Source organism: Pseudomonas sp. P1_C12 (genome assembly GCF_056406435.1).
The window spans coordinates 1-55,986 of sequence record NZ_JBFUAE010000017.1 but is presented as its reverse complement, the minus strand read 5'-3'; the positions used below and the strand labels follow the sequence as shown (position 1 = coordinate 55,986).

General features: G+C 60.2%; 55 protein-coding genes and 4 tRNA genes (1 of these 59 only partly in view). 44 read left to right on the top strand and 15 right to left on the bottom strand.

The genetic code is table 11. The features are described from left to right. The 3 genes from relA to AC1D19_RS24515 form a co-directional block, all read left to right on the top strand. Positions 1-237, top strand: partial view of a GTP diphosphokinase gene (gene relA, locus AC1D19_RS24525; RefSeq protein ID WP_477760160.1) — the final stretch only. Its footprint begins 2,007 nt before the window's first position; only the last 237 of its 2,244 coding nucleotides appear in the window; the start codon falls outside the window, past its left edge; its stop codon occupies positions 235-237. A 118-nt stretch (positions 238-355) separates the two neighbouring features. Continuing rightward, positions 356-1,189 carry a nucleoside triphosphate pyrophosphohydrolase gene (gene mazG, locus AC1D19_RS24520; protein ID WP_477754820.1) on the top strand — a complete coding sequence of 278 codons (834 nt, stop codon included), beginning with the start codon at positions 356-358 and terminating at the stop codon, positions 1,187-1,189. Between the two features lie 28 nt (positions 1,190-1,217). After that, entirely contained in the window at positions 1,218-1,760 is a 543-nt protein-coding gene (locus tag AC1D19_RS24515) for a DUF2058 domain-containing protein (protein ID WP_007988773.1), read from the top strand. Positions 1,761-1,829: 69 nt separating this feature from the next. On the opposite strand, the gene AC1D19_RS24510 is transcribed toward AC1D19_RS24515, so the two are convergent. The 5 genes from AC1D19_RS24510 to AC1D19_RS24490 all read right to left on the bottom strand — a co-directional run bounded on the left by AC1D19_RS24510 (position 1,830) and on the right by AC1D19_RS24490 (position 7,172). Then, positions 1,830-2,018, bottom strand: a complete 189-nt coding sequence (locus tag AC1D19_RS24510) for a hypothetical protein (protein ID WP_223456119.1) — start codon at positions 2,016-2,018, stop codon at positions 1,830-1,832. Positions 2,019-2,346: 328 nt separating this feature from the next. Further along, positions 2,347-3,567: a beta-ketoacyl-ACP synthase I gene (gene fabB, locus AC1D19_RS24505; protein ID WP_477764811.1), complete on the bottom strand. Its 1,221-nt coding sequence runs from the start codon at positions 3,565-3,567 to the stop codon at positions 2,347-2,349. An 11-nt stretch (positions 3,568-3,578) separates the two neighbouring features. Then, complete coding sequence (gene fabA, locus AC1D19_RS24500) at positions 3,579-4,094, bottom strand: 3-hydroxyacyl-[acyl-carrier-protein] dehydratase FabA (RefSeq protein ID WP_003227150.1); 516 nt, start codon at positions 4,092-4,094, stop codon at positions 3,579-3,581. Positions 4,095-4,341: 247 nt separating this feature from the next. Further along, on the bottom strand, positions 4,342-6,243 hold the full coding sequence (locus tag AC1D19_RS24495; protein WP_477764810.1) for an ATP-binding protein: 1,902 nt from the start codon (positions 6,241-6,243) through the stop codon (positions 4,342-4,344). Continuing rightward, complete coding sequence (locus AC1D19_RS24490) at positions 6,240-7,172, bottom strand: ABC transporter substrate-binding protein (protein WP_477764809.1); 933 nt, start codon at positions 7,170-7,172, stop codon at positions 6,240-6,242. Before AC1D19_RS24490 ends, AC1D19_RS24495 begins: the two co-directional genes overlap by 4 nt. Before the next feature lie 274 nt (positions 7,173-7,446). Between AC1D19_RS24490 and AC1D19_RS24485 the strand changes: the two genes are divergently transcribed. From AC1D19_RS24485 to AC1D19_RS24465, 5 genes are all read left to right on the top strand, one after another. Next, positions 7,447-8,472 carry an NAD(P)H-dependent glycerol-3-phosphate dehydrogenase gene (locus AC1D19_RS24485; protein WP_477764808.1) on the top strand — a complete coding sequence of 342 codons (1,026 nt, stop codon included), beginning with the start codon at positions 7,447-7,449 and terminating at the stop codon, positions 8,470-8,472. Between the two features lie 31 nt (positions 8,473-8,503). Continuing rightward, entirely contained in the window at positions 8,504-8,851 is a 348-nt protein-coding gene (locus tag AC1D19_RS24480) for a DUF4389 domain-containing protein (protein WP_477764807.1), read from the top strand. Further along, entirely contained in the window at positions 8,848-9,303 is a 456-nt protein-coding gene (gene sixA / locus AC1D19_RS24475) for a phosphohistidine phosphatase SixA (protein ID WP_477754827.1), read from the top strand. The genes AC1D19_RS24480 and sixA overlap by 4 nt, the downstream gene beginning before the upstream one ends. 165 nt (positions 9,304-9,468) lie before the next feature. Continuing rightward, a complete protein-coding gene (locus tag AC1D19_RS24470; protein ID WP_477764806.1) occupies positions 9,469-11,136 on the top strand; it encodes an AMP-binding protein in 1,668 nt (555 codons plus the stop codon). Positions 11,137-11,168: 32 nt separating this feature from the next. Further along, a complete protein-coding gene (locus tag AC1D19_RS24465; protein ID WP_477754829.1) occupies positions 11,169-11,612 on the top strand; it encodes a hotdog fold thioesterase in 444 nt (147 codons plus the stop codon). Here the strand turns inward: AC1D19_RS24465 and AC1D19_RS24460 are convergent. Next, the gene (locus AC1D19_RS24460; RefSeq protein WP_477764805.1) at positions 11,609-14,614 is read right to left on the bottom strand and encodes an RHS repeat-associated core domain-containing protein; all 3,006 of its coding nucleotides are present in this window, start codon (positions 14,612-14,614) and stop codon (positions 11,609-11,611) included. The two genes, AC1D19_RS24465 and AC1D19_RS24460, sit on opposite strands and share 4 nt — an antisense overlap. Before the next feature lie 190 nt (positions 14,615-14,804). On the opposite strand from AC1D19_RS24460, the gene AC1D19_RS24455 reads away from it, so the two are divergent. The 6 genes from AC1D19_RS24455 (at position 14,805) to pyrF (ending at position 20,031) form a co-directional block, all read left to right on the top strand. Further along, positions 14,805-15,611 (top strand): alpha/beta fold hydrolase, encoded by an 807-nt coding sequence (locus AC1D19_RS24455; protein ID WP_477764804.1) that lies wholly within the window; start codon positions 14,805-14,807, stop codon positions 15,609-15,611. Further along, entirely contained in the window at positions 15,608-16,462 is an 855-nt protein-coding gene (locus AC1D19_RS24450; RefSeq protein WP_477764803.1) for an alpha/beta hydrolase, read from the top strand. The genes AC1D19_RS24455 and AC1D19_RS24450 overlap by 4 nt, the downstream gene beginning before the upstream one ends. Before the next feature lie 50 nt (positions 16,463-16,512). After that, on the top strand, positions 16,513-17,172 hold the full coding sequence (locus AC1D19_RS24445) for a glutathione S-transferase family protein (RefSeq protein WP_477754392.1): 660 nt from the start codon (positions 16,513-16,515) through the stop codon (positions 17,170-17,172). A gap of 8 nt (positions 17,173-17,180) precedes the next feature. Continuing rightward, entirely contained in the window at positions 17,181-17,987 is an 807-nt protein-coding gene (locus AC1D19_RS24440) for a DUF4892 domain-containing protein (RefSeq protein ID WP_477754393.1), read from the top strand. A 69-nt stretch (positions 17,988-18,056) separates the two neighbouring features. After that, positions 18,057-19,112, top strand: coding sequence for an AI-2E family transporter (locus tag AC1D19_RS24435; protein ID WP_477764802.1), 1,056 nt, complete (start codon positions 18,057-18,059; stop codon positions 19,110-19,112). 220 nt (positions 19,113-19,332) lie between these two features. Further along, a complete protein-coding gene (gene pyrF, locus AC1D19_RS24430; RefSeq protein ID WP_477754395.1) occupies positions 19,333-20,031 on the top strand; it encodes an orotidine-5'-phosphate decarboxylase in 699 nt (232 codons plus the stop codon). Between the two features lie 106 nt (positions 20,032-20,137). On the opposite strand, the gene AC1D19_RS24425 is transcribed toward pyrF, so the two are convergent. Beyond that, positions 20,138-21,142, bottom strand: coding sequence for an NADP-dependent oxidoreductase (locus AC1D19_RS24425; protein WP_477764801.1), 1,005 nt, complete (start codon positions 21,140-21,142; stop codon positions 20,138-20,140). 227 nt (positions 21,143-21,369) lie between these two features. On the opposite strand from AC1D19_RS24425, the gene AC1D19_RS24420 reads away from it, so the two are divergent. From AC1D19_RS24420 to AC1D19_RS24410, 3 genes are all read left to right on the top strand, one after another. After that, positions 21,370-22,131: an SDR family oxidoreductase gene (locus tag AC1D19_RS24420; protein ID WP_477764800.1), complete on the top strand. Its 762-nt coding sequence runs from the start codon at positions 21,370-21,372 to the stop codon at positions 22,129-22,131. Positions 22,132-22,327: 196 nt separating this feature from the next. Then, positions 22,328-23,713 carry an aminotransferase-like domain-containing protein gene (locus AC1D19_RS24415; RefSeq protein ID WP_477764799.1) on the top strand — a complete coding sequence of 462 codons (1,386 nt, stop codon included), beginning with the start codon at positions 22,328-22,330 and terminating at the stop codon, positions 23,711-23,713. Between the two features lie 108 nt (positions 23,714-23,821). Then, positions 23,822-25,786 carry a methyl-accepting chemotaxis protein gene (locus AC1D19_RS24410; protein WP_477764798.1) on the top strand — a complete coding sequence of 655 codons (1,965 nt, stop codon included), beginning with the start codon at positions 23,822-23,824 and terminating at the stop codon, positions 25,784-25,786. A gap of 123 nt (positions 25,787-25,909) precedes the next feature. Here AC1D19_RS24410 and AC1D19_RS24405 read toward each other — a convergent pair whose 3' ends face one another. After that, a complete protein-coding gene (locus AC1D19_RS24405; RefSeq protein WP_477764797.1) occupies positions 25,910-26,668 on the bottom strand; it encodes a hypothetical protein in 759 nt (252 codons plus the stop codon). Between the two features lie 385 nt (positions 26,669-27,053). Between AC1D19_RS24405 and AC1D19_RS24400 the strand changes: the two genes are divergently transcribed. The 4 genes from AC1D19_RS24400 (at position 27,054) to AC1D19_RS24385 (ending at position 27,466) form a co-directional block, all read left to right on the top strand. After that, positions 27,054-27,129: transfer RNA gene (locus AC1D19_RS24400), tRNA-Glu, on the top strand. A gap of 2 nt (positions 27,130-27,131) precedes the next feature. Continuing rightward, positions 27,132-27,207 (top strand) — tRNA-Gly (locus tag AC1D19_RS24395). Positions 27,208-27,311: 104 nt separating this feature from the next. Beyond that, positions 27,312-27,387 (top strand) — tRNA-Glu (locus tag AC1D19_RS24390). A 3-nt stretch (positions 27,388-27,390) separates the two neighbouring features. Beyond that, a tRNA-Gly gene (locus AC1D19_RS24385) sits at positions 27,391-27,466 on the top strand. A 58-nt stretch (positions 27,467-27,524) separates the two neighbouring features. Here the strand turns inward: AC1D19_RS24385 and AC1D19_RS24380 are convergent. Continuing rightward, positions 27,525-28,394: an AraC family transcriptional regulator gene (locus tag AC1D19_RS24380; protein WP_477764796.1), complete on the bottom strand. Its 870-nt coding sequence runs from the start codon at positions 28,392-28,394 to the stop codon at positions 27,525-27,527. Positions 28,395-28,803: 409 nt separating this feature from the next. Between AC1D19_RS24380 and AC1D19_RS24375 the strand changes: the two genes are divergently transcribed. The 11 genes from AC1D19_RS24375 (at position 28,804) to AC1D19_RS24325 (ending at position 38,743) form a co-directional block, all read left to right on the top strand. Next, the gene (locus tag AC1D19_RS24375) at positions 28,804-29,001 is read left to right on the top strand and encodes a Flp family type IVb pilin (protein ID WP_477764795.1); all 198 of its coding nucleotides are present in this window, start codon (positions 28,804-28,806) and stop codon (positions 28,999-29,001) included. Between the two features lie 28 nt (positions 29,002-29,029). After that, positions 29,030-29,560, top strand: coding sequence for an A24 family peptidase (locus AC1D19_RS24370; RefSeq protein ID WP_477764794.1), 531 nt, complete (start codon positions 29,030-29,032; stop codon positions 29,558-29,560). A gap of 2 nt (positions 29,561-29,562) precedes the next feature. After that, complete coding sequence (locus AC1D19_RS24365; RefSeq protein ID WP_477764793.1) at positions 29,563-30,891, top strand: ATP-binding protein; 1,329 nt, start codon at positions 29,563-29,565, stop codon at positions 30,889-30,891. A gap of 15 nt (positions 30,892-30,906) precedes the next feature. Beyond that, entirely contained in the window at positions 30,907-31,716 is an 810-nt protein-coding gene (gene cpaB / locus AC1D19_RS24360) for a Flp pilus assembly protein CpaB (protein WP_477764792.1), read from the top strand. Positions 31,717-31,791: 75 nt separating this feature from the next. Continuing rightward, on the top strand, positions 31,792-33,126 hold the full coding sequence (locus AC1D19_RS24355) for a Tad domain-containing protein (RefSeq protein ID WP_477764791.1): 1,335 nt from the start codon (positions 31,792-31,794) through the stop codon (positions 33,124-33,126). Between the two features lie 8 nt (positions 33,127-33,134). After that, positions 33,135-33,614, top strand: a complete 480-nt coding sequence (locus tag AC1D19_RS24350; protein ID WP_477764790.1) for a TadE/TadG family type IV pilus assembly protein — start codon at positions 33,135-33,137, stop codon at positions 33,612-33,614. Continuing rightward, on the top strand, positions 33,614-34,108 hold the full coding sequence (locus tag AC1D19_RS24345) for a TadE/TadG family type IV pilus assembly protein (protein ID WP_477764789.1): 495 nt from the start codon (positions 33,614-33,616) through the stop codon (positions 34,106-34,108). The genes AC1D19_RS24350 and AC1D19_RS24345 overlap by 1 nt, the downstream gene beginning before the upstream one ends. Beyond that, positions 34,102-35,322, top strand: a complete 1,221-nt coding sequence (locus tag AC1D19_RS24340) for an AAA family ATPase (protein WP_477764788.1) — start codon at positions 34,102-34,104, stop codon at positions 35,320-35,322. Before AC1D19_RS24345 ends, AC1D19_RS24340 begins: the two co-directional genes overlap by 7 nt. Before the next feature lie 3 nt (positions 35,323-35,325). Continuing rightward, the gene (locus AC1D19_RS24335) at positions 35,326-36,768 is read left to right on the top strand and encodes a CpaF family protein (protein WP_477764787.1); all 1,443 of its coding nucleotides are present in this window, start codon (positions 35,326-35,328) and stop codon (positions 36,766-36,768) included. Continuing rightward, on the top strand, positions 36,765-37,751 hold the full coding sequence (locus AC1D19_RS24330) for a type II secretion system F family protein (RefSeq protein ID WP_477764786.1): 987 nt from the start codon (positions 36,765-36,767) through the stop codon (positions 37,749-37,751). Before AC1D19_RS24335 ends, AC1D19_RS24330 begins: the two co-directional genes overlap by 4 nt. Before the next feature lie 29 nt (positions 37,752-37,780). Then, positions 37,781-38,743, top strand: coding sequence for a type II secretion system F family protein (locus tag AC1D19_RS24325; RefSeq protein WP_477764785.1), 963 nt, complete (start codon positions 37,781-37,783; stop codon positions 38,741-38,743). A gap of 200 nt (positions 38,744-38,943) precedes the next feature. Here AC1D19_RS24325 and AC1D19_RS24320 read toward each other — a convergent pair whose 3' ends face one another. From AC1D19_RS24320 to AC1D19_RS24300, 5 genes are all read right to left on the bottom strand, one after another. Then, on the bottom strand, positions 38,944-39,213 hold the full coding sequence (locus tag AC1D19_RS24320; protein ID WP_218427433.1) for a DUF3613 domain-containing protein: 270 nt from the start codon (positions 39,211-39,213) through the stop codon (positions 38,944-38,946). An 18-nt stretch (positions 39,214-39,231) separates the two neighbouring features. Next, complete coding sequence (locus AC1D19_RS24315) at positions 39,232-39,945, bottom strand: tetratricopeptide repeat protein (RefSeq protein ID WP_477764784.1); 714 nt, start codon at positions 39,943-39,945, stop codon at positions 39,232-39,234. A 119-nt stretch (positions 39,946-40,064) separates the two neighbouring features. Next, entirely contained in the window at positions 40,065-41,288 is a 1,224-nt protein-coding gene (locus AC1D19_RS24310; RefSeq protein WP_477764783.1) for a type II and III secretion system protein family protein, read from the bottom strand. 592 nt (positions 41,289-41,880) lie between these two features. Then, positions 41,881-42,288: a PA2817 family protein gene (locus AC1D19_RS24305; RefSeq protein ID WP_007991629.1), complete on the bottom strand. Its 408-nt coding sequence runs from the start codon at positions 42,286-42,288 to the stop codon at positions 41,881-41,883. 74 nt (positions 42,289-42,362) lie between these two features. Continuing rightward, positions 42,363-44,810 carry an acyl-CoA dehydrogenase gene (locus AC1D19_RS24300; protein ID WP_477764782.1) on the bottom strand — a complete coding sequence of 816 codons (2,448 nt, stop codon included), beginning with the start codon at positions 44,808-44,810 and terminating at the stop codon, positions 42,363-42,365. Positions 44,811-45,013: 203 nt separating this feature from the next. Between AC1D19_RS24300 and AC1D19_RS24295 the strand changes: the two genes are divergently transcribed. The 4 genes from AC1D19_RS24295 to AC1D19_RS24280 all read left to right on the top strand — a co-directional run bounded on the left by AC1D19_RS24295 (position 45,014) and on the right by AC1D19_RS24280 (position 48,181). Further along, positions 45,014-45,673 carry a transglutaminase-like domain-containing protein gene (locus AC1D19_RS24295; protein WP_477764781.1) on the top strand — a complete coding sequence of 220 codons (660 nt, stop codon included), beginning with the start codon at positions 45,014-45,016 and terminating at the stop codon, positions 45,671-45,673. 43 nt (positions 45,674-45,716) lie between these two features. Further along, positions 45,717-46,340 carry a glutathione S-transferase family protein gene (locus AC1D19_RS24290; RefSeq protein ID WP_477764780.1) on the top strand — a complete coding sequence of 208 codons (624 nt, stop codon included), beginning with the start codon at positions 45,717-45,719 and terminating at the stop codon, positions 46,338-46,340. 132 nt (positions 46,341-46,472) lie between these two features. After that, positions 46,473-47,405 (top strand): ABC transporter ATP-binding protein, encoded by a 933-nt coding sequence (locus tag AC1D19_RS24285; protein ID WP_110660224.1) that lies wholly within the window; start codon positions 46,473-46,475, stop codon positions 47,403-47,405. Beyond that, positions 47,402-48,181, top strand: a complete 780-nt coding sequence (locus AC1D19_RS24280) for an ABC transporter permease (RefSeq protein ID WP_008054107.1) — start codon at positions 47,402-47,404, stop codon at positions 48,179-48,181. Before AC1D19_RS24285 ends, AC1D19_RS24280 begins: the two co-directional genes overlap by 4 nt. 174 nt (positions 48,182-48,355) lie before the next feature. On the opposite strand, the gene AC1D19_RS24275 is transcribed toward AC1D19_RS24280, so the two are convergent. Then, a complete protein-coding gene (locus AC1D19_RS24275) occupies positions 48,356-48,871 on the bottom strand; it encodes a DUF2062 domain-containing protein (RefSeq protein ID WP_477764779.1) in 516 nt (171 codons plus the stop codon). Between the two features lie 135 nt (positions 48,872-49,006). On the opposite strand from AC1D19_RS24275, the gene AC1D19_RS24270 reads away from it, so the two are divergent. From AC1D19_RS24270 to murB, 8 genes are all read left to right on the top strand, one after another. Next, positions 49,007-51,241: a DNA internalization-related competence protein ComEC/Rec2 gene (locus AC1D19_RS24270; protein WP_477764778.1), complete on the top strand. Its 2,235-nt coding sequence runs from the start codon at positions 49,007-49,009 to the stop codon at positions 51,239-51,241. 98 nt (positions 51,242-51,339) lie between these two features. Next, the gene (locus AC1D19_RS24265; protein ID WP_477754722.1) at positions 51,340-51,975 is read left to right on the top strand and encodes a MotA/TolQ/ExbB proton channel family protein; all 636 of its coding nucleotides are present in this window, start codon (positions 51,340-51,342) and stop codon (positions 51,973-51,975) included. After that, complete coding sequence (locus tag AC1D19_RS24260; protein WP_477754721.1) at positions 51,972-52,400, top strand: ExbD/TolR family protein; 429 nt, start codon at positions 51,972-51,974, stop codon at positions 52,398-52,400. Before AC1D19_RS24265 ends, AC1D19_RS24260 begins: the two co-directional genes overlap by 4 nt. After that, positions 52,400-53,410 carry a tetraacyldisaccharide 4'-kinase gene (lpxK, locus tag AC1D19_RS24255; protein WP_477764777.1) on the top strand — a complete coding sequence of 337 codons (1,011 nt, stop codon included), beginning with the start codon at positions 52,400-52,402 and terminating at the stop codon, positions 53,408-53,410. The genes AC1D19_RS24260 and lpxK overlap by 1 nt, the downstream gene beginning before the upstream one ends. A gap of 23 nt (positions 53,411-53,433) precedes the next feature. Next, the gene (locus AC1D19_RS24250) at positions 53,434-53,619 is read left to right on the top strand and encodes a Trm112 family protein (protein ID WP_003179363.1); all 186 of its coding nucleotides are present in this window, start codon (positions 53,434-53,436) and stop codon (positions 53,617-53,619) included. Then, positions 53,616-54,380, top strand: a complete 765-nt coding sequence (gene kdsB / locus AC1D19_RS24245; protein WP_477764776.1) for a 3-deoxy-manno-octulosonate cytidylyltransferase — start codon at positions 53,616-53,618, stop codon at positions 54,378-54,380. Before AC1D19_RS24250 ends, kdsB begins: the two co-directional genes overlap by 4 nt. Beyond that, positions 54,380-54,844 (top strand): low molecular weight protein-tyrosine-phosphatase, encoded by a 465-nt coding sequence (locus AC1D19_RS24240; protein ID WP_477764775.1) that lies wholly within the window; start codon positions 54,380-54,382, stop codon positions 54,842-54,844. The genes kdsB and AC1D19_RS24240 overlap by 1 nt, the downstream gene beginning before the upstream one ends. Then, complete coding sequence (gene murB, locus AC1D19_RS24235; RefSeq protein WP_477764774.1) at positions 54,841-55,860, top strand: UDP-N-acetylmuramate dehydrogenase; 1,020 nt, start codon at positions 54,841-54,843, stop codon at positions 55,858-55,860. The genes AC1D19_RS24240 and murB overlap by 4 nt, the downstream gene beginning before the upstream one ends. Positions 55,861-55,986: the final 126 nt, after the last annotated feature.

Below are 55,986 nucleotides of genomic sequence, written 5' to 3'. Positions count from 1 at the left end.
GTGGACATCGTCATCCGCGCCTACGACCGTTCCGGTCTGCTGCGTGACGTCTCGCAGGTGCTGCTCAATGAGCGGATCAACGTGCTGGCGGTCAACACCCGCTCGAACAAGGAGGACAACACCGCGTTGATGTCCCTGACCATCGAGATTCCGGGGCTGGACGCATTGGGGCGGTTGCTGGGGCGGATTTCCCAGTTGCCGAACATCATCGAAACCCGGCGTAACCGTACGCCATGACCCACCCCTCTCTGTAGGAGCCGGCTTGCCGGCGAAGGCAGCCTTGAGCCTTGCGCTGGCATGACGAGCGCCTTCGCTGGCAAGCCAGCTCCTACAGGGTGTTTGACGAGAGTCGCAGATGTACAGCCTTGAAGATTTGTTGCACCTGATGAACCGCCTGCGCGACCCGCAGTACGGTTGCCCGTGGGACATCAAGCAAACCTGGGCCACCATCGTCCCGCACACCCTCGAAGAAGCCTACGAAGTCGCCGATGCCATCGAGCGCGGCGACTTCGATCACTTGCAGGGTGAGCTGGGTGATCTGTTGTTCCAGGTGGTTTATTACAGTCAGTTGGCTCGGGAAGAGGGGCGCTTCGAGTTCGCCGGCGTGGTCGACGGCATCACCCGCAAGCTGATCCGTCGTCATCCCCACGTGTTCCCCACCGGTGACCTGTATGCGCCGCTGGATGTCCCGCGTTTGAGTGAAGAGCAGGTCAAGCAGCGTTGGGAAGAGATCAAGGCCGAGGAGCGCGCGGAGAAATCTTCAGCGCCCGAACAGCTATCGTTGCTCGATGATGTTCCCGCCGCACTGCCAGCGTTGTCCCGTTCGGCAAAATTGCAGAAGCGCGCGGGGCAGGTCGGGTTCGACTGGCCAGATGCCTTGCCGGTGCTCGATAAAGTGCGTGAGGAGCTCGATGAAGTCCTCGAAGCGATGTCGGAAAACGATCCCGAAGCCGTGGCCGACGAGATCGGCGATCTGCTGTTTTCCGTGGTCAATCTGGCGCGGCATCTCAAGGTCGATCCGGAAGCCGCACTGCGTGGCGCCAACGGCAAGTTTGAACGACGCTTTCGTTTTATCGAACAGGCATTGCGCGACACCCGCCGTCCCATGGAAGATTGCACCCTCGAAGAGTTGGACGCCTTGTGGGGCGAAGCCAAACGTCAGGAAAAGAATTTGCCCAGCTGCGGTTGAGCAGTGGCCTAAGTGAGTAATAAGCACCATGAGCATTTCCCTTCGCGACCAGTTGCTCAAAGCAGGGCTGGTCAACCAGAAGCAGGCCAAGCAGGTCAGCAAAGACAAGCAGAAACAACAACGCCTGGCCCACAAAGGCCAGATCGAGCTGGATGACTCCCAGCAGCGCGCGGCGCAGGAAGCCATGGCCGAGAAGGTCAAGCGCGACCAGGAACTCAACCGCCAGCAGCAGGAGAAGGCCGAGGCCAAGGCCCGTGCCGCGCAGGTCAAGCAATTGATCGAAGTCTCGCGCCTGCCGAAATTGACGACCGAGGATTACTACAACTTCGTCGACGACAAGAAGGTCAAGCGCATCAGCGTCAACACCCTGATGCGCAACAAGCTCAGCAGCGGTTCGCTGGCCATCGTGCATCACGCTGGCGGCTACGAAGTGATTCCGCGCGAGGCGGCACTGAAGATTCAGGAGCGCGACCCTCAACGTATCGTGCAGCTGAATGTGCAAACCGAAGAAGTGAGTGTCGAGGATGATCCGTACGCCGCCTATAAGATCCCTGATGATCTGATGTGGTAACACGCTGAAGGCTGCAATACGACAAACCCCGCTCATGGTGGGGTTTGTCGCTTTCAATGCTGTGTTTGCCTATGCGGAACGCAATTCGCGTTGCTGCTCCAGGGTTTCCAGTTCGGCCTTGTAGTTTTGCGCATCGGTCTCGGAATGGAACATCCCGACCAGCAGGTCTTGTTGATGCACATCCCAGATCCGGATACCGGCGGCTACCCCCTCGTGGGATTTATGTGAATCGTCGCGTTCAGTTACTTTTACAGTCATCTGCTAGCTCCAATCTCTGTTATCTGCAGCAAGGCGTGTGCAGGCCTCTGTTATAGAGTTTGGTAGCTTGCTAAGTAAACGACTGAGTTTGGTAATGGTTTTTTGCAAAAACGGAAACAGTGCTGCAGCCCGCGGAATCCGCGACATTCAGTCGCAGGGCGTTAAGTTTCATGACAAAAGCTTCATCTCCAGAGGCCTCACGCCCCCCTGTAGGAGCTGCCGCAGGCTGCTCCTACAGGGTTTTGTGTTTGCCGCGCGAATTTCTCCAGGCAAAAAAAACGCCCCGAACCAGTCGGGGCGTTTTCATGTGCGGCTCGGCAGCGGGAAATTACTTACCTTCCCAGCGCTTCAGTACCAGGGTGGCGTTGGTGCCACCGAAACCGAAGCTGTTGCTCATCACGGTGTTGATGGTGGCGTTTTCGCGGGTCTTGGTCAGCACCGGCAGGTCGGCCACTTCAGGGTCCAGCTCGTCGATGTTGGCGGAACCGGCAATGAAGTTGCCTTCCATCATCAGCAGGCAGTAGATCGCTTCGTGAACGCCGGCGGCGCCCAGGGAGTGACCCGACAGGCTCTTGGTGGAGCTGATGGCCGGAGCCTTGTTGCCGAACACTTCACGCACGCCTTTCATTTCCGCGACGTCGCCGACCGGGGTCGAGGTGCCGTGGGTGTTCAGGTAGTCGATCGGGGTATCGACGGTGGACAGCGCCTGCTGCATGCAGCGGATCGCGCCTTCGCCGCTCGGGGCAACCATGTCGTAGCCGTCGGAGGTCGCGCCGTAGCCGACGATTTCCGCGTAGATCTTCGCGCCGCGGGCCAGAGCGTGTTCCAGCTCTTCAACCACGACCATGCCGCCACCGCCGGCAATGACGAAACCGTCACGCTTGGCGTCGTAGGCACGGGAAGCTTTTTCCGGGGTTTCGTTGTACTGGGTGGACAGGGCGCCCATGGCGTCGAACAGGAACGATTGGCTCCAGTGTTCTTCTTCACCGCCGCCGGCGAAAACGATGTCCTGCTTGCCCAGCTGGATCTGTTCCATGGCGTTACCGATGCAGTGAGCACTGGTGGCGCAAGCGGAGGAGATCGAGTAGTTCACACCCTTGATCTTGAACGGCGTGGCCAGGCAGGCGGAAACGGTGCTGCCCATGGTCCGCGTGACGCGGTACGGGCCGACGCGCTTGACGCCTTTCTCGCGCAGGATGTCCAGTGCTTCCATCTGGTTCAGGGTCGACGCGCCACCGGAGCCGGCGATCAGGCCGGTACGCACGTTGGAAACCTGCTCTTCGGTCAGGCCGGAGTCGGTGATGGCGTCTTTCATGGCCAGGTAGGCATAAGCTGCCGCGTGGCCGACGAAGCGATAGATCTTGCGATCGATCAGTTCTTCAAGGTTGAGGTCAATGGAGCCGGAAACCTGGCTACGCAGACCCATTTCGGCATATTCCGGGTTGAACCGGATGCCAGGGCGGCTTGCACGCAGGTTAGCGGAGACGGTCTCTTTGTCATTGCCCAGGCAAGAAACGATGCCCAGACCAGTGATAACGACGCGGCGCATGCGGATAACCCTTAGAAGTTGTCAGTGGAGGTGAACACGCCGACCCGGAGGCCTTCGGCGGTGTAGATTTCGCGACCGTCGACAGTGACCGAACCGTCGGCGATGGCCAGGTTCAGCTTACCCTTGAGGACGCGCTTGATATGAATGTTATAGGTGACTTTTTTGGCGGTCGGCAGGACCTGGCCGAAGAATTTCACTTCGCCCGAACCCAGCGCACGGCCGCGGCCCGGCAGGCCTTGCCAGCCCAGGAAGAAGCCGACCAGTTGCCACATGGCGTCGAGGCCCAGGCAGCCCGGCATCACCGGATCACCTTCGAAGTGGCAGGCGAAGAACCACAGGTCCGGATTGATATCCAGCTCGGCGACCAATTCACCTTTGCCGTACTTGCCACCTTCTTCGCTGATCAGGGTGATGCGATCAACCATCAGCATGTTCGGGGCGGGCAGTTGCGCGTTACCAGGGCCGAACAGCTCACCGCGACTGCAGCGCAGCAGGTCTTCCCGGGTAAAGGCGTTTTGTTTGGTCATGCGAGCTCCTCAATAGTCCCATGCGGCAGGTGGGGCAAATCTTCCCGGCCGATCGAAGCGTTCATGCCTCGAACCGGCAGCCTACTCATAGACTATTGCGTTGTGGTGAAAGTCACAGCACCAAGGACATGAATGTACACTTGTGCACTGAAATTATTATTCAAGCCCCTTTTCGGGCCTGTTCGGGTGCCTAAGACTGCCGCACTTTCGCATTTCACGCCAGTCGCAGATGCTCGAAAGGCCTGTACTACTGCACCCATCGCTGCAGAATTTGCTGCAGATCAGTCCGTTTGAACGGCTTGGCCAGGTAATCGTTCATCCCCGCCGACAAACAGGCTTCGCGGTCACCCTGCAGGGCGTTGGCAGTCAGCGCGATGATCGGCAGGTCGGTGCAACCGGGTAATTGGCGGATCTGTCGGGTGGCTTCATAGCCATCGATGACCGGCAAGCGGCAATCCATCAGGATCGCTTCGAAAATCAGGCTCTCGGCACTGCGAACCGCCTGCGCGCCGTCTGCCGCGAGACTGACCTTGAAGCCCAGGCTGCGCAACATGGCTTCGATGACCGTCTGGTTGACCGGGTTGTCTTCGACCAGCAGCACATTGCGCCCTTCGCCGTTGCTGTTGCGCGATTGCGCGCGAGGGGGCGACAGCGGTTGAGTCTGCTGGTGCAGTGCCAGGGGAATTTCCAGGGTGAACACCGAACCGCGGCCTTCCTCACTCTGCGCGCGCAAGGTGCCGCCCATGCGTTCGGCGAGCGTACGGGCAATCGGCAGGCCTAGCCCGGTGCCGCCGTAGCGCCTTGAAATGGAGCTGTCGGCCTGCTGGAAAGCGTTGAACATCAACTCCAGGCTTGGTGCCGGGATGCCGATGCCGCTGTCGCGCACGGTGCAGGTGAACCACAGTAACTCGTGGTCCAGCGACTGCCACTGTGCCTCGATGGTGATGCGGCCCTGCTCGGTGAACTTCAGCGCATTGCCGATCAGGTTGACCAGTATCTGCCGGATCCGCGTCGGGTCGCCCTTGGCCTGCAAGCCGCGCATGTCATCGGGGACCATCAGTTGCAGGTCGAGGCCGCGTTGCGCGGCGCTGTGCTGGAACGACTGGGCACAACTGCCGATCAGTTCGACGAGATTGAACGCAATGTGCTCCAGTTCCAGCTCTGAACGTTCGATCCGCGAGAAATCCAGGATGTCGTTGATGACCTTGAGCAAGTGCTCGGTAGATTCCGAGGCCAGCGCCGCGTATTCCACCTGCTCCTCGGTCATGTCGGTGGTTTCCAGTAACTGCAGCATGCCCAGTACGCCATTCATCGGTGTGCGCAGTTCATGGCTCATCATGGCGAGGAAGTCGGATTTGGCGTTGTTGGCCTTTTCCGCTTCTTCGCGGGTCTGGATCAACTGCGCCATGGCCTGATGCTGTTCGCGACTGGCCTGCTCGAGGCCGCTGGCGAGGTTGTTGATGTGTTGCGACAGCGCCCCCAGCTCGGTGTCGTCGACAATGGGCAGCGGTGTTTTGTAGTCGCCGTCCTGGATCGCCTTGACCGCATTGCCGATATCACGGATTGGTTGCGACAGGCTGCCCGCCAGACGCCGGGCCACGAAGAAGGTAAATAGCAGGGCAAACAGCACCAGAATGGCGGCCTTGAGCACGATTTCCTGCTGGCGTTGGCTGAAGGCATCGTTGGACAGTCCGACGATCACCCGGCCGAGATAGTCTTCGGTGGGGGCCGCGTTGGCGGTTTTGCTGCTCTGGAAAAAATCATTGTGCAACGCGACGCGCTGGAGCCGTATCGGTGCCTGGAACACTTCGAGCTGTTGCGCGCGATTGTAGTGTTCGCTCGGTTGTTCGACGTACACCAGAACCCGGTTGGCGCTGTCCTGGATTTCCAGAAAGCTCACGTTGGGCGTGACCAGTGTCGCCTTGAGCAAAGTTTCGAGCACTTCGATGTTGCCCGAAATCACTCCGTACTCGGTGGCCGGGGCCAGTTGATTGGCGATCAACTGCCCGGTGTGGGTGATTTCCTGACGCAGATCCTGGATGCGCACGAACGTGAAGAAGCTGATCAGCAACAAGGTCAGCAGCAGTGCAGGGCCGAGGCTGATGAGTTGGGTGCGAGTGTTGATGTCCCAGCGACGGCGCAAGTTCATGGACGGCGTTCTCCTTCAGCCAGCAACGTGGCGACCGACGCTTCGTTTATCTGTTCGATACCCAATGAACGCGCCACCTGGGGATTGCTCGCGACCTTGAATCGATGGGGATAGTGCGTGCGCGGCCAGGTGGCCGGTGGCCGGTCGAGCAACTCGTCGAGGATCGCCAGCCAGTCGCTCTGATCGCTGTAGGTGCTGGCCAGGCTTGCGGCCTTGACGAAACCTGCGTTGGGTCCGATCAGCGCCATTTGCCGTGAGTAGCTGCTCAGCAGCAGGTTCTTTGCGGTTTGCGGGTTGTACAGGTCGGCATCGTCCAGGCCCAGCAACACGTCGCTGTTATTCAGCAGGGCCTGTAACGGATGACTGTCGTGAATGTTGTCCCAGCGCTGGGTGACCACCTCTAGACCCAAGAGGAGGGCGGCATTACGCAGCTCAGTCAACAGAAATTCACTGTGGTTGTGGTAGAGCACGCCGATGCGTTTGGCTTCGGGCAACAGGGTGCGGGTCAAGCGCAACTGGCGGTCCAGTGGTGGATCGCTCCATAGCAGGGAAAGGTGTGCAGGCAGCGTGTTGTTCAAGCGTTGCCGGGCTTGCAGGCGGCTGATGCGCAACACCAGTGTCGCCGGGCCCCGGGTGTCCTGCAGGCGCCAGTCGAGGCTGGGCAGGTCGAGCAGTATCAAGCGGATGTTTTCCGGCAGTTTGTCAGGAATCGGCAAACTCGCCAGTGTCTGGAAGCGTACGTTATCGTTCGGTCGCAACTCGCTCAGGGCCTGGGTAAACGCCCGCGCGTCGGGGCTGTCTTCGGCACCCGTGAGCAAAATGTCGGCCGCGTTACCCGGCAGGCTACCGAACAAGCTGCTGAACAATAGACAAAGCACGGCCAGCAGCCGGCGCAGGGGCGGCGTTTTCCAGGCTGGGCAATACGACATATTAAAGCTCCAGCCCCGGCGAGCTGAAAATCAGCGCCAGTACCTGAGGCGAATGCGGTGAAGGAGCACCCGGAGACACAACACATCCCAGTCAGTGATTGATGGCGCGCATGTTAACCGAGCCGAATGACTTTTCCATTCACGATGTCCGCATTTTCCTCGGTTTTATTGCTCTTCTTCCCACAACTGCTGGTATTTGACGCCGGGGCTGGCCGCCGATGGGCTGCCCCGTATAATGCCGACATCGCCACTGGTATGGATTAACGGATTGCATATGACTGAACAGCGCCCGATTGCGGTCCTGGGAGGCGGAAGTTTTGGAACCGCCGTGGCCAATCTGCTGGCCGAAAATGGGCTTCAGGTCCTTCAGTGGATGCGTGACCCCGAACAGGCCGAGGCCATGCGGGTCAATCGCGAAAACCCGCGTTACCTCAAAGGCATCAAGATTCTGCCCGGCGTCACACCGGTCACCGACCTGCAAGCCACCCTGGACGCCTGTGACCTGTGTTTTGTCGCATTGCCCTCCAGCGCGCTGCGCTCGGTGCTGGTGCCGCACGCCGAACGGTTGACCGGTAAATTACTGGTGAGCCTGACCAAAGGCATCGAAGCCCACACATTCAAACTGATGAGCGAGATCCTCGAAGAGATCGCCCCGCAGGCCCGCATCGGCGTCCTGTCCGGACCCAACCTGGCCCGTGAAATCGCCGAACATGCACTGACCGCCACGGTGGTCGCCAGTGAAGACGAAGAACTCTGCCAGCGGGTTCAGGCCGCGCTGCACGGCCGCACCTTTCGTGTTTACGCCAGCGCCGACCGTTTCGGTGTGGAGCTGGGCGGGGCGTTGAAAAACGTTTACGCGATCATCGCCGGCATGGCGGTGGCGCTGGGCATGGGGGAAAATACCAAGAGCATGCTGATCACCCGGGCATTGGCGGAAATGACCCGCTTTGCGGTGAATCAGGGCGCCAACCCGATGACCTTCCTGGGGCTTGCGGGCGTGGGCGATCTGATCGTGACCTGTTCATCGCCCAAGAGCCGCAACTATCAGGTCGGCTTCGCCCTCGGCCAGGGCCTGAGCCTGGACGAGGCCGTCACGCGCCTGGGCGAAGTCGCCGAAGGGGTCAACACCCTTAAAGTGCTCAAGGCCAAGGCCCAGGAGGTTGGCGTGTACATGCCGCTGGTCGCCGGGCTGCACGCGATCCTGTTCGAGGGGCGCACGCTGGAGCAGGTCATCGGTCTGCTAATGCGTGGAGAGCCGAAAACCGACGTCGATTTTATTTCCACCAGTGGTTTCAACTAATCACGCTTGCCAGAAAAGCAGGGAGTTGCGCATGAACGATCCAAAAGTAGAAGCCAAATACGAGTCCATCCTGCTGCGTGTGTTGTGGATGATGGTCTTCGTGCTGGTGTGGCAAGTAGCGCAGTTCATCCTCGGCGCCGTCGTGTTGGTGCAGTTGATCTATCGTTTGTTCTATGGCGCCCCGAACGCCAGTTTGATGAATTTCGGCGACAGCCTGAGCCAGTTTCTGGCGCAGATCGGTCGTTTCGGCAGCTTTCACAGCGACCAGAAGCCTTGGCCGTTCGCCGATTGGCCGACGCCGCGTACGCCGGAAGGTGAAGCGCCGCATGTCGTGGCACCGGCACCGCATTCGGCTCGAGATGAGGAACCCAAGCTATGAAACTCTGGGTATTACGTCATGGTGAAGCCGTGCCACACGGCTCCCGTCCCCACGATTCGGAGCGGGAACTGACGGATAACGGTCGTAAGGAAGTATTGAAAGTCGCCGCAGAGCTAGTGGGTCAGCCGCTGACCGGCATTTACGCCAGCCCGTACCTGCGAGCGCAGCAAACAGCGCAACTGGTACGAGATGCATTGGGTTTCGAACCGGAAATCCGCACCGTCGAGTGGCTGACACCGGACACGGAGCCGGACAAGGTGGCCGAACAGATGGTCGCAGTAAGCAACGTGTTGCTGGTCAGTCACAATCCGCTGGTGGGGAATCTGCTGAGCTACCTGCAACATGGTGCCGGACATCCGCCGGAAAAGGTCAGCACTGCCGGTCTGGCGGAGCTCAAGGGTGATGAGCTGCTGGTCGGGTCAATGAAGCTTGACAGCATCAAGCACCCATAAAAGCAAAGATCGCAGCCTGCGGCAGCTCCTACAAGATGCACGCCATTTCCATGTAGGAGCTGCCGCAGGCTGCGATCTTTTGATTTTGTTTTTCTGTTAAAAAATCAACCAAGCACTTGCTTGGTTGGCTACGCTTGCTCCAGACCAAAAAAACAGGAGCGAGTCATGTCTGCTGCTTTTCGTTTGCCGCTGGACGTGTTCTACGAGCGTGAGGCCCGTCATCCCCGCCAGCGCTTTCTGGTCCAGCCTGTCGCAGGCGCCCAGGTCGAGACCTTGACCTGGGCGGACGTCGGTCACCAGGCCCGTTGCGCGGCCCATTGGTTGCGGGCACAGGAACTGCCGCAGGGCAGCCATATCGCCCTGATCTCGAAGAACTGTGCGCACTGGATCATTGCCGACCTGGCGATCTGGATGGCCGGGCATGTCTCGGTGCCGTTGTACCCCAACCTCACCGCCGAGACCGTTGCCCAGGTACTCGAACATTCGCAAGCGACGCTGGCATTCATCGGCAAGCTCGACGACTGGCCGGGCATGTCCCGTGGCGTCAGCCCCGATCTGCCGACCATCAGCCTGCCGCTACATCCACCCGGTACGTTCGATTTCAGTTGGGCCGACCTGCAACGCAGCTCGCCGATCCAGGACGATCCCAAACCTGCCGCCGATCAACTGGCGACCATCATTTACACATCCGGCACTACTGGCATGCCCAAAGGCGTGATGCACAGTTTTGGCACCCTGGGGTTCGCCACCACTCGTGGCACTTCGTTGTTCGGCCTCAACGAGTCGGACCGACTGCTGTCCTATTTGCCGCTGTGCCACGTTGCCGAACGGATGTTCGTCGAACTGGCATCGATTTACACCGGCCAAACGGTATTTTTCGCCGAGAGCCTGGACACCTTTCTCACCGACCTGCAACGTGCGCGCCCGACCGCACTGTTTGGCGTGCCGCGTATCTGGACCAAATTCCAGATGGGCGTGTACAGCAAGATCCCGGCAAAACGCCTCGACTTTCTGCTCGGCCTGCCGATCATCGGCAAACGGGTCGGGCATAAAGTCCTCGCCGGGTTGGGGCTGGATGCGTTGCGCATTGCGCTGTCCGGTGCTGCACCGGTGCCGCAGACCTTGTTGCAGTGGTATCGCAAATTGGGGCTGGATGTGCTGGAGGTCTACGGCATGACCGAGAGTTGCGGCTATTCCCACATCGGCATGCCGGGCCAGAACAAACCAGGCTGGATCGGCAAGCCGTGCCCGGAAGTCGAAGTGCGGATCGCCGAGACAGGGGAGGTCATGGTGCGCAGTGGCGCGACCATGCTCGGGTATTACAAGGAACCGGAAAAAACCGCCGACACCATTACCGGGGACGGCTTCCTGCGCACCGGTGACAAGGGCGAGGAGGACGCCGAAGGCAATCTGCGCCTGACCGGGCGCCTGAAGGAAATCTTCAAGACCAGCAAAGGCAAATACGTGGCTCCGGCGCCGATTGAAAATCGTCTGGCCGTGCACTCGCGCATCGAACAGGTCTGTGTGGTGGGCGATGGCTTGGGTGCGCCGTTGGGCTTGTGCGTGTTGTCGGCGGTCGGCCAGCAGGATGCCGGCGGGGCCGCGCGCGCCGGCTTGCATTCCAGCCTGGAAAAACTGCTGGAAGAGGTCAATGCTGCCCTCGACAAACATGAACGGCTGCGGCGCCTGGTGGTGGTCAAGGACAGTTGGGCCGTGGAAAACGGTTTTCTCACCCCGACCCTGAAGATCAAGCGCAATGTGATCGAAGCGGCTTACGGTGAGCGCTTTGAAGAATGGAGCGAGCGCAGCGAAGCGGTGCTGTGGCAGGATTGATCCACGAACAAAACCAACAAGGAAACTCTGCGATGAGCCTGTGGCGCACCACTCCCAACATCGAACAGTTGAACGCTATCCAGAAAAACACCATCGGTGAAGTGCTGGACATCCGTTTCGAGGCCTTTGACGCTGAGTCCCTGACTGCCAGCATGGTCATTGACCATCGCACTCACCAGCCTTACGGCTTGCTGCACGGCGGTGCCTCGGTGGTGTTGGCCGAGTCGGTCGGCTCCATGGCCAGTTACCTGTGCATCGATGCCAGCAAGTTCTATTGCGTGGGCCTGGAAATCAACGCCAACCATTTGCGCGGCCTGCGCAGCGGGCGGGTGACGGCGGTGGCCAGGCCAATCCACATCGGCCGCACGACCCATGTCTGGGACATTCGGCTGACCAGCGATGAGGGCAAGGCCAGTTGCGTGTCGCGGCTGACCATGGCAGTGGTGCCGTTGGGTGAGAATCCGCCGGCGCGTTAAGGGGTACTCGAAGCATGGCGACGGAACGTTGTCATTTCAATGCTGTTGCCAGTGGGCATGTCCGGGTGCCCCGTCCACTCCCTGTTTGGTTGGGTGAAGTGGTCCAGGGTGAAGTCCGCATCGTCATATCTGAACAACTCGGCGGTGCCGCGCTGCACATGTTGTCCCAAATAGGTTCGGGCTTCTGTGGGAGTAGCCATTGCACCAATGGCTCCCGTCCGCAGATTGGGGTTTGCAATGGCGTCGGTCAGCGGGGTGGACAGGAGTGTCAGCGAGGCGGTCAAGCCTGACCCGGCCGTGCGCGTAGCCCAGCCATACAGCACTTCCATGGCATTCGGTCTGCTCAACTCATTAGTGCCCTGGGTGAAGGTTCCTCCACGCCAGGCGTTGATCATGACGATGGATGCACCATCAAGACCTTCGACGGCGGCATTGATGGCGACGCCGGCCAGAGGCGCAAGCTGCGCGCGAATCATTCCGCCGGCGAACAGCAATCCTCCATAGGCGCCTGTGCGCAGGGCAGTCGCGACACCTGAGGGCGCGAGCGTAAGCCTGGGGCCCAGTTCTGCGCTGATGCGTTGCCCTGTTTCCCTTGTCAGATTGCCGGCCACGCTGGTGATGAGGCTGATGGCCACTTCATTTAACCCTTCAGGGTTGCTCAGATAGGCATAGAGCGGGGCAGCGGCACCTGCTGCCGCGCCCACCAGTCCACCCATGGCCGCGCCGATCCACTGCGCAGCGCGGTTTTCGCTGTATCGGGAAACGATATTGCTTCCCGCGCCCATCCCCATGGATCCGCCCGCCAATGCCCCGACCGCCGCACCTGTTACGCTCAGCGCCAGATTGACGCCGGGGTCAATCATCTGGATATCCGGATCATCCGTGGGTGTGCTTGCCAAGTGTGTCAGTCCTTGCCCCGCAAAGTACCGCACAGCGCCACCAGCCAGGGCACTCACACCGTCACGGCCAATCGTCGCGAGGGCTGCGCTGAACACTTTTTCCACGGTGATCAGCCCCTGAAAATCCACGTGTCCGATCGGATTGCCATGCACCATCGCATACAGATTCAACCCGTCCGCGGTGCCTCCAGGGTCCGCGTTCAGCCAGCGTTGGCACCAGGGTACGTAGTAGCGCAACCCGTAGTAGTACAACCCGGTGGCATCCCGTTCCTGGCCGCAATAGCGCAGCGTCTTGTAGCCGGCTTCGAGCTTGTTGCGACCGGCCCACCAGCAAGTTGCGCCGTAGGGGTAGTAACTTTCCCGGGAGATGAGCAAGGCCGCTTCGTCCAGCTCCAGGGCGCTGGAGCCCAAATGATCGGAAAAACTGTAGCGATGCTGGTTCTGGGGAATGCCGGCTGGCGGCTCAGTCTGCCAGTGCAGGATTTGCACCGTGCTGCGTCCGGCCTTGATCGTCACGACATGCAAGGTCTCGTCGGCAGAAGTGCGGACTTCCACACCTGGCAAATAGCGGGTTTCGTGGGTGCGGATCAATGTGCCGGTGTAGGCCTGACGGATTTTTCGCTGACGCAGGCCACTGCCGTCGTACACATAAAACTCGCAATCGTCCGGTTCATCTTCACGCACTACCTGGTCGACCTGCCGCAGTTGGTTGCGCAGATCCCATTGCAGGGTTTGCCCCGGTTGAAGCCCGATACGGTTGCCGTTGAGGTCATGACCGACGGTAATTTCCTGTTCGTCGGGCAGCTCGCCATCAGGCTTTTCGGGCAGACTGCGATTACTGAACCGGGCGACGGCTGTGCGTTCGGTACGGCTGGCGCTGTCGGCCTGATGCTGCATGACCGTCAGGTTGCCGGCTTCATCGTAGCGGTAGAAACGCGTGTAATTTTCCAGTTGTCCGGGGTCGGCGGTGGACTGGAACTCCGGTAGTTGTGGTCCACCCGGCGCGTTGCGCCATTGCCGACCGCTGGCCTCGATCAGGCGGTAGAGGCTGTCGTAGCGGTAGCGACTAACTGGCTCGATGCGCTGGTTACGGTGAAATTGAGTTGCTTGAGCAGCGTCGGTGATGCAGGTGGCATTGCCCGCCGCGTCGTATTCATAAGTCAGATCTTGCAGGGCCGGTTGACCTGTTACATAGGCTTTCAGGTGCTCCAGTCGGCCATCGTCGGGCCTATAAGTCGCACATGAAACAACACCGTTTCCCGCACATTGTTGTTCGATCTGGCCGAAGGCGTTGTAGTGAATGTCTCGGACCAGGGTTTTTTCCTCGGCCTGCCCGGCGAGTTTCAGACGAACCTCACGCAGCTCGGCTGCACAGGTATGAATGAACGTCTGGCGGTTGCCCAATGCGTCGGTCTGGCTGACGGTCTCACTGGCGGCGTTGCAGTGAAGGCGAGTGATGGCTGGCCCGTTCTCCAGCAAGGCGTCGCGTTCAGGCTCTGACTCGGGCCAGTCCACCAGCCATTGCGGATCGGCGATGAAGGTGCGGCCGTGCTGCAGCGGTGTAGCGTTCAGACTGAACTCGGTGAAGCGTAGGGTGCCGGCGGTGTCGTCGTGCCGAGTCAACCGACCGCGCAGGTTTTGACCGGCATCGGCGTCGGTATCGGCATAGGTGAATCGTGCGATACAGCGTTCCGAGCCTTGCCATGCGCGCTCGAACGTAGCGATCGGGCGGCACTGAGGGTCATAGTCCACGCGGCTCTGGCTTAGCTTCTGATCCCAGCCTTCAACACTTTGCCCGTGCGCGCCGAGCAATCCCAGGCGCCAGCCGGCGTCGCTGTTTTGCGAAAACACCACAGCGCCCGACAAACTGAAGACGTTTTGCTGATTGGCTGCCGTCTGACCGTCTTGATGCAAACGGAACAGACGTGGATCACGAATCAGCACAGCGCGACCGGCGCCGTCATATTCCTGCTGGGTAATGCAAGGCTCCGGTGCCGACGCGCGCTCGCGCCGGTGATACGCCACACCGCGCACGCTCAGCCCGCGCGGGTCAAATACCTGGATGGTCGGAGTATTGGCATGGGGCATCGTGAGTTTGCCCATGATTCGGCGGGACAGCCCTTCTTATCCACTGGATGCTGGTTGGCAGTCAACTGTCAGAAATAACAGGTGCCGCCCGCAGTGACGTCATAGCCACGGCAGGTCTGTCATCATTCCTGGCAGTTACGGTCATTGCCGCAGGACGCGCTCTTGCGGACAATCAATGCCTGTTCTCGCTCATGGATTTGCAGGTATGTCGCAACAGATCTTTTTCGCCCACGCCAATGGTTTTCCTTCGGGGACCTACGGCAAGTTGTTTGCGGCGCTGGCACCCGAGTTTCAGGTGACGCATCTGGAGCAGCACGCCCACGACCCGCGTTTTCCGGCGGACGACAACTGGTACAACCTGGTGGATGAGCTGATCCATCACCTGCAACAACAGGCCGAGCCCGTGTGGGGCGTCGGTCACTCCTTCGGTGGCGTGTTGCACCTGCATGCGGCCTTGCGCTGTCCTGAGTTGTATCGCGGGGTGGTGATGCTCGACTCGCCAGTGCTGACCCGAACCGATCGATGGGTCATACGCGCGGCCAAACGCTTCGGTTTCATCGACCGCTTGACCCCGGCCGGGCGGACCCTCGGTCGTCGTGAAGAGTTCGCCGACCTGGAAAGCGCGCGCAGGTATTTCGCCGGTAAAACCCTGTTTCGCGGCTTCGACCCGGAATGCTTCGATGCCTACCTGCAACATGGCTTGCACCAGGTCGATGACAAGCTGCGCCTGCGGTTCGACCCGGCCACGGAAATCAGCATCTATCGCGGCGTGCCGCACACCAGCCCGGGCAGCACCCGGCAGTTGCAAGTGCCGCTGGCGGTGGTTCGCGGGCACAACAGCCGCGTGGTGATGCGCCATCACGCCAGTTCGGTCGACCGCCTGCCGTTGGGCGAGTCGTTGACCATGCCCGGTGGCCACATGTTTCCGCTTGAACGTCCCCTTGATACCGCTGAAATGCTCAAAGGCCTGTTCTACCGCTGGGACGGCCGTCGACAACAGGATTGCGCATGAGCCACGCCGTCGAAGAAGTCCGCCTGAGCCTGCCGCACATCGAACTGGCGGCGCACCTGTTTGGTCCTGAAGACGGTTTGCCGGTCATTGCCTTGCATGGCTGGCTGGACAACGCCAACAGCTTTGCCCGTCTGGCGCCCAAACTCAAAGGCCTGCGCATCATCGCCCTGGACATGGCCGGTCACGGTCATTCCGGGCATCGCCCGCCGGGCGCCGGTTACGCCATGTGGGACTACGCCCACGATGTGCTGCAGGTCGCCGAACAGCTTGGACTGCGCAAATTTGCGCTGATGGGGCATTCGATGGGCGCCATTGCTTCGCTGATCATCGCCGGGTCGATGCCCGAGCGGGTCACCCACCTGGCGTTGATCGACGGCATCATTCCTCCTACAGACAAAGGTGAAAACGCTGCCGAGCGCATGGGCTTGGCCCTGCAGGCGCAACTGGATCTGCGGGAAAAGCGCAAACCGGTCTACGACACCCTCGACCGAGCCATCGAAGCGCGCATGAAGGGTTTGGTCGCGGTCAGCCGCGAAGCCGCCGAGTTGCTGGCCCAGCGGGGCTTGATGCCGGTACCGGGCGGTTACACCTGGCGCACCGACAATCGCCTCACGTTGCCATCGCCGCTACGTCTTACCACCGAACAGGCCATGGCCTTCGTCCAGCGTATAGGGTGTCCCGCAAAGCTGGTGGTTGCTGCCGACGGCATGCTCGCCAAACACCCGGAATTGCTGGAGCGTCTACCCTTTAGCCGGGAACAGCTGCCAGGCGGCCACCATTTGCACCTCAATGACGAGTCCGGTGCCGATCTTGTCGCAGACTGTTTCAATCGGTTTTTCACCATTCCTTGACTTGCGTCGGGCAACTGTCGAGGCTTGGCGGGTTGAAAAGGGAGACAACCATGATAGATCTCTACACCGCTGCGACCCCGAATGGCCACAAGGTCTCTATCGTGCTCGAGGAACTCGGCCTGCCCTACACGGTGCATGCCCTGAGTTTCGACAACAAGGAACAGAAGTCTGCGGACTTCCTCAAGATCAACCCCAATGGCCGGATTCCGGCGATTGTCGATCGCGCCAACGGCGATTTCGCCGTGTTCGAATCCGGCGCCATCCTGATTTACCTCGCTGAACAGACCGGAAAACTGCTGCCGAGCGACCCGAAGGGACGTTCGCTGGTATTGCAGTGGCTGATGTTCCAGATGGGCGGCATCGGCCCGATGCAGGGCCAGGCCAACGTGTTCTTCCGCTACTTTCCGGAAAAACTCCAGGGCGCCATCGACCGCTATCAGCATGAAACCCGTCGCCTCTACGAAGTGCTCGACACGCGGCTGCAAAGCGTGGAGTTCCTCGCCGATCAGTACAGCATTGCCGACATCGCCACCTTTCCATGGGTGCGCGGCTACGAGTGGTCGGGCGTCTCGGTGGAGGGCTTGACGGCGCTGCAACGCTGGATGGCAACCCTGGAGGACCGGCCGGCGGTGCAGCGTGGTTTGCAGGTACCGGAACGCGCCGATGAAGCCAGTGTCATCAAGGGTGCCCAGGCCATGCTGATCCGATGAGTCTATCCATGCGTTCATTCAGTTTGCTGGTGCTGTGCAGTGTCAGTCCCTTGTTATTCGCCGCTGATATTCCGGGCAGTCAGGACCTGCCAATAGTGCCGCGCATGACCGACGCCCAGATTGTCGACTATCGCCCCGCAGCCGAACTGGAGCGGATCTATCCCTTGGGTTCGATCCGCAAGATCAGTGGCCAGTTACGTTTCGACGGTCAGGTCAGTGCCCGTGGCAACGTCACTTCGGTGACCTACGAGTTGCCATCGGAGCATCCATCCATCGAGGCGTTCACCGCTGCCCGCGAGGCCTTGCAACAACAGGGCGCCGGGTTGCTCTTTTGGTGCCAGGCGCGCGATTGCGGTGAAAGCAGCCTCTGGGCCAATCAAGTCTTCGGCAACGCCAAGCTGTACGGTGCCGACGATCAACAAGCCTATTTGCTGCTACGGCTTGCCGCTCCACGGGACAACACGCTCGTTGCGCTGTACAGCATCACCCGCGGTAATCGCAAAGCCTACCTGCATGTCGAACAGTTCGACGCTTCGGCGCCGCTGGGCGAGTTATTGCCGACCTCCGCGACCTTGCTGCGTGAACTCAAGAGCACCAGTGAACTCGACTTTCCCACATTGAGCGACGCGCCTGACGAGACCTGGCTACGCCTGATTTCTCGCGGACTGAATCTGGACACCACCTTGCGGGTCAGTATTTCCGGAGCGAACGCCGAAGCCTGGCGTCAGGCCCTGATTGGCCAGGGCGTGCGTGCCGCGCGGATGGAAACTGGCAGTGCCGAAGGCTCTGGCCTGCACATCGAGTTATTGCGCTAGGCTGTACCGGGCGAACGTGTACGCCGCGTTCGCCTACTCTTTTGCGGACTGATTTTTTCGAGACTTTTGATGATCAATAATGATCGCCTGTTGGTGCAGATCCTGCTCGTGGTGTTGTTCGGCGCGAGTTTCTGGGTGATGGCGCCGTTCTGGTCGGCGATGTTCTGGGGGGCGGTCCTGGCATTTGCCAGTTGGCCGCTGATGCGCTTGCTGACCCGTTGGCTCAATGGCCGCGAGTCGCTGGCGGCGGCATTGTTGACGCTGGGGTGGATGGTGCTGGTAGCGGCACCGCTGGTGTGGCTGGGTTTCAACCTTGCCGATCATGTGCGAGATGCCACGGCATTCATCAAGGATGCGCAGGTCGAGGGGCTACCCGAAGCGCCGGTGTGGCTGGGTTCGATTCCCCTGGTGGGCGAGCGGCTGGTCGGGATCTGGAACAGCATCGATGAGCAAGGCGCGGCGATGATGATGTCGCTCAAGCCTTATCTGGGGCAGGTGGGTAACTGGTTGCTGGCGCGCAGCGCGCAGATCGGCGGCGGTATTCTCGAATTGACCCTGAGCATCGTCTTCGTATTCTTTTTCTATCGTGACGGGCCGCGCCTGGCGGCGTTTGTCCACACGTTGCTGGAGCGGCTGATCGGTCAACGGGCCGGCTACTACATTGAACTGGTGGCGGGCACGGTACAGCGGGTGGTGAACGGTGTGATCGGCACCGCGGCGGCCCAGGCGACCCTGGCGCTGATCGGGTTCCTGATTGCCGGTGTACCGGGTGCATTGGTGCTCGGTATCGTGACGTTCATGCTCAGCCTGATTCCGATGGGCCCGCCGTTGGTATGGATTCCAGCGACCGCGTGGCTGGCCTGGAAAGGCGAGTACGGGATGGCCATATTCCTCGGGATCTGGGGCACATTCGTCATCAGCGGTGTCGACAACGTGCTCAAACCGTACCTGATCAGCCGTGGCGGTAATCTGCCGCTGGTCATTGTGCTGCTTGGGGTGTTTGGCGGGTTGATTGCCTTTGGCTTTATCGGCCTGTTCATTGGCCCGACATTGCTGGCGGTGGCCTACAGCCTGTTGATCGACTGGAGCAAGACCCAGGCACGGGTTGAAGATCGCCGGCCCTGAAGCTCCAGGGGCTGTAGCCCACTGACCCCCACCTGAGGGTCAGTGGGCTTTTTGTTGCTGCACAGGGCCTCATCGTCGGAACGCCGCCCGGAGCAGGCTCGCTCCCACAATGGGCTAGTCTTGCCGGAGCCGTCGCGACGATTTACCGATCATCGGGTCCCGCAGCGGCGCTGGTTCCGCTACAATGCGCGCCGATTTCGACTTGCCTGAGAGCCCACTCATGTCCGCCTGCCAGACTCCTATCATCGTCGCCCTGGATTTCCCTACCCGTGACGCCGCACTGAAGCTGGCCGATCAGTTGGACCCGAAGCTGTGCCGGGTCAAAGTCGGCAAGGAGCTGTTCACCAGCTGCGCTTCGGAAATCGTCGGTACCCTGCGTGACAAGGGTTTCGAAGTGTTCCTGGACCTCAAGTTCCACGACATCCCGAACACCACCGCGATGGCCGTCAAGGCAGCTGCGGAAATGGGCGTGTGGATGGTCAACGTGCATTGCTCCGGCGGTCTGCGCATGATGGCCGCGTGCCGTGAAGTGCTGGATCAGCGCAGCGGTCCGAAACCGCTGCTGATCGGCGTGACCGTGTTGACCAGCATGGAGCGTGAAGACCTGGCGGGTATCGGTCTGGACATTGAGCCGCAAGAGCAGGTCCTGCGCCTGGCCGCCCTGGCGGAAAAAGCCGGGATGGACGGCCTGGTTTGCTCGGCCCTGGAAGCCCAGGCCCTGAAAACGGCGCATCCGTCGCTGCAACTGGTGACCCCGGGGATTCGCCCGGCGGGCAGCGCCCAGGACGATCAGCGCCGTATTCTGACGCCACGCCAGGCGCTGGATGCCGGTTCCGACTATCTGGTGATCGGTCGTCCAATCAGCCAGGCAGCGGATCCGGCCAAGGCACTGGCTTCGGTCGTGGCTGAACTGGCTTAACCACCAAACCTGTAGGAGCCGGCTTGCCGGCGATTGCAACACCACGGTTTACCTGAGTAACCGCGGTGCCTGCATCGCTGGCAAGCCAGCTCCTACAAGGGCTGCGTCAAACCTTCAGCACCAACTTCCCGAAATTCTCCCCGCTGAACAGTTTCATCAGCGTCTCCGGGAAAGTCTCCAGTCCTTCGACGATGTCTTCCTTGCTCTTGAGCTGCCCCTTGGCCATCCAGCCGGCCATTTCCTGTGCAGCGCTGGCGTATTGGGCGGCGTAGTCCATCACCACAAAACCTTCCATGCGCGCGCGGTTGACCAGCAGCGACAGGTAATTAGCCGGGCCCTTGACCGCCTCCTTGTTGTTGTACTGGCTGATGGCACCGCAAATCACCACCCGCGCCTTCATGTTCAGGCGGCTCAACACCGCGTCGAGAATGTCGCCACCGACGTTATCGAAATACACGTCGACGCCTTTCGGGCACTCGCGCTTGAGGCCGGCAAGGACGTCTTCGCTCTTGTAGTCGATAGCACCATCGAAACCCAGTTCATCGATCAGGAACTTGCACTTGTCCGCGCCGCCGGCGATGCCCACCACACGGCAGCCTTTGATCTTGGCAATCTGCCCGGCGATGCTGCCCACGGCGCCAGCCGCACCCGACAGCACCACGGTGTCACCGGCCTTCGGAGCGCCGACGTCGAGCAGGGCGAAGTACGCCGTCATCCCGGTCATCCCCAGTGCCGACAAGTAACGTGGCAGAGGTGCCAGTTTCGGATCGACCTTGTAGAAGCCTCGCGGCTCGCCGAGGAAGAAATCCTGCACGCCCAGGGCGCCGTTGACGTAATCCCCGACCGCGAACCCCGGGTTGTTCGAGGCAATGACTTTGCCCACACCCAAGGCGCGCATGACTTCGCCGAGCCCGACCGGCGGGATGTAGGACTTGCCCTCATTCATCCAGCCACGCATGGCCGGGTCCAGGGACAGGTATTCGTTTTGAACCAGGATCTGACCCGCCTCCGGTTCGCCGACCGGCACTTGCTGATAAGTGAATGTCTCACGGGTCGCCGCGCCAACCGGGCGTTTGGCGAGCAGGAATTGGCGATTGGTCTGGGAGGTCATGGCAGGCACTCAAGATGAATGAAGCCTTGTTGATAGCCGGTCAGCGACGATGCCGCAAGTTCGGCTGATGCGGCGAATGCAGGTTGATCCAGTGCAGTGATAGTTGGTACGGCAGTTCCATCACTGCAAATCATGGGCGCCCAACCGGAGCCTTGATAGTGCTGCCGTGTTCAAGACCTTCATGACTAGACTGGCCCTACCGCATTCTTCTCTTCGAGGACATAACAATGAGCATGACGTTTTCCGGCCAGGTGGTTGTGGTGACAGGCGGGGCGGCCGGTATCGGCCGCGCGACCGCCCAGGCATTTGCCGCCGAGGGCCTGAAGGTAGTGGTGGCCGATATGGATACGGCGGGCGGTGAGGGCACGGTGGCGCTGATTCGTACAGCCGGTGGCGAAGCGACCTTCGTACGCTGCAACGTTACCCTGGAAAGCGATGTAAAAAATTTGATGGATGAGGTGATCAATACTTACGGTCGTCTCGACTATGCCTTCAACAATGCCGGCATCGAAATAGAGAAAGGCAAGCTGGCCGAAGGTACGCTCGACGAGTTCGACGCGATCATGGGTGTCAACGTCAAAGGCGTCTGGTTGTGCATGAAATACCAATTGCCGCGGCTGCTGGCGCAAGGGGGCGGTGCGATCGTCAATACGGCATCGGTGGCCGGCCTTGGGGCCGCGCCGAAAATGAGCATCTACGCCGCCTCCAAGCATGCGGTGATCGGCCTGACCAAGTCGGCGGCCATCGAGTACGCCAAGAAAAAGATCCGGGTCAACGCGGTGTGCCCGGCGGTGATCGACACGGATATGTTCCGTCGCGCTTATGAAACCGACCCGAAAAAAGGCGAGTTCGCCAACGCCATGCATCCGGTCGGTCGCATCGGCAAAGTCGAAGAGATCGCCAGCGCGGTGCTGTACCTGTGCAGCGATGGCGCGGCGTTCACTACGGGTCACTCACTGGCCGTGGACGGTGGCGTTACCGCGTTTTAAGCGACGCGCCGATACCGAGTACACCCGGAACCTGTGGGAGCGAGCAAGCTCCCACAGGTTTTTTGGTTTCACAAAGGCACCGGGCAATGTGTTTCAAATGATTAGAGCAATGGGTTTTGGCGGCGTTGTCGCACATGTATTCGAACACTCCTGTGATTAACTGTTGCTCGCAAAATCAACAGGAGTTTGCTTGCTCATGGAATTGAGAATCGACCGACAGGCGCTGGTGCCCGTCGTACAGCAAATTGTTGACGCGCTGACCTGTTGGCTTCGTTCCAGCGGGGTATCGCCCGGTACGCGCCTGCCTTCGGTGCGACAGATTGCGTGGATCAATTTGCTCAGTCAGTCAAGCGTTGCCCAGGCCTGCGAACGGCTGGTGACGCAGGGGATGCTGGTGTCAGGCCATGGGGCCGGCTATAGGGTTGCCGACCCGGCATTGACTACGGGTGCAAGGCACGAGCCTGTGTGGTTCGAGGGGGCTGAGCCCGAGAACGGGCCTTATTCGAGTGAGTTGAGGCTGGGCTGTGGCGGGCTGCCTGAAAGCTGGCGCGAGACGGACGATCTGATTTATGCGATTCGGCAAGTCAGTCGTACCGATACGGCCAGCCTGTTCAACTACAGCACGCCGCTGGGATTGCCAGCCTTGCGACAACAGATATTCAAGCGCCTCAGGCAGCTGGATATCCCGGTGCAGGACAACCGGATCATGACCACGGCGGGGGCCAGTCAGGGGCTCGACCTGATTGTGCGGACACTGTTCAAGGCCGGTGACTGTGTGGTCGTGGAGAGTCCCGGTTATCCGGTGCTGTTCGATCTGCTCAGGCTGCACGGCATCCACATGGTCGAGGTGCCGCGAACACCGCGGGGGCCGGACGTGGACATGCTCGAATCGGTGCTGGTCAAACACCGGCCTCAGGGGCTGGTCATCAATAGCTTCTATCACAACCCGACGGGCAGCAGCCTTGCACCGGCGGTAGCGCGCCGCGTGCTGCAGCTGGCCAGGACCTTTGGCGTGCAGGTGATCGAAGACGACGTTTATGCGGATTTGCGCAGCGGTTGCGCTACGCGACTGGCTGCGCTGGACGACAACGTGATCTACGTCGGCAGCTATTCCAAGACCCTCAGCAGTTCCTTGCGGGTCGGTTTCGTGGTGGCCGGCTCTGAAGTCATTACGCGTCTGGCCGAAGTCAAGATGATCAGTGGCATGGGCGCCTCACGATTTTGCGAGTCGGTGCTGGCGTGCCTGTTGGCTAACGGTGCCTACGGCAAACTGGTGCAGCGTCAGCGCCAACGCTTGAACAGCGACCGGCTGGCGGTGTTGCAATTGCTCGAAGATACCGAATGGGAGATTTTCGGCAAACCGGCGGGAGGCCTGTTCATCTGGGCGCGATCAGGAATGTCCGATTACGATCAGGTGCGGACCCAGGCACGGCGCCTGGGTGTACTGCTGTCATCGAAGACCGCCTTCAACCCCTCGGGTGAGGCCAGTGACTGGCAGCGTATCAACGTGGCCTATGCCTGCGACCCGCGTGCCCGTGCGTTCTTTCAGGCCACTGCCCGGGATCGACCTCCAGCGTTCTGAAAGCGACGTTGATGTAGCTTTTTGCCATTATTCCGGCGCCAGAGCCTTGTGTTGCTACTGGCCCGTTGCGAATCTGCGTCTACAGACTTTGGCAGGGGACTAAGTGCAATGAATTCGGGCGTGCAAGGACGTTTTGCCAACCTCGGTATGGCAAAAAAACTGGGTATCGGGTTTGTCCTGGTGCTGTTGTTGACTGCGCTGGTGGCGGGCATTGGCGTGTGGTCCCTGCAAACCATCAGCCAGCGCTTCGACGGGCTCAAGCAAATGTCATCGCTCAACAGCGGTTTGCTCAAGGTGCGGCTGCTGGAGCAGGAATACGCCTTGCACGGCAATCCGAAAACCGTCGATGCCCTGCACGAGGGCGTCGATGGCCTGATCGCCCTGGCCGGCCAGCTCAAGGCCGCGTCTGCGGCCAACATGCCGGTGATGAATGATGTCGAACAGTCTTTGGGCGCCTATCGCAAGGCCTTCGACGAGTTTGTCTCGCTCACCCAGGCCAAGGACCTGGCGCTGGAAATGGCCAGTTGGTCGGTGTCCAGCGTGGCCAATAATCTTGACGTATTGCAGTCCGGGCTCGCCGATGACGGTGCCTATACCCTGAAAGATTCCGAAGGCAAGGACGGTGCGCAATTCATCGAGCAGGCCAGCCAGGTCAGCCAGGTTTCACGCTTGATGCTGCAAGCCATGAATGAAGCGCGCGTGCGTCTGGATCAAAGCCGCAAAGGCGACGACAGCGCCGGGCAGGGCAAGATCGAACAGGCCAGCCAGGCATTGACCCAGGCCGAGCAGCTCAAGACCACGATCAAGGATGAGGGTTACCAGACCGTCCTCAATGAGGTGACGGGTCATATCGCCAGTTTCAGTGACAAGCTCGCCGAGTACACCGACCTGCTGGAACAGGAAAAAACCGTCTATCAGCAATTGCACCAACGCGCAGCCCAAGTGGTCGAGCGGGTGGATCAGGCTTATGTCGCGCAAGACCAGGCGATGCAGGCTGAACTGAAAAAGAACTCGCTGCTGATCATTGGCTCCTCCGCCCTGGCCTTGCTGGTTGGGCTGGTTGCCGCGTGGTTCATCACCCGATTGATCGTGGCACCGCTGCGTAGCGTGATTCAGGTGGCGCAGCAGATTGCCTCGGGGGATTTGAGTGCGACCATTGACGTGACCCGCCGCGACGAAATCGGTCAGTTGATGCAGGCAATGCAGCAAATGGGCGCGGGGCTCAGTCATATCGTCAGCGGCTTGCAGTCGGGTATCGAACAGTTGGCGACTTCCGCCCAGTCGCTGTCGGCGGTGACCGAGCAGACCAACCTCGAAGTCAGCACACAGAAGGAGGAAACCGAGCAGGTCGCCACCGCGATGAATCAGATGACCGCCACGGTGCATGATGTCGCGCGCAATGCAGAGGAAGCGGCCCTGGCTGCGCAAACGGCTGACGGCAAGGTTGAAAGCGGTCAGCAGGTGGTGCGCCAGAGCATGGCACGGATCGAGCAGTTGGCAGATTCGGCCACTTCCGCCAGTTCGAGCATCGAAAGCCTGAGTGCGGAAATCCACAATATCGGCACGGTGTTGAGTGTGATCAAAAGCGTGGCGGAGCAGACCAACCTGCTGGCATTGAACGCGGCGATCGAGGCGGCCCGGGCCGGCGAGCAGGGCAGGGGTTTTGCGGTGGTGGCCGATGAAGTGCGCGCGTTGGCCAAGCGAACCCAGCAATCGACCGAGGAAATCGAACGCCTGGTCAGCGCTTTGCGCTCGGCGGCGCAGTCGTCGGTGCAGCAGATCCAGAGCAGTGGCGAGTTGGTGAAGCTGGCGGTCAGCGATGCCTTGCAGACCGAGAGTGCGCTGGGAAGTATTGCGGCGGCGGTATCGTTGATCCAGCAGATGAACCAGCAGATCGCCGCGGCGGCCGAGGAACAGAGCTCGGTGGCCGAAGAGATCAACCGCAGTGTCACTAGCATTCGCGCCAGTGCAGATCAGTCATCGCTGGCGATGCAGGGCAATGCAGCGTCCAGTATTCAATTGGCGCAACTGGGGGTTGAACTGAAGGGGATGGTGGGGCATTTCAGGCTGTAGGAGCGAGCTTGCTCGCGATGGACGCAAGAACGACGTGTATAGCCAGTAAACACGCGTTCTCCTTTACGACCATCGTCGGAACGCCGCCCGGAGCAAGCTCGCTCCTACAGTGGCTTTCGCTGATCAGTCGTAGATCGCTTTCTTTTTCCAGTCCGCGTCGGCCTCGACGTCTTTTAAGCCTTCGGTCAACTGGTTGACCTCGCCTTCGACCGGCGCGATGCGATCCATGACCTGGTCATTGGCGCGGGCCAGGAGTTTTTCCAGGTATTCCAGTTGCTCGGCGTAGACCTGTGGTTCCTGTTGTTTGCGCAGGTACTGCACACCGCGCTCGAATGCCAGGCGAGCCTGCCCGGGCTGGTTCTGCTGCAGGGAGTGCTGGCCGAGGTTGTTGAAGAACTCGATGTGCAGCAACACGAGGATGTGGCGCACTTCACGGATCCAGCGCTTGGCCTCGTTGGGGGCCAGGAAGCCGTCCTGTGCCGCGCGGGTAATCTGGCCGTGCAAGGCTTCGAGCAGGAAGCGTACATCCTTGGCCTTGGCTTCGGTCTGGATCGGTGCTGGCGGATTGTTGACCGGGATGGATTCACCCTGGCCGACAAGGGCTTCCAGTTCGGCGATCCGTGCCTTGAGGTTGGCGCTGGATTTTTCCAGGTTGAGCAGGCGCTGGCAGACGTTCAGTTCCAGGCGGGCCAACAGCAGCTTGAGTGCCGGGGTCATCAGCTGGCCGGGGAACGTCTCGGTGATCTCGCCGCAGCGTCGCAGGCGATCGTTGAGCTCGATCTTGGTACGGGCCTTTTCCAGCTTGTTGTTTTCCACCACATGGTTCATGTAGCCAATGGCGATCAACAGGGCGATCCCGGCTACGATTAGCAGGGTGATCATGAGTGGCGTCACCGGTAAGACCTCTTTATAGGTTACGCATGCGAGTCGGGTGGCTTGGCATTTGAGCGCCCTGGCCCGCACGACGGGTTGGATCGGACATGCTTGTGCTTATATCGGCCGCAGCCCCGTTTCTATGAATGATGGCACTCGATTCGCAGAGTGCCATCATTGGGTGGACTATAACGTCTTGGCGGGTGCCAGAATATAAGCGTCAAACGCTGGGCCGCGGAAAAACCGCAACGGCTCCCAAAAGCAGGGCGAAGTCATTGATTTAAATAAATTTATATCAGGGGGTTGACGACCTCTCAATCCATCCATAGAATGCGCGCCACTTGCAGCGTAAAGCACACAGCGAAACGAAGCAGGGAGTGAATGCAGTACGTGTGTCCCCTTCGTCTAGTGGCCTAGGACACCGCCCTTTCACGGCGGTAACAGGGGTTCGAGTCCCCTAGGGGACGCCAATGCGGGAATAGCTCAGTTGGTAGAGCACGACCTTGCCAAGGTCGGGGTCGCGAGTTCGAGTCTCGTTTCCCGCTCCAATTTTAAACAGCGTTGCTTTCGGGCAGGGCTGAGTGAAACCAGAACCAAGTCTTCGGATGCGGCTCTGGACACCGAAACACACACCATGTGTTCCGGGTAGCGTGTCCCCTTCGTCTAGTGGCCTAGGACACCGCCCTTTCACGGCGGTAACAGGGGTTCGAGTCCCCTAGGGGACGCCATTTGCGGGAATAGCTCAGTTGGTAGAGCACGACCTTGCCAAGGTCGGGGTCGCGAGTTCGAGTCTCGTTTCCCGCTCCATATTTAACGAAAACGCCGCTCATTGAGCGGCGTTTTTGTGTGCGCGTAAAAAACCGGATCAACCGCTGAGGCTCTGCACCAGGTTTTCGAGCGCTTCAATGGTTTTTTCATCCTGCACCGGTAGCGCAGCGGCAGCCGCTTTGATTTGGCGTGCCAGGCGGTATTCGCTGGGCGTACAGTTGGCGAACTGCTTGAAGGCACGAGCGAAGTAGGAAGGATCCTTGAAGCCGGCCTCATAGCCGATGCTGGTAATCGGCATCTGGCTGTTGTCGAGCAGATCTTTGGCGAAGTTCATGCGCTTGTCCAGGATGTAATCCGTGAAGCCAAGCCCATTGGCTTCCTTGAACAGGCGGCTGAAGCGAAATGTCGTCATGCCGCAGCGCTGCGCCAATTCCCTCTGATCGATGCTGTCTCGAAAGTGCTGTTCGATGTACAGCATGACATTGCTCAGCGCCTGGTGTTTTTGGTGTCCTGAGGTCCGACGGATGCTGTCCGGCAGGGTCGGGGAGTGGTCGATCTGCGATGACTTGCCCCGGCCCTGGGCATTTCGGCGCAGCTCGCAGAGCTGCACCACCGCCGTCAGGTAACGCTTCCTCTCGGTGCTCGAGAGTGGGAGCACCATGTATTCCCAGACGCTGGAGCGCATGGCCCATACAGCCAGTTCCTCGGAGTGCTGCACGGTGAACATGGTGATCGGGATGCTGGGGGTGGTGTGTTTGATCTCCAGCAATAGCCTCAAACCTGGAGTGTCGGGGCGATCAAAATGGATGCAGATCATGTCTGCCGGTTCCGCGATGGGCAACACGGAGTTTTTCGCCAGTCTGCAGTCGCAGGTACTCTCGAACTGCGCGATGAGTTCTTTCGTGGACCGATCATGAGTCAGATCGAACCACAGGAGCGATGGCCTTTTGGTCAAATTGGACGTCATGTCTCTACTCTGGGGTTCTGGGTGACTCTCTTAGCTAAGGAGTATTGCCAAGGTGCCATCACTTTGCAGATTTAATCCTGATAGGAAAGACGATTTTTAGTTCTATTCGCTCTATGGGTTGCCTGGAAGGCAGCCCGGGCGAATGTTTGTTGGTGTGTTTTCGTCGAACCGGGTTTAACCGCTTGTCGCTTGTGAATCAATGACAATTGTCTTTGCGTTTCAGCGCCTTGTTTCCCCCCACCTGTTACTTCTGCAAAAGCCAATGCTGCGTATTTGGCCGCCCCGCAAAAAAGTCCTAGCGATGTGCAAAATCTTCCTAACGCCCATGCCTTACCACTGACTAGGGTTGCATCAGGCAGCGCAGAAAGTACTGCCTCAGAAAAAACAACATTCGAGTGAGGTGGGCAAAATGATCATGCAAACAATCAAGGCTTCGGTAGTGAAGTTCGCCAAAGACGAAGATGGTCTGACCATTGTGGAATACGCGGTGGCGGGTGGGTTGATTACGGCAGTTGTTGCCCTCGCATTCACCAATCTTGGAGCGAACGTGCATACCCGAATCACGGCGCTTTGCACTGCCGTTGGCGGTGGTGGTGCCTGCAATTAACGACAATTTCCGCTAGGGAGATACAGTGATGTCCATGGAGCAGATGATGGCTACTGTTCTGCTGATAGGACTGCTGGGCGTAGCGGTGGTGAGCGATATTCGTCGCCACCGCATTCCCAACCTGCTGGTCCTCGTGGGCCTGGCCTTGGGGTTAGCCGGCCAGACTTATTCAGGTGGGCTAAGCGGGTTGGGTGACGGCCTGTTGGGCATCCTGATTTGTTTTGCGCTGTTTCTGCCCATGTATGCCGTGGGGGGCATGGCCGCCGGCGACGTCAAGTTGATGGCCATGGTTGGCAGCTTCCTGCCGGTTCATTACGCACTGTGGGCCGCGTTATACAGTCTGGTATTTGGCGGCCTGTGCGGTTTTCTGATTGTGCTGGTGCACGGTCAGATGTTGCAAACCCTGGGGCGTTATTGGCTGATTCTGAAGGCTCGGGCCTACCTGGCGCCGAGTGCGGACGAGGCGGCCGGCAAGCCCTTCCCTTACGCAGTTGCAATTTTGCTCGGCACGCTGGGCAGCATCTACTGGCAACTCGTTGCCAGTGGGTTGGGAGATTAGTCATGCACGTCATGGTTGATACTGATGCCTTCCCCAATGAGCGGGAAGCGGTGCAGCGACTGGCTCCTCAGCCGTGCACAATCCGAGAAACCGGTTTGACAGACAGTTTTCTCGGCGAGTTGGTGTGCAAGCATTTGTTTGATGCCGGTGTGCTGGACATGTCGCGGCTGGTGGAGCGCCTGGCGCTGACCGGCGCGGTACTTGAAGAGGTCCTGGCGTTTCTGCGCAAGGATGGCCGTGTCGAAGTGCTGGGCCAGGCGAGTCAAACGGGCGGACAGATGCTGCGTTATGGTCTGACCGAACGTGGTCGCAGTGCCGCCCGCGATGCCCTGTCGCGCAGTGGCTATATCGGTGCGGCACCCTTCCCGGTGAGTACCTACCGCTCCCTGATCAAGCTGCAGACCATTCACCATGGTCGCATCAACGCCAACGATATGCGCAATGCCCTGGCCGGCGTAGTGCTCACGGAGGAGATGCTCGATCAGTTGGGTGTGGCGATGAACTCCGGGCGCGCGATCATGATTTATGGCCCCGCGGGTACCGGCAAGACTTATGTCAGCAGTCGGCTGATCCGTCTGTTCGCCGAGGCCATCTGGGTCCCTCATGCCATCGTCATCAACGAGTCGGTGATCGAGATCTATGACCCGCAGGTGCATCAGCGGCTCGATGAAAATGCTCAACAGAACAGCCTGATGCTCAACGAGGGGATCGACCGTCGACTGCTGCGCTGCAAACGCCCGATCGTCATCACGGGCGGTGAGTTGAGCATGGAGCAACTGGACGTTCGCTATGACCCCTTCACCCGTCAATACCAGGCCGCCTTGCAGCTCAAGGCCAGCAATGGCCTGTTCATCATCGACGACATGGGGCGCCAGCGCATGGCCCCCGCCGAGCTGTTCAATCGCTGGATCGTCCCGATGGAAGAGAAACGCGATTTCCTCAACCTGGGCGGCGGTCGGCATTGCGAGTTGCCGTTCGATCTGATTCTGGTGTTTTCCACCAACCTCAATCCTCTGGAACTGGCCGATGAGGCTTTCCTGCGCCGGATTGGCTACAAGCTGCAGTTCGGTTACCTGAAGCCCGAGCAGTACGAAAAGATCTGGCGTATGGAAAGCGAGCGCCTGGGTATTTCCTATGACCCGCTGCTGGTGCGTTATGCGCTGCAAAGGCTGTATGCAAGTGAAGGCATGCCCCTGGTGCCTTGCCATCCCCGCGATCTCCTGAACATGGCACTCGATCGCCAGCGTTATATCGGCGGTTCCGGACCACTGTCACCGAAAGAGTTGGAATGGGCCTGGCACAACTACTTCGTCCAGCTCGACTTTCTTTGATACGGAGATACTGACATGAGCTCTCGTACGCTTACCCTGATAGGTGCTTCCCTGGTCATGGGCCTTGGAGCTGCATGGATGGCCGACTCCTGGTTGAGCGCGCGGCTCAATGCCAGCCCGGATGACCACCTTCGGAGCGTGGTGGTCGCCACGGTAGAGATTCCATTCGGGCAGATGGTCGAGTCCCAGCAGCTCACGACCGTACGCATGCCCATGGATACGATCCCGGACGATGCCTTCGATGCCAGCGAAAAAGCCGTGGGCAAGATCGCAACGTTCGACATTCTGCGGGGCGACATCGTGCGTGGTGCGCGTCTGAGCGAGCACCTCGGCGGCAGCACCCTGGCCTCTTTGATTGCCCCCGACAAACGCGCCATATCAGTACGGGTGGACGATGTGGTCGGCGTCGGCGGATTCCTGTTGCCGGGTAACCGGGTCGATGTACTGGCGACCAAAACCACCAATACCGGCACTAACAGCGCCTCGTCCAGGACCATCCTCGAGAACTTGCGGGTGTTGGCGGTGGATCAGACCGCAGGCACCGACAAGACCCAACCGGTCGTGGTGCGCGCCGTGACGCTGGAGATGACGGCCGCTGAAGCGGAAACCCTGGTCACGGCGCAGACGGAAGGCAAGTTGCAACTGGCGCTGCGTAATCCACTGAACCTCGAGAAGAAAACCGCGGCCGTTGCGCCTGCCGCACCGGTCATGGCGGTGGCTACCGCCACAGAGCCAAAGCGCGTAGTGCCGCGTGGCAATGGAGAGAGCGGCAGAGCCGTCACCATTATCCGTGGGGTCGAGGCCAATGTAGTCAAAATTCGCTGACCGGGCGCAACCGGTGCCTGGGCACCAGGGTATTGGCGGAGTCGATCCGGATCGGTATCGGCAATCGAGGGCTTGATGATGAATCTTCGTATTCAGCGGCCGTTCATTTCGACGCCAAGGCGCCAGGAAGGATCGGTGAGTGTATTGATGGTGATGTCGTTGGCGGCGATGGCCATGATGGCGGCGTTGGCTTTGGACGGTGGGCATATGCTGCTGAACAAAACGCGCCTGCAGAATGCGGTGGACGCCGCCGCCCTGAGTGGCGCCAAAACCCTGAGTCAGGTAGAGGGTGGCGTCAACAGTGCCAGCACGACGCGTACCGCTGCGCTCAATACGCTGACGCAAAATGCCAATGCCACGGGCAACAACGAATTGGCCACGGCGGTCGGCGGCAACGCCGGCGCATTTGCAGTGGTGGAACTGGCAAGCAGCGTCTATGGCCCGTTCTCCTATCCGGGGCCGACGGATGCCAAGTACGTTCGGGTATCGGTACCGAGCTATAACCTGACGGGTTTTTTCTGGAACTTCGCCCAGACATTCGGCCCCGGCGGCCTGGGAGCCAAAACGGTGGCGGCGATCGCCACTGCTGGCCCCAGCCCTACCAACCCCTGCGATCTCTCACCTTTGATGATCTGTGGCGACCCGACTCAATACAACCCGGGCACGGGCATGTTCTGGGGCTTCCAGTTTGGTGATTTGCAGGTATTGAAGACAGCTTCCGGCACTTCGTCGCCCATTGGTCCAGGCAACTTTCAGTTGCTCGATTTTGGCTCGGGCGGCAGTCAGGTCAGGGAGGATCTGGCCGGAGGCGGCGAGGTCTGTCGCGATGTTGGGGACAATGTCCAGACCGCTCCTGGCAACACGGCCGGCCCTACCTCTCAAGGCCTGAATACGCGCTTCGGCATCTACAACGGCGGCCAGATCAATGCATCGGCCTATCCACCGGATCTGGTGACCACGTCCAGTAACCCCGCAATCACTGACAACGGCACAGGCCCGAAGTACCAGGGGCAAGCCGTCACCTCGAACAATGGCAATCTCACGGCGGGCGGCAACGCGATACTGGACTACAACGACTGGCGTGCGAGCGTTGCCGCATGTGTGGCAGGGGGGAGTGGTTGTCAGGGCAATGGGGTGTTCGAGCGTCGGATGCTGAAAGTCGTGGTGGGTAACTGCACCGGCAAACAGGGCGGTTCAACCTCGATCCCGGTCCTCGGTTTTGGCTGCTATTTCGTTGTGCAGCCTGTGAGTGGCGGCGGCGGCGACTCGCAGATCTTCGGCCAGTTCGTGAAGGAGTGCGAAGGCGACAACGTGGCCGGCCCCTCACCGTCAACTTCTTCCGGCCCGCAGATCATTCAGCTCTACAAAACCTATCTCAACGGCAGCGGCACTCCGAGCACTGACTCGTAGGAGGCGTCATGAGACTTCACGGATTTAAACAGCGGCAGCACCAGCAAGGCCTGGCCATGGTGGAGTTCACCCTGGTCCTGCCGATATTGCTGTTGCTGTTGCTGGCCTTCGGTGAGTTCGGCCGCATGCTCTATCAGTACAACGTGCTGCTGCAGGCCAGCCGCGATGCCGACCGTTTCGTCGCCAGCCAGGCCTGGAACTCGACGCTGGGTACGATCACTCTGAGCAATGCGCTACTGACCCAGACGAAAAACGTTGCGGTGTATGGCGTGCCTGCCAACACCGGGACCGCTGTGGTGTCAGGGTTGACGATTGGCAACGTGGACGTCGCCGCAGTGGGCACCGACCATGTGCGGGTCACCATCACTTACACGTTCTGCCCGGTGATTGGCGCTGGCAATTGCACCGGATCGCTGCCCGGTTTTTTTGGAAATCAGATTGCACTGAGCATTCCGCTGGTTGCCACTACCGTGATGAGGGCCCTGTGATGAACAGAAAACACATGCGCGGCACCTATACGGTGGAGTTCGCCTTCATTGGTCTGCTGATGTTCACGTTGTTGTTCGGCGTGTTGGAAATGGGCCGCCTGTACTTCACGGTCAATGCGCTGGATGAAGCCGTACGCCGCGGTACGCGCCTGGCGGCGGTGTGCAATATCAGCGATCCGGTGGTTCTGCGGCGGGCAATCTTCAATGCCGCGACCGACGCAGGTACGAGCCAGCTAATCGGCAATCTGGCCACCACCAACCTGACGTTGACCTATCTGGACGTAAACGGTGCTCTGGTGGCCAACCCCGCTGACCTGGTCAGCGTCAATGGTTTTCGTGCCATCCGCTATGTCCGGTTGAGTCTGCAAAACTTCGTTTTCAATCTGTTCATTCCCGGGTTTGGCGTGCCCATTACCTTGCCCGCATTCAGGGCAACGTTGCCACGTGAAAGCCTCGGGCGTCATTCCGATTCCGGGGAGATCACGCCATGCTGAATACCAAGGACACTCCTCTCTCCAGTTCGACCGGCAAAGCCGGGCTCAGGTTGCTGATCAGCAGCCGTGATGCCACGTCGTTGCGCGACCTGCAGAGCGTCTGCCAACGCATGCCCGGCCTCGAGGTGAGTACTCGGCTGGTGAGCAATGGGCATGTCGACCCGCTCTATGGTCTGGACCGGATGCCCGATCTGCTGCTGTTGCGCGTCAGCCACCTGTGGCGTGAAGAGCTCGCGGCACTGTTGCAGCGCCCGGCCCATGAGCGTCCGCCGATGTTGGTGTGCGGGCTGCTGAGCGAACAGGAAGGCATGCGCCTGGCGATGCAGGCCGGGGCCCGTGACGTGCTGCCGGAGCCCGTCGCCGAGACGGAACTGGTCGTCGCCTTGAATCGGCTGGTCATGGAGGTTCGAACCGGCAGTGGGACAGTAGGGAAATTGATCGCCGTGATGAACGCCAAGGGCGGTTCCGGTGGAACCTTGCTGGCCTGCAACCTGGCTCAGCAGCTCAGCATGAAGGGTGGCAGTACCCTGTTGCTGGACATGGACCTGCAATTTGGCAGCGTGACGCATTACCTGGATGTGGCGCTGGCGCACAGCCATTTGGAGGTGTTGCATCAGATCGACGGCATGGACAGCGTCGCGTTACGCGGTTTTTGCAGCCACTTCAGCCCGACCTTGCATGTGCTGGGTGGCCGGGCCGGTGAGCTGTGTCTGTCGCAGGATGCCCAACCCGAACAACTTGACACCCTGTTGCAGTTGGCCCGCGCCAGCTATGACTGGGTAGTGATCGATCTGCCGCGGCAAATCGACCACCTCACCGGCTCCGTGCTGGAACAGGTGGATCGGGTGTACGTGGTGGTGCAGCAGAGCGTCAGCCATCTGCGCGATGCCAGCTCCCTGGTGCGGATGCTTCGCGAAGACCTGGGTGTGCGTGGGGATCAACTGCAGATAGTGGTCAACCGCTATGACAAGTCGGCGGCGGTCAGCCTCAAAGATATCGGCGAAGCGCTGCGCTGCACGAACCTGTCGAAATTACCCAACGACTTCAACGTGGTCAGCCAGAGTCAGAACACTGGTGTGCCGTTGGGTCTGCATGCGCCAAAGGCGGCGATCACCGCTGCCCTGCGCAACGTGGCCGATGACCTGGTCGGCAACCAGGTGGTTGGAAAAAAAAGTGTGCTCAAACGCGCCTTCAACCGTTTTTTCGGGGGGTGACCCATGATCAGTGACTTTCGTAACCGCTTGCGCAAACAGGCCGCTAAATCCGCCTCATCGCAGGCTAACCAGCCGGGTGACGACCAGATGGATCCGGCAGAGGAAGTAATGGCGTGGGAACGTGCAACACCGGACGTTCTTTACGAAACCAAAAGTCAGGTCACCCCGGTGGAGGCCGAGTGGCGAGAAAAGATTTACCAGCAGTTGCTCAAGGTCATGGACCTGTCCTTGCTGGACTCCCTTGAACAGGCTGAGGCCGCGCGGCAGATTCGCGAAATTTGCCAGCGCCTGCTCGATGAGCATTCGGCACCGGTGAGTACTTCCAGCCGCCAGTTGATCATCAAGCAGATCACCGACGAGGTGCTCGGCCTTGGCCCCCTGGAACCGTTGCTGGCGGATCACAGCGTGTCCGACATTCTGGTCAACGGCCATGCCTCGGTCTATGTCGAGCGCTTTGGCAAACTGCAACGCACCGATGTGCGTTTTCGCGACGATCAGCATTTGCTGAACATCATCGACCGCATCGTTTCCAGCCTGGGGCGGCGTATCGACGAGTCCTCGCCCTTGGTGGACGCCCGGCTCAAGGACGGTTCGCGGGTCAATGCGATTATCCCGCCGCTGGCCATCGACGGCCCGAGCGTGTCGATCCGGCGCTTTGCGGTGGACCTGCTCAATACCGACAGCCTGATCCAGGTGGGGACGTTGACCCCGGCCATTGCCCTGCTGCTCAAGGCGATTGTCCGTGGGCGCTTGAACGTGCTGATTTCCGGCGGTACCGGCAGCGGCAAGACCACCATGCTCAATGTGCTGTCCAGTTTCATTCCGCACAACGAGCGGATCGTCACCATCGAAGACTCGGCCGAACTGCAACTGCAGCAGCCCCACGTGGTGCGCCTGGAAACCCGGCCTTCGAACATCGAGGGGCGTGGCGAGGTGAGCCAGCGGGAGTTGGTGCGCAACAGCCTGCGGATGCGTCCGGACCGTATCGTGATCGGCGAAGTGCGCGGTGTCGAGGCGCTGGACATGCTGACCGCGATGAACACCGGCCACGACGGCTCGCTGACCACGATCCACGCCAACACCGCGCGCGATGCGTTGGGGCGGGTCGAGAACATGGTGTCGATGACCGGGGCGACCTTCCCGATCAAGGCCATGCGTCAACAGATCGCTTCGGCCATCGATGTGGTGATCCAGCTGGAACGCCAGGAGGACGGCAAGCGCCGCCTGGTCAGCGTGCAGGAGATCAACGGCATGGAAGGCGAGATCATCACCATGACCGAAATATTCTCCTTCGCGCGCCATGGCATGGGCGAAAACGGCGAAGTGCTGGGTGATTATCGGCCCAGCGGCATGATCCCCGCCTTCCGCGATGTGCTGGCCAAGCGCGGCATCGAGTTGCCGCTGACGATGTTCAGGCCTGAATGGATGGAGGCACGGCAGCCATGAACCAGGTTCCAGGCGAATTCATTCTGATGTTCCTCGGCATGGTGTTTATCGCCGTGTTCCTCCTGTCCCAGGGGGTGGCGGTGCCGGTATTCGGCGAGGCCGGCAAGATGCGCAAGCGCATCCGCGGCCGCCTGCACGTAATGGAGAAAGCCAATAATTTGCCCAACATGCAAACGGTATTGAGGCAGAAGTACCTGACGCGTTTGTCGCCCCTGGAGGCCAGGCTTGAGCAACTGCCCTTTATGGAAGCATTGACGCAAATGATTGAGCAGTCCGGACACGAGTACCGGGCCTATCGGGTATTGCTGCTCGGGCTGGTGCTGGGTGTCTGGGTGGGTATCTTGATCTGGATGGTTTGGTCAGTCTGGTGGATGGCGCTGGTGGCGGGTTTCGCGGTCTTCTGGTTACCCGTACTGAAAATATCTCGCGACCGTAGCAAGCGTTTCGCAGCGTTCGAGGAAGGCCTGCCGGATGCGCTGGATGCCATGTGCCGCGCTCTGCGCGCCGGGCACCCATTCAACGAAACCCTGCGCCTGGTGGCCGAGGAGCACAAGGGGCCGGTCGCTCAGGAGTTCGGCCTGACCTTCGCCGATATCAACTATGGCAACGATGTGCGCCGGGCCATGCTCGGCCTGCTGGAGAGGATGCCCAGCATGACGGTGATGATGCTGGTGACCTCGATCCTCATCCATCGTGAGACCGGCGGCAATTTGACCGAGGTGCTGGAGCGTCTGAGTAGCCTGATCCGCGGGCGCTTCCGTTTCCAGCGCAAGATTAAAACCTTGTCGGCTGAAGGGCGTATATCGGCTTGGGTGCTGGTGGCCATTCCCTTTGTGTTGGCTGCGGCGATCCTGGTCACAACCCCCAGTTACTTGCCTGTGCTGGTCAATGATCCCACAGGTCAAAAGCTGATCATCGGGGCTTTCGGCGCCATGTTGCTCGGGATTCTCTGGATCCGCAAAATCATCCGGATTCAGGTTTGAGTGGTATTCGTTTCGCGGAGGTGCAGGTCATGGACTATTTGCTCGGGTTGTTCAGTCAGGTGGCGGGCAATGCGCAGCTGGCGCGTATTTTGTTCGTCAGTGCAATCGGTTTGTGTGCGGTGCTCGTTGCTGTCACCGTGGTGTTGCTGGTGTTGGGGCTGCAGGATCCGGTACAGCGTCGTCTGGCGCTCATCAAACGTGGTCATTCAGGCAATGGCGCCGGACAGGACGCGCCGGGTAATCTGCAGTTATTGCTCGAGCGGGTCGGTCAACGCTTCGGCTCGACTCAGGCCGCTCAAACATCTACCACCCAAACCCTGTTGATGCACGCCGGTTACCGCTCGCCCACGGCGTTACAGATGTACTGGGCGGTGCGCTTGCTGTTGCCACTGATTTCGGTTGGCCTGGCGCTATTGTTGATGCCGATGTTCTCCGGGCTTTCTCTGAATATGGGGTTGTTGGTGGTGTCAATAACGGCTGCTGTCGGGTGGTTACTGCCCGCGGTGTATGTCGATAAGCGCAAGCAGGCCAGGCAGGGCAGCCTGCGTGCGGCCTTTCCGGATGCCCTGGACTTGATGGTGGTGTGCGTGGAGTCGGGTCTGGCATTACCGCAGACCATCGAGCGGGTGGCAGAGGAAATGTCGGTCAGTCAGGTTGAACTGGCTGAGGAACTGGCAATGGTCAACGCGCAAATCCGCGCCGGTATTCCCAGTACCGAAGCGCTCAAGCAACTGGCTGTGCGCACTGGGCTGGAAGATGTGCAAGGGTTGGTCAGCCTGTTGGCGCAAAGTATCCGCTTCGGCACCAGCGTGGCCGACACCCTGCGCATCTATGCCGATGAATTTCGTGACCGGCGTACGCAAGCCGCCGAAGAGATGGGGGCGAAAGTCGGTACTAAACTGGTATTTCCACTGATTTTCTGCCTGTGGCCGAGCTTCTTTCTGGTAGCCATTGGCCCTCCCTTGATCGGGGTGCTCAGAGCATTCGGGTGAGGTCAAACGGCCTGAGGCTGTCGAGTGCGACAGCCTTGCCACCCGAGCCTGATCTGCACTTACCGGCCATGGATCCACACCTCTGCTCTGGAGTAATCCAGCTGTAGATACCAATACTTTTCCTGCACACGACATCAAGCCCGGCTTTGCAGCCAGGCTACTCTGGACGACACCAGAGGCTGATCACCCATCGATATGCCTCAGTTGCCGATGGTCATTTGTCCCGCTGCATCCTGGTCATAAAATTCCGGAATCGGGAAGTTGAAGCTGTTCAGCCAGCGCTGCATGGCCAGGTCACGTTCGGTGGCCGAAGCGGTTTGCAGGTGAGGGGAGGCAACCACTCCGCGAATCTGCAGCTGCAGCCACTGTTCGGTGCCTTGTTGATAAGGCGAAGATGGGCCCGGCTCAATGGCCCAGGCAGTGGTGGACAGGCAAGCCATGCACAGGATCAACAGCCTTTTGGTATTCATCTCGACTCCTCTTGCGTTCTACTTGTTCGCACTGGTAGAGGCATCGGCTACCTCAGCCTTGCGATTGCCATCGGTAGCCACCACTTTTTTGGCGGAGGCCTTGAGTGTTTCTGCGCGGGTTTGAGCCTCTACGACTTGCTTGGGGCTCAAGTCGGCGCGGGTCACGAGTTCGGCGGCCGATTTCCAGTTATCCTGGTAGATCAGCAGCGTCACCATATTGAGTGCCGCCAGTGTGTTTGCCTGCTTGAGCTCCATGGCGGTCATGAACTCGAAGCGTGCTTCAGGGATCCGGTGCTGATTGAGGTAGACGACCCCCAGGTCATTGCGCATCCTGTCGTCGGTGGGGGCCATCTGCACCGCACGCTCAAGGTGAGTGGCAGCGCTGGCGTTATCATTTTTGGCGGCGGCCAGTTGGCCCAGGCCAAGTTCCCCTTCAGCTGCCAGACAGGTGCCGAGCAAGCTTTCGTACAACGGCTGCGCGTCGCCGCTACGCCCCATCAAGCGCAGCACCCGAGCCTTGCGCAGGCGGACCTGGACCAGGTTATCGGGCATTCCTTCCAGATTCGCCAGGCTGGCATACAAACGGCCTTCGTCGGCCATGCTGTCGGCCAGGTTCAGGGCCAGTTCTTGCTCCGAACCGGGCTTGGCACAGCTGGCCGGTCGCGAAGACAGGCCATTGCTGGCACAACCGGCGAGCATTAATGTCGCCGCTATGGCAATGACTGCTTTCATCGAATGTCCCCTGGCTACAACAAGATGAACGCCAGGCCAATGGCAATAAGGCTGGCCCGGCAAGCGTGCAAAGTCACCGTCAGGCGTGAGGGCGAGGCCAGTCTGGTTCAGGCTCCGGTTCATTGCGAGAGCCCGCTGCGACTGTCGAAGTCGCCATTTTCCAGGAAAAACATGCGGTAGAAGTTCGGGTCGTAATTGCGCAGCTGCTCGCCAGGCAATGACGGCAGTTGTGCATTGGCCGCCAGTGGCTGGACCAGATGGGGGGTGACGATCATCAGCAGTTCGCGCTCTTCGCGGTTGATGGTGTTGTCGCGGAAAAACGCGCCCAGAACCGGGATATCGCCCAGCCCCGGAAACTTGTTCACCTGGGAAGTGTTGCGGGAGCTGATCAGGCCGCTGATGACGAAGCTTTCGCCGTCGGCCAGGGAGATGCTGGTGTCGGTACGGCGCACGGTCAGGGCCGGGACGACCGTGCCGGCGATGCTCACGGCGTTGGTGAAGTCCAGTTCACTGACTTCCGGCGCCACCTTCAGCGCGATTCGGTTTTTCCCGATGATGGTTGGCGTCAGGGTCAGGCGGATACCGAATTCCTTGTACTCGATGGACACGTTATCGCTGCCTGAACTGGGCACCGGAATCGGTATTTCACCACCGGCCAGGAAGCTCGCACTCTGCCCGCTGAGCGCTACCAGGCTTGGCCGCGCCAGGGTGTAGGCGAAACCACTGCCTTCCAGCGCGTTGAGCGCCACCAGGGTATTGCCGGTAGCAAAAGTGAGGTTGAAGTTGTTGTTGTTCACCGGTACCGACGGCGTGACAATGCCGCCGATGGTGGGCAAAGTTCTCGGCGAGCCAAACAGGAAGTTGCCCCGGATGCCGAAAATCGAGGCGGAGGCTTCCTTGAGCTTGGTCCGGCTGACTTCAACGAAGCGGATATCGGTCTGCACCTGGCTCGGCAGCAGCGGGTCGTCGGAAGGCACCGACGGCACGCTGGTCAGCGCCGACGTGGCCTTGCCCTTGACGAACACCATGCTTTGGCGCGGTGTTTTCGAACAGGCGGTCCAGACCATCAGGCTGGTGGTCCCCGGCGCAAGGCCCGTGAGTATGAACGCGTTGCTGCCGCTGGGTTGCACGTCGGCAATTTTCGGGTCACCCACCGCCAGTTGCGTTACCGGAACGGGGCTGCGCAGTTCACTCTGCAGCCCCTGACCGACCTCGTACGTTGTCGGCCAATTGTCCAGTTGCGGGCAATTGGCTGGCGCGGCCTGAGCCGCATCCACGCTGAGGCCCATCCAGAACAGGCCATGGATAATTCGCTTGAAAGCGGGCTCGGTACGAAGGCTCATTAAGTACATCCTCACTGGATAGACCGTCTTTAGGCGGACTGAGTTGTCTCGGATCACTTCACGGGGATCGGGCTATCCCCCCCAATGCGCCAGACCCGTTATCCATGGCCTTGGCGTTATTCCTTGCGTGCTACACACGAGCGGGTGCATTTCGCTGGTCTGGCGGGACAGCGAGCGACCTTTGCTGAAACGGTTTTTAGTGATCCGGATACCTGGACTGCCCGCCAGAGCGATACTTGCGCCTATGGGTCGACCTGGTTCCCCCGGAAAGTCATCGGCACTGAAGGTACAGAGCCGAAAAGCGCCTGCCAGGATCATGGTGAGGTAACTCCTTTTGCCAATCCGCTGTCTGATCACTGAAGCTGACGTGGAAAATCAAGCCGTCATGACTTCTTATTGTTTGAAGGTAGTTCAATCAAACCAAAGTGCCATGAATTTAAAGAAAAGCATTGGTGCAAAGGCTGGAGATAGGCGGGTGGGCAGAGTCGCAGCGCAGTGCGCTTGCCTGATGTTGACGGGGGGCGCTGAAGGCAATAAACAAAAAAGGCCCGCATGCTCAAGCATGCGGGCCTTTGGCATCACTGATAGAAGATCAGTGCTTGCTGTCCTGGTTCGACAACGCCAGCAGCTGTTTTTCCTGGTTCCAGTCGAAAGGTTCGTCGTTCTGTTCGGCTTCGAAGCGGCGCTCTTCCAGTGCCTGATACAGGTCGATTTCTTCATCGGACAAGTAGTGCAGGCAATCACCGGCGAAATACCACAGCAGATCCCGTGGAATCAGGTGGGCGATTTGCGGATAACGGGAAATGACTTGAGTCAGGATGTCCTGGCCCAGGTATTGGCTTTCGATCGGATCGATCGGCAGTGACGCCAGCAATTCGTCGAAGCGCTCAAGGAACAAGGCATGGCTTTCTTCGGGAACCTGCTCGGCCTCACCTACGGCGACCAGGATGCTGCGCAGGTGGTCGAGTAAAACGAGATGATCGGCAACGATGTTGGACACGAGATAAGTCCTCAAGAGCAAAACGGGCGCGGGAGTATAAAGCGCCAGCGCCCGTTTTTACATGCTTGAAGGGATCAGCGGACTTTTCCCTTGGCCAGTGCCAAAGCCTTTTGGTCAAAGTCATCGACATCGATGACTTTGCGCCGGGCTGCTTCGGCTTCACGCAGGGTTTGGGCTTCCACCGGCTGCAACACGCCGGCCTCGAGGGCGGCATCGATCACCGACTCGCCGGCCAGCGGTTTGACCTGACCACTCTTGAGTGCCACATGCAGCTTTTTCTGCAATGGCTGTGCGGCGCTCAACAGATTGCAGGCGTGTTGCAATGCACCGACCGGATCGTCGCTCGCTTGTGGGCGATAGCAACCCAGGAGCAATTCCTCCAGGGCCGGGTCGCCCTTGGCGCGGCCAATCAATGCAGCAACTTCGGCACCGAGTTTGTCCGATGGCCCTTTGTGCCGGCGACCGAACGGGAACACGATCACCCGCAACAGGCAGCCGACGACTTTGTTCGGGAAGTTATTCAACAGCTCATCCATGGCCCGTTCCGCCTGGCCCAGGCTTTCTTCCATGGCCCAGGCCAGCAGCGGCGCCATGTACTGCGGTGAGTCGAGATCGTGGTAGCGCTTGAGCGCGGCAGAGGCCAGGTAAAGGTTGCTCAGCACGTCACCCAGCCGTGCGGACAGGCGTTCGCGGCGTTTCAGTTCCCCTCCCAGCAGCATCATGCTGAGGTCGGCGAGCAGGGCGAAAGCAGCGGCCTGACGATTGAGTGCGCGGAAATAACCCTGGCTGAGCTTGTCGCCCGGGGTGTGTTCGAGGTGGCCGAAACCGAGATTGAGCACCAGTGTGCTGGCGGCGTTGCTCACGGCAAAACCGATGTGCTTGAGCAGCAGGTCATCGAATTCTCTGAGCGCCTGATCCTTGTCTTCACGGCCGGCGAGGGCCATTTCCTTGAGCACGAAGGGATGGCAGCGAATTGCGCCCTGGCCGAAGATCATCAGGTTGCGCGAGAGAATATTCGCGCCTTCGACGGTGATGAAAATCGGCACGCAGTTCCATTTGCGACCGAGGTAGTTGTTTGGCCCCATGATGATTGCCTTGCCGCCGTGCACGTCCATCGCATCGCTGAGGCAGTCGCGGCCGCGCTCGGTCAGGTGGTACTTGAGAATCGCCGACAGCACCGACGGTTTCTCGCCCAGGTCGACCGCATTGGCGGTCAGCATGCGGGCGGCGTCCATCATCCAGGTGTTGCCGCCAATGCGCGCCATGGCTTCCTGAATGCCTTCGAACGCGGCAATCGGCACATTGAACTGCTCGCGAACCTGAGCGTATTGGCCCGTCACCAGACTGGTGAACTTGGCCATGCCGGTGCCCACCGCCGGCAGGGAAATCGAACGCCCGACCGACAGGCAATTCATCAGCATCATCCAGCCTTTGCCGAGCATCTCCTGGCCACCGATGAGGAACTCCAGCGGGATGAACACGTCCTTGCCTGAATTCGGGCCGTTCATGAATGCGGCGCCCAAGGGCAGATGCCGGCGGCCGATCTCGACGCCGGCGGTGTCGGTCGGAATCAGCGCCAGGCTGATGCCCAGGTCTTCCTTTTCGCCCAGCAGGTGATCCGGGTCGTAGGCCTTGAAGGCCAGGCCGAGGAGGGTGGCCACCGGGCCGAGGGTGATGTAGCGCTTTTCCCAGTTCAGGCGCAGGCCGAGGACTTCCTGACCCTGCCATTCACCTTTGCAGATCACTCCGGAGTCCGGCATGCCGCCGGCGTCGGAGCCGGCCAGCGGGCCGGTAAGGGCAAAGCACGGGATATCGTCGCCACGTGCCAGGCGTGGCAGGTAATGATTGCGTTGTTCGTCGGTACCGTAATGCAGCAACAGTTCGGCCGGGCCGAGGGAGTTGGGGACCATCACGGTGGTTACGAGGTCGCCACTGTGGCTCGCCAGTTTCATCGCCACTTGCGAGTGGGCATAGGCAGAGAAGCCCTTGCCGCCAAACTCCTTGGGGATGATCAGGGCGAAAAAGCCGTTGTCCTTGATGAAGGTCCAGACTTCGGGCGGCAGGTCCATGGTTTGACCGAGCTGCCATTCATTGACCATAGTGCAGAGTGTTTCGGTCGGCCCGTCGATGAAAGCCTGTTCCTCTTCATTCAATTGCGCTTTGGGATAGGACAGCAGTTTGCTCCAGTCCGGACGGCCACTGAACAGTTCGCCATCCCACCAGACCGTGCCGGCGTCGATGGCATCGCGTTCGGTTTGCGACATGGGCGGCAGGGTTTTCTGGAACCAGTTGAACATCGGCGCGCTGAGCAATTTGCGGCGCAGGTCGGGCAGCAACAAGGGCGCGGCGACGGCGGCGATCAATACCCAGTAAACCAGCAGCAACCAGCCCGGCGCACGGCTGAACGCGCCCATTGCCACGATATAGACGGCCACGATGACCAGGACGGGCAGCGGGGCGATGCGGCGGTGGGCCAAATAAGCAATCCCGACCAGCAGAACCAGTATCCACAACAGCAGCATATTCATTCCTCCGTGAAACCAGGGCGAACCAGCCCACAGAGCTTAGACGGCATCCGCAAAACAGGCAGGTCACAGCGATGTGATTGGAATCGTGGGAAAGCGTTCATTGAGCGAGCGGCAAAGCGCCCATGTTTGGCCGAAACGTCGTTATCTCTGTGCTGAAGCTCTCGCTAGACTCGGGGCTTCCCCAGGAGATTATTCTCATGCACGAGTATCTGAGTCCCGGCCGCTTCATCGATAGTGACCACCCGTCCGTGGTGGAGTTCGCCGAACAACACCGTGGCGCCAGTCGCGATCCGCTTGCGCAGGCGATCAGTCTCTATTACGCCGTGCGCGAAGCGGTGCGCTATAACCCGTACACGTTCAGTCGCGATCCGCAAACCCTGCGCGGCAGTTATGCGCTGGCGGCCGGAGAGAGTTACTGCGTGCCCAAGGCCACGCTGCTGGCAGGTGCCGCGCGGCATTGCGCGATTCCCGCGCGGATCGGCCTGGCGGATGTGCGCAATCATTTGTCGACGCCACGGCTGCTTGAGTTGCTCAAGAGCGATATGTTCGCCATGCACGGCTACACCGAGTTCTATTTGCAGGATCGCTGGGTCAAGGCGACGCCAGCGTTCAACCGCAAACTCTGCGACCTGTTCAATGTGGCGCCGCTGGAATTCGACGGGATCAACGACAGCGTTTTTCATCCCTTCAACCGCGATGGCGCGAAGCTGATGGAGTACCTGGTCGATCACGGCCAGTTCGCCGACGTACCTGAAACGTTCTTTTTCGAACACCTGGAAAAATGCTATCCGCATCTGTTCGGCGAGCAACAGCAACCGCTGTTGGGCGACATGCAGAGCGATTTGAGTCGCGCCTGATCCGGCGTATGCTGCCTGCCCACTTACCGAAAAAGAGGCGGTCATGCTGAAGATCTGGGGTCGGAAAAACTCGTCGAATGTCAGAAAGCCATTGTGGGCCGCCGAAGAACTAGGACTGGCCTACGAGGCCATCGATGCCGGTGGCGCCTTTGGTGTCGTCGATACGCCCGAGTACCGCGCGATGAACCCCAACGGTCGGGTGCCGGTGATCGAAGACGATGGCTTCGTGCTGTGGGAATCCAACGCCATCGTGCGTTACCTGATGGCCTTGCATGCCGACGGCACGGCCTGGTACCCGAACAATCTTAAGGCCCGCGCCACTGCCGATAAGTGGATGGACTGGACCACTTCGAGCTTTGCCGGTCCGTTCCGCACCGTGTTCTGGGGTGTGCTGCGTACTCCGGCAGACCAGCAGGACTGGCCCGCCATCAAGGCGGCGGTCAAGGAATGCGACACGCTGCTGGCGATGGCCGATCAGGCGTTGGCGAACAAGCCCTACCTGTCCGGAGACGAAATCGGCATGGGCGATATTCCCCTGGGCAGTTTCATTTATGCCTGGTTCGAGATGCCGATCGAGCGTGCACCACAACCGCATCTAGAGGCCTGGTACGCGCGGTTGAAACAGCGTCCGGCGTATCGCAAAGCCGTTATGACCGCGTTGACTTAATACTCACTATCGACACGCTTGACTGTACTTGTGTGGCGGCGACAAGCACCATTGCGCTGATGCGACGTGGTTGCGATGCGCGCCGCCCGCCCTTACCTGACCTTTTTTCCCTTCTTGGTGCGTAAATCAGATATGAGTTCCGCTCTGTCCATCCGGCAGCTAACCAAAACCTACGGCAACGGTTTCCAGGCCCTGAGTGGTATCGATCTGGATGTCGCCGAAGGTGACTTTTTCGCTTTGCTCGGCCCGAACGGCGCCGGCAAATCCACGACCATCGGGATTCTCTCGACCCTGGTGAACAAGACCAGCGGCACGGTGAATATCTTCGGTCACGACCTGGACAGGAATCCTGCGCAGCTCAAACGCTGCATCGGCGTGGTGCCCCAGGAATTCAACTTCAACCAGTTCGAAAAGACCTTCGACATCGTCGTGACCCAAGCCGGCTACTACGGCATCCCGGCGAAAATCGCCAAGGAACGCGCCGAACAGTACCTGACCCAGCTCGGCCTGTGGGACAAGAAGGACGTGCCGTCGCGTTCACTGTCCGGCGGCATGAAGCGGCGCCTGATGATCGCCCGCGCGCTGGTTCATGAGCCGCGCCTGCTGATCCTCGACGAACCGACCGCCGGGGTGGACATCGAGCTGCGTCGCTCGATGTGGAGCTTCCTCACCGAGCTGAACCAGAAAGGCATCACCATCATCCTCACCACCCATTACCTGGAGGAGGCTGAGCAGTTGTGCCGTAACATCGGCATCATCGACCACGGCACCATCGTCGAGAACACCAGCATGAAGCAGTTGCTCAGCCAATTGCATGTGGAAACGTTCCTGCTGGATATGAAGAACACGTTGCAAGTGGCGCCTCAGTTGATCGGCTACCCGGCCAGACTGGTCGATAGTCACACCCTGGAAGTCCAGGTGGACAAGTCCATGGGCATCACCGCGCTGTTCACCCAGTTGGCGCAACAGAACATCGAAGTGCTGAGCCTGCGTAACAAAACCAATCGCCTCGAGGAGTTGTTCGTGTCCCTGGTGGAGAAAAATCTGTCGAAGGTGGCGGTATGAGTTCCGAGCTGCGCCCCAACCTCGTTGCCCTCAACACCATCGTTTACCGTGAAGTCCGGCGTTTCACCCGGATCTGGCCGCAGACCTTGCTGCCGCCGGCCATCACCATGGTTCTGTACTTCGTGATCTTCGGTAATCTGATCGGCCGGCAAATCGGCGACATGGGTGGCTTCACTTACATGGAGTACATCGTGCCGGGGCTGATCATGATGTCGGTGATCACCAACTCCTACGGCAACGTGGTGTCGAGTTTCTTCGGCAGCAAGTTCCAGCGGTCCATCGAAGAACTGATGGTCTCGCCGCTGTCGCCGCACACCATTCTGATTGGCTACACCCTGGGCGGCGTGCTGCGTGGCTTGATGGTGGGGATCATCGTGACCCTGCTGTCACTGTTCTTCACCCATTTGCAGGTGCATCACCTGGGCGTGACCATTCTGGTGGTGGTGCTGACCGCAACGATCTTCTCGCTGCTGGGCTTCATCAACGCCGTGTTTGCGCGCAACTTCGATGACATTTCGATCATTCCGACCTTCGTGCTGACGCCACTGACCTACCTGGGCGGGGTCTTCTACTCGATCACCTTGCTGCCGCCGTTCTGGCAGACCGTGTCCCTGGCCAACCCGGTGCTGCACATGGTCAACGCATTCCGCTACGGCATTCTCGGCGTGTCGGATATCCGCATCAGCGTGGCCATCGCCTTCATGCTGGTCGCGACCGTGGTGCTGTATCTCGGCAGTGCACGGTTGCTGGTCAGCGGGCGCGGGATGCGTACCTGACCTTCCCTGTAGGAGCTGCCGCAGGCTCGGGCCGCGTTCGGACGATCTTTTGATCTTGATTTGGGTACTGGTCAGACGCCCGTTAAAAGCGAAAAGATCGCAGGCTTCGCCAGCTCCTACAGGGGTTGTATGGCAGATATGAAAAACGGCGCCCTGGGGCGCCGTTTTGCATTCTCACATCCGGCTCTTCTTGCGCCGCTTCCATTGCCGGGCCACCCACCAGCGCCAATACATCATTACCAGGAAGTAGGCCAGTGCCCCGAGTACCAGCCCGGTTACCACCGAACCCAGCAGAAACGGTTGCCACAAGGTCGAGATTTCGCCGCTGACCCATTCCCAGGTCAGCGAGTCCGGCAACTGCCGGGCGGGGACGTCCATCAGCCAGGCGCCGGTCTGGTAGGTGCAAAAGAACACGGCGGGCATGGTGATCGGGTTGGTCAGCCAGACCAGGCTCACGGCAATCGGCATGTTGCCGCGCACGATGATGGCGAGGATGGCCGCCAGCAGCATCTGCAGCGGGATCGGCAGGAACGCGGCGAACAGACCCACGGCCATGGCGCGGGCAACGGAGTGGCGATTGAGGTGCCACAGGTTCGGGTCATGCAACAGCGTGCCGAGAAAGCGTAAGGACTTGTGTTCCCTGATGCTCATAGGGTCTGGCATGTAACGTTTGAATAAGCGCCGGGGCATAAGGCTTCTCGGTCGGTCAGGGTGGCAAGTATGTCTGGATTCTATGAGCTGCCCATTCAGACTTTGTGACAATTATTGACGACGCCCATGCGACGGGCGGGCTAAGCCTTGGAGGATACTCTCAAGGACGGGTTTATGCGCACAGGGATGATGGCGCTGGCGTTGGGTCTGCTGACCTTGCGTTTTTTACCGGCATTGCCGCCGGTCTGGTTGTGGCTGGCGATGCCGGTGGCGGGTTTGATGTTGCTGCCGTTCAGGACCTGGCCGGTGGCGTTTTACCTGTTCGGTTTGAGCTGGGCCTGCGCGAATGCGCAGTGGGCGCTGGATGACCGGTTGCCGCCGGCCCTGGACGGCGAAACCCGCTGGGTCGAAGGGCGGGTCACAGGCTTGCCCCGGCATGATGACGGTGTCGTGCGTTTCGAATTGACCGACATCCAGTCCCGACGTACCCGGCTGCCGCGGCAAATGCGGCTGGCCTGGTATGGCGGGGCGCCGGTGAACAGTGGCGAACGCTGGCGCCTGGCAGTCAAGCTGAAGCGCCCGGTCGGGCTCCTCAACCCGCAGGCATTCGACTACCAGGCCTGGTCGCTGGCACAACGCATCGGGGCGACCGGGACGGTGAAGGAGGGCGAACGCCTTGCGCCAGCCCGATGGGCCTGGCGCGATGCCATCCGTCAGCGTTTGCTGGCGGTGGATGCCCAAGGGCGAAGCGGCGCGTTGACGGCGTTGGTGCTCGGGGACGGTGCCGGGCTGAGTCGGGAAGACTGGCAGGTATTGCAGGACACCGGCACGGTGCATCTGTTGGTGATTTCCGGGCAGCACATCGGATTGCTGGCGGGAGTCGTGTATCTGCTGATCGCCGGCCTGGCCCGCTTTGGGCTATGGCCGAACCGTCTGCCATGGTTGCCCTGGGCGTGTGGCCTGGCATTCGCCGCTGCGCTCGGTTACGGGATGCTGGCCGGTTTCGGGGTGCCGGTGCGACGGGCCTGCGTGATGATTGGTCTGGTGTTGTTGTGGCGTCTACGGTTCCGACATCTCGGTGCATGGTGGCCGCTGTTGCTGGCACTCAACGGCATATTGCTGCTGGCGCCGCTGGCGAGTCTTCAGCCTGGTTTCTGGCTGTCTTTCGCGGCCGTGGCAGTCTTGATATTGACCTTCGGCGGCCGATTGGGACCGTGGCGCTGGTGGCAGACCTGGACCCGTGCCCAGTGGCTGATTGCAATCGGCCTTTGTCCGTTGTTACTGGCTTTGGGGTTGCCAATCAGTCTCAGTGGGCCGCTGGCCAATTTGTTCGCGGTACCCTGGATCAGTCTGGTGGTACTGCCACCGGCGTTGCTCGGGACGCTGTTGCTGCCAGTGCCTTACGTGGGTGAGAAATTGCTGTGGCTGGCGGGCGGCCTGATCGACGGGTGGTTCAGGGGATTGGAACTCGTCTCCGGTCAGGTTCCCGCGTGGGTGCCCGCAACAGTCCCGCTATGGGCCTGGGTAATCGGTGCCATTGGCGCCTTCTTGCTATTGCTGCCGCGAGGCGTACCGATGCGCCCGTTAGGGTGGCCCATGCTGTTGATGCTGGTTTTTTCGCCCAGGCCGATGTTGCAGGAACGCATGGCCGAAGTCTGGCAACTGGATGTCGGTCAGGGCCTGGCGATCCTGGTGCGCACTCGGCATCACACGATGCTGTATGACGCCGGACCGCGTTTCGGTGAACTCGACCAAGGGGAGCGGGTGGTGCTGCCGGCGTTGCGCAAACTGGGGGTGACGGGCCTCGACCTGATGCTGATCAGCCACGCCCATGCCGATCATGCCGGCGGTGCCCGGGCAGTTGCCAAGGGCTTGCCGGTGAAACAGGTGGTCAGTGGTGAACCGTCAGACTTGCCGGTGGAGTTGCAGGCCGAGCGTTGTGAGAGCGGTCGGCAATGGACCTGGGACGGCGTCTATTTCCAGCTTTGGCACTGGCCATTGGCCGTCGACAGCAACCAGAACTCCTGTGTCTTGCTGATCGAGGCCAATGGCGAACGGTTGCTGTTGAGTGGCGACATTGATGCCGCCGCCGAGAGAGCCCTGCTGGACAGTCCATTGGCCCTGCCTATCGACTGGCTGCAGGCGCCACACCATGGCAGTCGCAGTTCGTCGTCCAGGGCCCTGCTGGATGTCTTGCAACCTAAAGGTGCGCTGATCTCCCGCGGGCAGGGCAATTCGTTTGGCCATCCGCATCCCACGGTCATCGCGCGTTATCAAAAACGTGGAATGGCGATCTACGACAGCGTCGAACAGGGTGCCATTCGTCTGCAACTGGGGCGCTCCGAGCCGCCGTGGTCAATGCGCCAGGAACGGCGTTTCTGGCGCGATCCGCCGCCCTCGGACCAATGACCGGGCATTATCAAAGCCCGACCGGTTGCGTCACCACGGTCTTCGGTGCTTGCCCCCCCTATGTTAGAGTGGCGCACTTTTTCGAGGGGACTGTCACTGTGTGGGAATTGGTCAAATCCGGCGGCTGGATGATGCTGCCGATCATTCTGAGTTCCATCGCGGCCATGGCGATCGTCGCCGAGCGTCTCTGGACCCTGCGCGCCAGCCGCGTGACCCCGGAGCATTTGCTCGGGCAGGTCTGGGTCTGGATCAAGGACAAACAGCTCAATAAGGAAAAACTCAAGGAACTGCGCGCCAACTCCCCGTTGGGCGAGATCCTGGCGGCCGGCCTGGCCAACTCCAGACATGGTCGCGAGATCATGAAGGAGTGCATCGAAGAGGCCGCTGCCCGGGTGATCCACGAGCTGGAGCACTACATCAACGCGCTGGGCACCATCGCCGCCATGGCGCCGTTGCTGGGTCTACTGGGTACCGTGTTGGGCATGATCGATATCTTCAGTTCGTTCATGGGCACGGGCATGACGACCAACGCCGCAGTGCTGGCCGGCGGTATTTCCAAAGCCTTGATTACCACGGCTTCGGGCCTGATTGTCGGTATCCCCTCGGTGTTCTTCCACCGGTTTCTGCAACGGCGCATTGATGAGCTCGTCGTGGGCATGGAGCAGGAAGCCATCAAGCTGGTTGAAGTGGTGCAGGGCGACCGTGACGTTGATCTGGCTGAGGGCAAAGCGTGAAATTCCGCCGCAAGCAACGGGAGAACGTGGACATCAACCTCGTGTCGCTGATTGACGTGGTGTTTGTCCTGCTGCTGTTTTTCGTGGTGACCACCACCTTTACCCGTGAAACCCAGTTGCGCGTCGATCTGCCGGAAGCCGTCAGCGGCACACCCGCCGACGATCAGAGCAAGCCTTTGGAGATCGCCATCAGCGCCGACGGTGTGTACTCGGTGAACAACCAGATCCTGCCCAAAAGTGACCTGGCCTCGTTGATGGACGCGCTGCAAAAAGCAGCCAACGGCGACACTAACCGACCGCTGTCCATCAGCGCTGACGGCAAGACTCAGCATCAGTCCGTGGTGACTGCCATGGATGCGGCCGGCAAACTCGGTTTCAGTCACTTGCGCATGACCACCATCGAAGCGGCGCCCCCCGCGTCCTGATGGCCATGTCCGATCGATTGCTCGCCGCGTGGTACGCAGGTCATCCGGCCCTGAAGCTGTTGCAGCCACTGGAGTGGCTGTACCGGCGCGTGGTCATGAACAAGCGCAAGCGCTTTTTGGCGGGTGAGGGCGAGATCTATCAGCCGCCGGTGCCGCTGATCGTGGTCGGCAACATCACCGTGGGTGGCACCGGCAAGACGCCGCTGATTCTATGGATGATCGAGCACTGCCAGCGCAGCGGCCTGCGGGTCGGCGTGGTCAGCCGCGGCTACGGCGCCAAACCGCCGCAATTGCCATGGCGAGTTGAAGCCGAACAAAGCGCCGACATCGCGGGTGACGAGCCGTTGTTGATCGTCCAGCGCACGGGTGTGCCGCTGATGATCGACCCCAATCGCAGCAACGCTGTCAAAGCGTTGCTGGCCAGTGAGCCGCTGGACCTGATCCTGTCTGACGACGGCATGCAGCACTACCGCATGGCCCGCGACCTGGAACTGGTGTTGATCGACGCCGCTCGCGGCCTGGGCAACCGCCGTTGCCTGCCTGCCGGGCCATTGCGTGAACCGGTCGAGCGCCTGCAAAGCGTCGACGCGGTGCTCTACAACGGTGCTGTGGCCGACCGCGATGATGGATTTGCCTTTCAATTGCAATCCACCGCGCTGGTCAATCTGCGCAGCGGCGAACGACGTCCCCTCGACCACTTCCCCGGCGGCCAGGCCCTGCACGCGGTGGCCGGCATCGGCAATCCGCAACGTTTCTTCAAGACCCTCGAAACGCTACACTGGCAGCCGGTTCCACATGCGTTTGCCGACCACGCCGAATACAGCGTGGAGACTTTGAATTTCACGCCGTCATTGCCGTTGGTGATGACGGAAAAAGACGCGGTGAAATGCCGTGCCTTTGCCGCCGCCGACTGGTGGTACCTGGCGGTCGATGCCGTGCCGTCGCCGGCCTTCGTGGCATGGTTCGACACACAGCTGATGCGCCTGTTACCGGCTCGTTTGTTGCCTTAACTCCATTTTTCCAGGGAATGCTCATGGACACCAAATTGCTCGATATCCTCGCTTGCCCGGTCTGCAAAGGCCCGCTCAAGCTCAGCGCCGACAAGACCGAGCTGATCAGCAAGGGCGCAGGCCTGGCCTACCCGATTCGCGACGGCATCCCGGTGATGCTCGAATCCGAAGCGCGCACCCTGACCACCGACGAGCGCCTGGATAAATGACCACAGCCTTTACCGTCGTCATTCCGTCGCGTTTTGCCTCCACCCGCCTGCCGGGCAAGCCGCTGTTGCTGATCGCCGGCAAGCCGATGATCCAGCACGTCTGGGAACAGGCGAGCAAAAGCAGTGCCGAGCGAGTGGTAGTCGCCACCGACGACGCGCGCATTATCGAGGCCTGCAAGGGCTTCGGCGCCGAAGTGGTGATGACCCGTGAAGATCACAATTCCGGTACCGATCGCCTGGCCGAAGTGGCGACGAAGCTGGGCCTGGCGCCCGACGCCATCGTGGTCAATGTCCAGGGCGACGAACCGCTGATCCCGCCGAGTGTGATCGATCAGGTCGCCGCCAACCTGGCTGCTCATACCGAAGCGCGCATGGCTACCTTGGCCGAGCCGATCGAAGACGCGGACACCTTGTTCAATCCCAACGTGGTCAAGGTCGTCAGCGACCTCAATGGCCTGGCGCTGACGTTCAGTCGCTCCACCTTGCCCTGGGCGCGGGATGCGTTCGCCGTGAACCGTGAGCAGTTGCCCGAAGGTGTGCCGTACCGCCGTCATATCGGCATCTACGCCTACCGCGCCGGTTTCCTGCAGGATTTCGTCAGCTGGGGTCCATGCTGGCTGGAAAACACCGAGTGCCTGGAACAGCTGCGTGCCCTGTGGCACGGCGTGCGGATCCATGTGGCCGACGCACTGATCGCACCGCCAGCCGGTGTCGATACCGTTGAAGACCTCGAGCGCGTTCGTCGCCTGCTGGAGGCGTGATGCGGGTTCTGTTTGTCTGCCTGGGCAACATCTGCCGTTCACCCACGGCCGAAGGCGTGCTGCGGCACAAATTGCGTGAAGCGGGTCTGGCTGATCGGGTCGAAGTCGCTTCCGCCGGCACCGGTGACTGGCATATCGGCAAGGCGCCGGACAAGCGCAGTCAGGCCGCGGCTAAGCTGCGTGGTTATGACTTGTCCACCCAGCGTGCCCGGCAAGTCAGCCGCGCCGATTTCGCCACCTACGACCTGATCCTGGCGATGGACAACAGCAACCTGCGCAACCTCAAGGCCTTGCAGCCGGCCAAGGGCAAGGCCGAACTCGACCTGTTCCTGCGCCGTTACCAGTCGCCAGTCGAAGAAGTGCCGGACCCGTACTACGACGGCGAGCAAGGCTTCGAGCAGGTGCTTGACCTGATCGAGCACGCCAGTGATTTACTGGTGATCGAATTGAAGGGACGGTTATGAGTTTGCAGGTTCAATCGCAGGTTTCGCTCAAGCCGTTCAACAGCTTTGGTGTGGACGTTGAGGCTCGGCTGTTTGCCGAGGCCCATAGCGACACCGATGTGCGCGAAGCCCTGGCCTATGGTCTGGAACACGAGGTTCCGGTGCTGGTGATCGGCGGTGGCAGCAACCTGCTGCTGACGGCGGATATCGATTCGCTGGTGCTGCGCATGGCCACTCGCGGAATTCGCGTGCTGAGCGATGACGGCAGCAAAGTGGTGATTGAGGCCGAGGCGGGCGAGCCTTGGCATCCCTTTGTGCAACACACACTGTCCCTGGGGTTGTCCGGCCTGGAAAACCTCAGCCTGATTCCCGGCACCGTCGGCGCGGCACCGATGCAGAACATCGGCGCCTATGGGGTCGAGATCAAGGACGTGTTCGCCGGCCTGACCGCCCTCGATCGCCAGAGCGGCGAACTGCGCGATTTCAGCCTGGCGGAGTGCAACTTCGCTTACCGCGACAGCCTGTTCAAGCAGGAGCCGGGGCGTTGGTTGATCCTGCGTGTGCGTTTCGCCCTCGACCGTGCTGCGCATTTGCATCTGGAGTACGGTCCGGTACGTCAACGCCTGACCGAACAAGGCATCGAGCATCCAACCGCCAGCGATGTCAGTCAGGCCATTTGCAGCATCCGCAATGAAAAACTCCCGGACCCGGCCGTACTCGGCAATGCCGGCAGCTTCTTCAAAAACCCTCTGGTGTCGGCGGCGCTGGCTGCACGGCTCAAGGGCGAATACCCGGACCTGGTGGCCTATGCGCAACCCGACGGGCAGATGAAGCTGGCCGCCGGTTGGTTGATCGAGCGGGCAGGGTGGAAGGGTTTCCGTGAGGCTGACGCTGGCGTGCATAAATTGCAGGCGCTGGTGCTGGTCAACTATGGCGGCGCAACGGGCCTGCAATTGCTGAACCTGGCGCAGCGCATCCAGAAAGACATTTTCGAGCGTTTCCATGTCGATCTGGAAATGGAGCCAAACCGCTATTGAGTTAGGGGGCGTTCTCAATTAGTTTTCACGCCGCGCCGGGCCTGCTGTTGTGCAGGGCAAGGCGCGAGAAGCGTGGTTTGGTCATTCCAAATAAGCTTCGAGCAACGCAGCCCTGCACAACAGCAG

Coding starts and splice junctions, on each gene's coding strand:
- mazG (WP_477754820.1), top strand. CDS start 356: ATGTACAGCCTTGAAGATTTGTTGCACCTGATGAACCGCCTGCGCGAC.
- AC1D19_RS24515 (WP_007988773.1), top strand. CDS start 1,218: ATGAGCATTTCCCTTCGCGACCAGTTGCTCAAAGCAGGGCTGGTCAAC.
- AC1D19_RS24510 (WP_223456119.1), bottom strand. CDS start 2,018: ATGACTGTAAAAGTAACTGAACGCGACGATTCACATAAATCCCACGAG.
- fabB (WP_477764811.1), bottom strand. CDS start 3,567: ATGCGCCGCGTCGTTATCACTGGTCTGGGCATCGTTTCTTGCCTGGGC.
- fabA (WP_003227150.1), bottom strand. CDS start 4,094: ATGACCAAACAAAACGCCTTTACCCGGGAAGACCTGCTGCGCTGCAGT.
- AC1D19_RS24495 (WP_477764810.1), bottom strand. CDS start 6,243: ATGAACTTGCGCCGTCGCTGGGACATCAACACTCGCACCCAACTCATC.
- AC1D19_RS24490 (WP_477764809.1), bottom strand. CDS start 7,172: ATGTCGTATTGCCCAGCCTGGAAAACGCCGCCCCTGCGCCGGCTGCTG.
- AC1D19_RS24485 (WP_477764808.1), top strand. CDS start 7,447: ATGACTGAACAGCGCCCGATTGCGGTCCTGGGAGGCGGAAGTTTTGGA.
- AC1D19_RS24480 (WP_477764807.1), top strand. CDS start 8,504: ATGAACGATCCAAAAGTAGAAGCCAAATACGAGTCCATCCTGCTGCGT.
- sixA (WP_477754827.1), top strand. CDS start 8,848: ATGAAACTCTGGGTATTACGTCATGGTGAAGCCGTGCCACACGGCTCC.
- AC1D19_RS24470 (WP_477764806.1), top strand. CDS start 9,469: ATGTCTGCTGCTTTTCGTTTGCCGCTGGACGTGTTCTACGAGCGTGAG.
- AC1D19_RS24465 (WP_477754829.1), top strand. CDS start 11,169: ATGAGCCTGTGGCGCACCACTCCCAACATCGAACAGTTGAACGCTATC.
- AC1D19_RS24460 (WP_477764805.1), bottom strand. CDS start 14,614: ATGGGCAAACTCACGATGCCCCATGCCAATACTCCGACCATCCAGGTA.
- AC1D19_RS24455 (WP_477764804.1), top strand. CDS start 14,805: ATGTCGCAACAGATCTTTTTCGCCCACGCCAATGGTTTTCCTTCGGGG.
- AC1D19_RS24450 (WP_477764803.1), top strand. CDS start 15,608: ATGAGCCACGCCGTCGAAGAAGTCCGCCTGAGCCTGCCGCACATCGAA.
- AC1D19_RS24445 (WP_477754392.1), top strand. CDS start 16,513: ATGATAGATCTCTACACCGCTGCGACCCCGAATGGCCACAAGGTCTCT.
- AC1D19_RS24440 (WP_477754393.1), top strand. CDS start 17,181: ATGCGTTCATTCAGTTTGCTGGTGCTGTGCAGTGTCAGTCCCTTGTTA.
- AC1D19_RS24435 (WP_477764802.1), top strand. CDS start 18,057: ATGATCAATAATGATCGCCTGTTGGTGCAGATCCTGCTCGTGGTGTTG.
- pyrF (WP_477754395.1), top strand. CDS start 19,333: ATGTCCGCCTGCCAGACTCCTATCATCGTCGCCCTGGATTTCCCTACC.
- AC1D19_RS24425 (WP_477764801.1), bottom strand. CDS start 21,142: ATGACCTCCCAGACCAATCGCCAATTCCTGCTCGCCAAACGCCCGGTT.
- AC1D19_RS24420 (WP_477764800.1), top strand. CDS start 21,370: ATGAGCATGACGTTTTCCGGCCAGGTGGTTGTGGTGACAGGCGGGGCG.
- AC1D19_RS24415 (WP_477764799.1), top strand. CDS start 22,328: ATGGAATTGAGAATCGACCGACAGGCGCTGGTGCCCGTCGTACAGCAA.
- AC1D19_RS24410 (WP_477764798.1), top strand. CDS start 23,822: ATGAATTCGGGCGTGCAAGGACGTTTTGCCAACCTCGGTATGGCAAAA.
- AC1D19_RS24405 (WP_477764797.1), bottom strand. CDS start 26,668: ATGATCACCCTGCTAATCGTAGCCGGGATCGCCCTGTTGATCGCCATT.
- AC1D19_RS24380 (WP_477764796.1), bottom strand. CDS start 28,394: ATGACGTCCAATTTGACCAAAAGGCCATCGCTCCTGTGGTTCGATCTG.
- AC1D19_RS24375 (WP_477764795.1), top strand. CDS start 28,804: ATGATCATGCAAACAATCAAGGCTTCGGTAGTGAAGTTCGCCAAAGAC.
- AC1D19_RS24370 (WP_477764794.1), top strand. CDS start 29,030: ATGTCCATGGAGCAGATGATGGCTACTGTTCTGCTGATAGGACTGCTG.
- AC1D19_RS24365 (WP_477764793.1), top strand. CDS start 29,563: ATGCACGTCATGGTTGATACTGATGCCTTCCCCAATGAGCGGGAAGCG.
- cpaB (WP_477764792.1), top strand. CDS start 30,907: ATGAGCTCTCGTACGCTTACCCTGATAGGTGCTTCCCTGGTCATGGGC.
- AC1D19_RS24355 (WP_477764791.1), top strand. CDS start 31,792: ATGATGAATCTTCGTATTCAGCGGCCGTTCATTTCGACGCCAAGGCGC.
- AC1D19_RS24350 (WP_477764790.1), top strand. CDS start 33,135: ATGAGACTTCACGGATTTAAACAGCGGCAGCACCAGCAAGGCCTGGCC.
- AC1D19_RS24345 (WP_477764789.1), top strand. CDS start 33,614: ATGAACAGAAAACACATGCGCGGCACCTATACGGTGGAGTTCGCCTTC.
- AC1D19_RS24340 (WP_477764788.1), top strand. CDS start 34,102: ATGCTGAATACCAAGGACACTCCTCTCTCCAGTTCGACCGGCAAAGCC.
- AC1D19_RS24335 (WP_477764787.1), top strand. CDS start 35,326: ATGATCAGTGACTTTCGTAACCGCTTGCGCAAACAGGCCGCTAAATCC.
- AC1D19_RS24330 (WP_477764786.1), top strand. CDS start 36,765: ATGAACCAGGTTCCAGGCGAATTCATTCTGATGTTCCTCGGCATGGTG.
- AC1D19_RS24325 (WP_477764785.1), top strand. CDS start 37,781: ATGGACTATTTGCTCGGGTTGTTCAGTCAGGTGGCGGGCAATGCGCAG.
- AC1D19_RS24320 (WP_218427433.1), bottom strand. CDS start 39,213: ATGAATACCAAAAGGCTGTTGATCCTGTGCATGGCTTGCCTGTCCACC.
- AC1D19_RS24315 (WP_477764784.1), bottom strand. CDS start 39,945: ATGAAAGCAGTCATTGCCATAGCGGCGACATTAATGCTCGCCGGTTGT.
- AC1D19_RS24310 (WP_477764783.1), bottom strand. CDS start 41,288: ATGAGCCTTCGTACCGAGCCCGCTTTCAAGCGAATTATCCATGGCCTG.
- AC1D19_RS24300 (WP_477764782.1), bottom strand. CDS start 44,810: ATGCTGCTGTTGTGGATACTGGTTCTGCTGGTCGGGATTGCTTATTTG.
- AC1D19_RS24295 (WP_477764781.1), top strand. CDS start 45,014: ATGCACGAGTATCTGAGTCCCGGCCGCTTCATCGATAGTGACCACCCG.
- AC1D19_RS24290 (WP_477764780.1), top strand. CDS start 45,717: ATGCTGAAGATCTGGGGTCGGAAAAACTCGTCGAATGTCAGAAAGCCA.
- AC1D19_RS24285 (WP_110660224.1), top strand. CDS start 46,473: ATGAGTTCCGCTCTGTCCATCCGGCAGCTAACCAAAACCTACGGCAAC.
- AC1D19_RS24280 (WP_008054107.1), top strand. CDS start 47,402: ATGAGTTCCGAGCTGCGCCCCAACCTCGTTGCCCTCAACACCATCGTT.
- AC1D19_RS24275 (WP_477764779.1), bottom strand. CDS start 48,871: ATGCCCCGGCGCTTATTCAAACGTTACATGCCAGACCCTATGAGCATC.
- AC1D19_RS24270 (WP_477764778.1), top strand. CDS start 49,007: ATGCGCACAGGGATGATGGCGCTGGCGTTGGGTCTGCTGACCTTGCGT.
- lpxK (WP_477764777.1), top strand. CDS start 52,400: ATGGCCATGTCCGATCGATTGCTCGCCGCGTGGTACGCAGGTCATCCG.
- AC1D19_RS24250 (WP_003179363.1), top strand. CDS start 53,434: ATGGACACCAAATTGCTCGATATCCTCGCTTGCCCGGTCTGCAAAGGC.
- kdsB (WP_477764776.1), top strand. CDS start 53,616: ATGACCACAGCCTTTACCGTCGTCATTCCGTCGCGTTTTGCCTCCACC.
- AC1D19_RS24240 (WP_477764775.1), top strand. CDS start 54,380: ATGCGGGTTCTGTTTGTCTGCCTGGGCAACATCTGCCGTTCACCCACG.
- murB (WP_477764774.1), top strand. CDS start 54,841: ATGAGTTTGCAGGTTCAATCGCAGGTTTCGCTCAAGCCGTTCAACAGC.